General features: G+C 61.2%; 60 protein-coding genes and 1 tRNA gene (2 of these 61 running past the window's edge). 16 read left to right on the top strand and 45 right to left on the bottom strand.

Annotation, left to right across the window (positions count from 1 at the left end; genetic code table 11):
• The 16 genes from B9A19_RS01760 to tpiA all read right to left on the bottom strand — a co-directional run.
• Window positions 1-586: the 5' end (the start) of an NADH-quinone oxidoreductase subunit M gene (locus B9A19_RS01760; protein ID WP_084088804.1), read on the bottom strand. The gene continues 923 nt to the left of window position 1, outside the view; the window shows 586 of its 1,509 coding nt (coding positions 1-586); the start codon lies at window positions 584-586; the stop codon falls past the left edge of the window.
• Window positions 587-631: 45 nt separating this feature from the next.
• Entirely contained in the window at window positions 632-2,677 is a 2,046-nt protein-coding gene (nuoL, locus tag B9A19_RS01755; protein WP_084088803.1) for an NADH-quinone oxidoreductase subunit L, read from the bottom strand.
• A 37-nt stretch (window positions 2,678-2,714) separates the two neighbouring features.
• Entirely contained in the window at window positions 2,715-3,020 is a 306-nt protein-coding gene (gene nuoK / locus B9A19_RS01750) for an NADH-quinone oxidoreductase subunit NuoK (protein ID WP_084088802.1), read from the bottom strand.
• A gap of 15 nt (window positions 3,021-3,035) precedes the next feature.
• Entirely contained in the window at window positions 3,036-3,677 is a 642-nt protein-coding gene (locus B9A19_RS01745) for an NADH-quinone oxidoreductase subunit J (RefSeq protein WP_084088801.1), read from the bottom strand.
• 10 nt (window positions 3,678-3,687) lie between these two features.
• Window positions 3,688-4,176 (bottom strand): NADH-quinone oxidoreductase subunit NuoI, encoded by a 489-nt coding sequence (gene nuoI / locus B9A19_RS01740; protein ID WP_084088800.1) that lies wholly within the window; start codon window positions 4,174-4,176, stop codon window positions 3,688-3,690.
• A 15-nt stretch (window positions 4,177-4,191) separates the two neighbouring features.
• A complete protein-coding gene (gene nuoH / locus B9A19_RS01735; protein ID WP_245804238.1) occupies window positions 4,192-5,265 on the bottom strand; it encodes an NADH-quinone oxidoreductase subunit NuoH in 1,074 nt (357 codons plus the stop codon).
• A gap of 12 nt (window positions 5,266-5,277) precedes the next feature.
• Entirely contained in the window at window positions 5,278-7,575 is a 2,298-nt protein-coding gene (gene nuoG, locus B9A19_RS01730) for an NADH-quinone oxidoreductase subunit NuoG (RefSeq protein WP_084088799.1), read from the bottom strand.
• A gap of 41 nt (window positions 7,576-7,616) precedes the next feature.
• Entirely contained in the window at window positions 7,617-8,906 is a 1,290-nt protein-coding gene (gene nuoF / locus B9A19_RS01725; RefSeq protein ID WP_084088798.1) for an NADH-quinone oxidoreductase subunit NuoF, read from the bottom strand.
• A gap of 1 nt (window position 8,907) precedes the next feature.
• On the bottom strand, window positions 8,908-9,381 hold the full coding sequence (gene nuoE / locus B9A19_RS01720) for an NADH-quinone oxidoreductase subunit NuoE (protein WP_084088797.1): 474 nt from the start codon (window positions 9,379-9,381) through the stop codon (window positions 8,908-8,910).
• A complete protein-coding gene (locus B9A19_RS01715; RefSeq protein ID WP_084088796.1) occupies window positions 9,381-10,637 on the bottom strand; it encodes an NADH-quinone oxidoreductase subunit D in 1,257 nt (418 codons plus the stop codon). Before B9A19_RS01715 ends, nuoE begins: the two co-directional genes overlap by 1 nt.
• Window positions 10,627-11,220: an NADH-quinone oxidoreductase subunit C gene (locus B9A19_RS01710; RefSeq protein WP_084088795.1), complete on the bottom strand. Its 594-nt coding sequence runs from the start codon at window positions 11,218-11,220 to the stop codon at window positions 10,627-10,629. Before B9A19_RS01710 ends, B9A19_RS01715 begins: the two co-directional genes overlap by 11 nt.
• Window positions 11,221-11,227: 7 nt before the next feature.
• Window positions 11,228-11,728: a NuoB/complex I 20 kDa subunit family protein gene (locus B9A19_RS01705; protein ID WP_084088794.1), complete on the bottom strand. Its 501-nt coding sequence runs from the start codon at window positions 11,726-11,728 to the stop codon at window positions 11,228-11,230.
• Between the two features lie 5 nt (window positions 11,729-11,733).
• Window positions 11,734-12,102, bottom strand: a complete 369-nt coding sequence (locus tag B9A19_RS01700) for an NADH-quinone oxidoreductase subunit A (RefSeq protein WP_084088793.1) — start codon at window positions 12,100-12,102, stop codon at window positions 11,734-11,736.
• A gap of 83 nt (window positions 12,103-12,185) precedes the next feature.
• A tRNA-Leu gene (locus B9A19_RS01695) sits at window positions 12,186-12,270 on the bottom strand.
• Window positions 12,271-12,300: 30 nt separating this feature from the next.
• Window positions 12,301-12,654, bottom strand: a complete 354-nt coding sequence (gene secG, locus B9A19_RS01690; RefSeq protein WP_084088792.1) for a preprotein translocase subunit SecG — start codon at window positions 12,652-12,654, stop codon at window positions 12,301-12,303.
• A 56-nt stretch (window positions 12,655-12,710) separates the two neighbouring features.
• Window positions 12,711-13,421, bottom strand: coding sequence for a triose-phosphate isomerase (tpiA, locus tag B9A19_RS01685; protein ID WP_084088791.1), 711 nt, complete (start codon window positions 13,419-13,421; stop codon window positions 12,711-12,713).
• A 199-nt stretch (window positions 13,422-13,620) separates the two neighbouring features.
• On the opposite strand from tpiA, the gene pstS reads away from it, so the two are divergent.
• The 4 genes from pstS to pstB all read left to right on the top strand — a co-directional run bounded on the left by pstS (window position 13,621) and on the right by pstB (window position 17,392).
• Window positions 13,621-14,661 carry a phosphate ABC transporter substrate-binding protein PstS gene (pstS, locus tag B9A19_RS01680; RefSeq protein WP_084088790.1) on the top strand — a complete coding sequence of 347 codons (1,041 nt, stop codon included), beginning with the start codon at window positions 13,621-13,623 and terminating at the stop codon, window positions 14,659-14,661.
• Window positions 14,662-14,805: 144 nt separating this feature from the next.
• Complete coding sequence (gene pstC, locus B9A19_RS01675; protein WP_084088789.1) at window positions 14,806-15,762, top strand: phosphate ABC transporter permease subunit PstC; 957 nt, start codon at window positions 14,806-14,808, stop codon at window positions 15,760-15,762.
• Window positions 15,763-15,773: 11 nt separating this feature from the next.
• Entirely contained in the window at window positions 15,774-16,610 is an 837-nt protein-coding gene (gene pstA, locus B9A19_RS01670) for a phosphate ABC transporter permease PstA (protein WP_084088788.1), read from the top strand.
• 20 nt (window positions 16,611-16,630) lie between these two features.
• On the top strand, window positions 16,631-17,392 hold the full coding sequence (pstB, locus tag B9A19_RS01665) for a phosphate ABC transporter ATP-binding protein PstB (RefSeq protein WP_084088787.1): 762 nt from the start codon (window positions 16,631-16,633) through the stop codon (window positions 17,390-17,392).
• Window positions 17,393-17,462: 70 nt separating this feature from the next.
• Here pstB and B9A19_RS01660 read toward each other — a convergent pair whose 3' ends face one another.
• The gene (locus B9A19_RS01660) at window positions 17,463-17,813 is read right to left on the bottom strand and encodes a lectin (protein ID WP_139798589.1); all 351 of its coding nucleotides are present in this window, start codon (window positions 17,811-17,813) and stop codon (window positions 17,463-17,465) included.
• Between the two features lie 668 nt (window positions 17,814-18,481).
• On the opposite strand from B9A19_RS01660, the gene B9A19_RS01655 reads away from it, so the two are divergent.
• Window positions 18,482-18,967 carry an arsenate reductase ArsC gene (locus tag B9A19_RS01655; RefSeq protein WP_084088785.1) on the top strand — a complete coding sequence of 162 codons (486 nt, stop codon included), beginning with the start codon at window positions 18,482-18,484 and terminating at the stop codon, window positions 18,965-18,967.
• A 141-nt stretch (window positions 18,968-19,108) separates the two neighbouring features.
• Here the strand turns inward: B9A19_RS01655 and B9A19_RS01650 are convergent, their stop codons facing one another.
• The 7 genes from B9A19_RS01650 to B9A19_RS01620 form a co-directional block, all read right to left on the bottom strand.
• The gene (locus B9A19_RS01650) at window positions 19,109-19,318 is read right to left on the bottom strand and encodes a hypothetical protein (RefSeq protein WP_084088784.1); all 210 of its coding nucleotides are present in this window, start codon (window positions 19,316-19,318) and stop codon (window positions 19,109-19,111) included.
• Window positions 19,315-19,749 carry a VOC family protein gene (locus B9A19_RS01645; RefSeq protein WP_084088783.1) on the bottom strand — a complete coding sequence of 145 codons (435 nt, stop codon included), beginning with the start codon at window positions 19,747-19,749 and terminating at the stop codon, window positions 19,315-19,317. Before B9A19_RS01645 ends, B9A19_RS01650 begins: the two co-directional genes overlap by 4 nt.
• On the bottom strand, window positions 19,746-20,186 hold the full coding sequence (locus B9A19_RS01640) for a helix-turn-helix transcriptional regulator (protein ID WP_217806946.1): 441 nt from the start codon (window positions 20,184-20,186) through the stop codon (window positions 19,746-19,748). The genes B9A19_RS01645 and B9A19_RS01640 overlap by 4 nt, the downstream gene beginning before the upstream one ends.
• 80 nt (window positions 20,187-20,266) lie before the next feature.
• Window positions 20,267-21,628, bottom strand: coding sequence for a phosphoglucosamine mutase (gene glmM, locus B9A19_RS01635; RefSeq protein WP_084088781.1), 1,362 nt, complete (start codon window positions 21,626-21,628; stop codon window positions 20,267-20,269).
• A gap of 43 nt (window positions 21,629-21,671) precedes the next feature.
• Complete coding sequence (gene folP / locus B9A19_RS01630; RefSeq protein WP_084088780.1) at window positions 21,672-22,505, bottom strand: dihydropteroate synthase; 834 nt, start codon at window positions 22,503-22,505, stop codon at window positions 21,672-21,674.
• A gap of 58 nt (window positions 22,506-22,563) precedes the next feature.
• Window positions 22,564-24,480 carry an ATP-dependent zinc metalloprotease FtsH gene (ftsH, locus tag B9A19_RS01625; protein WP_084088779.1) on the bottom strand — a complete coding sequence of 639 codons (1,917 nt, stop codon included), beginning with the start codon at window positions 24,478-24,480 and terminating at the stop codon, window positions 22,564-22,566.
• Between the two features lie 60 nt (window positions 24,481-24,540).
• Window positions 24,541-25,161 (bottom strand): RlmE family RNA methyltransferase, encoded by a 621-nt coding sequence (locus B9A19_RS01620; RefSeq protein WP_084088778.1) that lies wholly within the window; start codon window positions 25,159-25,161, stop codon window positions 24,541-24,543.
• Window positions 25,162-25,195: 34 nt separating this feature from the next.
• Here B9A19_RS01620 and yhbY point away from each other — a divergent pair, with 34 nt between their 5' ends.
• Window positions 25,196-25,516, top strand: a complete 321-nt coding sequence (yhbY, locus tag B9A19_RS01615; protein ID WP_084088777.1) for a ribosome assembly RNA-binding protein YhbY — start codon at window positions 25,196-25,198, stop codon at window positions 25,514-25,516.
• 81 nt (window positions 25,517-25,597) lie between these two features.
• Here the strand turns inward: yhbY and B9A19_RS01610 are convergent, their stop codons facing one another.
• The 5 genes from B9A19_RS01610 to B9A19_RS01590 form a co-directional block, all read right to left on the bottom strand.
• A complete protein-coding gene (locus B9A19_RS01610; protein ID WP_084088776.1) occupies window positions 25,598-26,035 on the bottom strand; it encodes a DUF4149 domain-containing protein in 438 nt (145 codons plus the stop codon).
• 32 nt (window positions 26,036-26,067) lie between these two features.
• Window positions 26,068-26,550, bottom strand: a complete 483-nt coding sequence (gene greA, locus B9A19_RS01605) for a transcription elongation factor GreA (protein ID WP_084088843.1) — start codon at window positions 26,548-26,550, stop codon at window positions 26,068-26,070.
• A 179-nt stretch (window positions 26,551-26,729) separates the two neighbouring features.
• Window positions 26,730-29,951 carry a carbamoyl-phosphate synthase large subunit gene (gene carB, locus B9A19_RS01600; protein ID WP_084088775.1) on the bottom strand — a complete coding sequence of 1,074 codons (3,222 nt, stop codon included), beginning with the start codon at window positions 29,949-29,951 and terminating at the stop codon, window positions 26,730-26,732.
• 11 nt (window positions 29,952-29,962) lie between these two features.
• Entirely contained in the window at window positions 29,963-31,090 is a 1,128-nt protein-coding gene (carA, locus tag B9A19_RS01595) for a glutamine-hydrolyzing carbamoyl-phosphate synthase small subunit (RefSeq protein ID WP_245804237.1), read from the bottom strand.
• Window positions 31,091-31,377: 287 nt separating this feature from the next.
• A complete protein-coding gene (locus B9A19_RS01590; RefSeq protein WP_084088773.1) occupies window positions 31,378-31,821 on the bottom strand; it encodes a hypothetical protein in 444 nt (147 codons plus the stop codon).
• Window positions 31,822-31,936: 115 nt separating this feature from the next.
• On the opposite strand from B9A19_RS01590, the gene B9A19_RS01585 reads away from it, so the two are divergent.
• Window positions 31,937-32,482 (top strand): TetR/AcrR family transcriptional regulator, encoded by a 546-nt coding sequence (locus B9A19_RS01585; protein ID WP_084088772.1) that lies wholly within the window; start codon window positions 31,937-31,939, stop codon window positions 32,480-32,482.
• 18 nt (window positions 32,483-32,500) lie between these two features.
• Here B9A19_RS01585 and B9A19_RS01580 read toward each other — a convergent pair whose 3' ends face one another.
• Window positions 32,501-33,853: a C13 family peptidase gene (locus tag B9A19_RS01580; RefSeq protein ID WP_139798588.1), complete on the bottom strand. Its 1,353-nt coding sequence runs from the start codon at window positions 33,851-33,853 to the stop codon at window positions 32,501-32,503.
• A gap of 177 nt (window positions 33,854-34,030) precedes the next feature.
• A complete protein-coding gene (locus B9A19_RS01575) occupies window positions 34,031-34,510 on the bottom strand; it encodes a glutathione peroxidase (RefSeq protein ID WP_084088770.1) in 480 nt (159 codons plus the stop codon).
• A 91-nt stretch (window positions 34,511-34,601) separates the two neighbouring features.
• On the opposite strand from B9A19_RS01575, the gene B9A19_RS01570 reads away from it, so the two are divergent.
• Entirely contained in the window at window positions 34,602-35,039 is a 438-nt protein-coding gene (locus B9A19_RS01570; protein ID WP_217806945.1) for a DUF1841 family protein, read from the top strand.
• A gap of 42 nt (window positions 35,040-35,081) precedes the next feature.
• Here the strand turns inward: B9A19_RS01570 and B9A19_RS01565 are convergent, their stop codons facing one another.
• The 3 genes from B9A19_RS01565 to cyaY form a co-directional block, all read right to left on the bottom strand.
• On the bottom strand, window positions 35,082-36,626 hold the full coding sequence (locus B9A19_RS01565) for a beta-barrel assembly-enhancing protease (RefSeq protein ID WP_139798587.1): 1,545 nt from the start codon (window positions 36,624-36,626) through the stop codon (window positions 35,082-35,084).
• A 34-nt stretch (window positions 36,627-36,660) separates the two neighbouring features.
• On the bottom strand, window positions 36,661-36,975 hold the full coding sequence (locus B9A19_RS01560) for a YqaA family protein (protein ID WP_308418216.1): 315 nt from the start codon (window positions 36,973-36,975) through the stop codon (window positions 36,661-36,663).
• A 101-nt stretch (window positions 36,976-37,076) separates the two neighbouring features.
• Window positions 37,077-37,388 (bottom strand): iron donor protein CyaY, encoded by a 312-nt coding sequence (cyaY, locus tag B9A19_RS01555; RefSeq protein ID WP_084088767.1) that lies wholly within the window; start codon window positions 37,386-37,388, stop codon window positions 37,077-37,079.
• Window positions 37,389-37,445: 57 nt separating this feature from the next.
• Here cyaY and lptM point away from each other — a divergent pair, with 57 nt between their 5' ends.
• Together lptM and B9A19_RS01545 are read left to right on the top strand one after the other, a co-directional pair.
• Complete coding sequence (gene lptM, locus B9A19_RS01550) at window positions 37,446-37,598, top strand: LPS translocon maturation chaperone LptM (protein WP_084088766.1); 153 nt, start codon at window positions 37,446-37,448, stop codon at window positions 37,596-37,598.
• A gap of 30 nt (window positions 37,599-37,628) precedes the next feature.
• Window positions 37,629-37,856, top strand: a complete 228-nt coding sequence (locus B9A19_RS01545) for a hypothetical protein (protein ID WP_139798585.1) — start codon at window positions 37,629-37,631, stop codon at window positions 37,854-37,856.
• A 314-nt stretch (window positions 37,857-38,170) separates the two neighbouring features.
• On the opposite strand, the gene B9A19_RS01540 is transcribed toward B9A19_RS01545, so the two are convergent.
• On the bottom strand, window positions 38,171-38,791 hold the full coding sequence (locus B9A19_RS01540) for a thermonuclease family protein (RefSeq protein ID WP_217806944.1): 621 nt from the start codon (window positions 38,789-38,791) through the stop codon (window positions 38,171-38,173).
• Window position 38,792: 1 nt separating this feature from the next.
• Entirely contained in the window at window positions 38,793-39,626 is an 834-nt protein-coding gene (gene hpnC, locus B9A19_RS01535) for a squalene synthase HpnC (protein ID WP_084088764.1), read from the bottom strand.
• Between the two features lie 98 nt (window positions 39,627-39,724).
• Between hpnC and B9A19_RS01530 the strand changes: the two genes are divergently transcribed.
• Both B9A19_RS01530 and glnK read left to right on the top strand, forming a co-directional pair.
• Window positions 39,725-40,084, top strand: a complete 360-nt coding sequence (locus B9A19_RS01530; protein ID WP_084088763.1) for a ComEA family DNA-binding protein — start codon at window positions 39,725-39,727, stop codon at window positions 40,082-40,084.
• Between the two features lie 96 nt (window positions 40,085-40,180).
• Window positions 40,181-40,519 carry a P-II family nitrogen regulator gene (gene glnK / locus B9A19_RS01525; protein WP_084088762.1) on the top strand — a complete coding sequence of 113 codons (339 nt, stop codon included), beginning with the start codon at window positions 40,181-40,183 and terminating at the stop codon, window positions 40,517-40,519.
• A 134-nt stretch (window positions 40,520-40,653) separates the two neighbouring features.
• Here glnK and B9A19_RS01520 read toward each other — a convergent pair whose 3' ends face one another.
• The 3 genes from B9A19_RS01520 to B9A19_RS01510 are packed head-to-tail and all read right to left on the bottom strand — an operon-like array spanning window position 40,654 to window position 42,453.
• A complete protein-coding gene (locus B9A19_RS01520) occupies window positions 40,654-40,872 on the bottom strand; it encodes a hypothetical protein (protein ID WP_084088761.1) in 219 nt (72 codons plus the stop codon).
• Window positions 40,869-41,495, bottom strand: coding sequence for a class I SAM-dependent methyltransferase (locus B9A19_RS01515; protein WP_217806943.1), 627 nt, complete (start codon window positions 41,493-41,495; stop codon window positions 40,869-40,871). The genes B9A19_RS01520 and B9A19_RS01515 overlap by 4 nt, the downstream gene beginning before the upstream one ends.
• Window positions 41,496-41,499: 4 nt before the next feature.
• A complete protein-coding gene (locus B9A19_RS01510) occupies window positions 41,500-42,453 on the bottom strand; it encodes a polysaccharide deacetylase family protein (protein ID WP_139798584.1) in 954 nt (317 codons plus the stop codon).
• 138 nt (window positions 42,454-42,591) lie between these two features.
• On the opposite strand from B9A19_RS01510, the gene B9A19_RS01505 reads away from it, so the two are divergent.
• The 3 genes from B9A19_RS01505 to B9A19_RS01500 all read left to right on the top strand — a co-directional run bounded on the left by B9A19_RS01505 (window position 42,592) and on the right by B9A19_RS01500 (window position 46,264).
• Window positions 42,592-42,936 carry a hypothetical protein gene (locus tag B9A19_RS01505; RefSeq protein ID WP_084088758.1) on the top strand — a complete coding sequence of 115 codons (345 nt, stop codon included), beginning with the start codon at window positions 42,592-42,594 and terminating at the stop codon, window positions 42,934-42,936.
• A 65-nt stretch (window positions 42,937-43,001) separates the two neighbouring features.
• Window positions 43,002-43,409, top strand: a complete 408-nt coding sequence (locus tag B9A19_RS21920) for a hypothetical protein (RefSeq protein ID WP_139798583.1) — start codon at window positions 43,002-43,004, stop codon at window positions 43,407-43,409.
• 80 nt (window positions 43,410-43,489) lie between these two features.
• Window positions 43,490-46,264: a BACON domain-containing protein gene (locus B9A19_RS01500; protein ID WP_084088757.1), complete on the top strand. Its 2,775-nt coding sequence runs from the start codon at window positions 43,490-43,492 to the stop codon at window positions 46,262-46,264.
• Window positions 46,265-46,349: 85 nt separating this feature from the next.
• Here the strand turns inward: B9A19_RS01500 and argS are convergent, their stop codons facing one another.
• From argS to B9A19_RS01470, 6 genes are all read right to left on the bottom strand, one after another.
• The gene (gene argS, locus B9A19_RS01495; RefSeq protein WP_245804236.1) at window positions 46,350-48,074 is read right to left on the bottom strand and encodes an arginine--tRNA ligase; all 1,725 of its coding nucleotides are present in this window, start codon (window positions 48,072-48,074) and stop codon (window positions 46,350-46,352) included.
• Between the two features lie 47 nt (window positions 48,075-48,121).
• A complete protein-coding gene (locus B9A19_RS01490) occupies window positions 48,122-50,296 on the bottom strand; it encodes a primosomal protein N' (protein ID WP_084088755.1) in 2,175 nt (724 codons plus the stop codon).
• A 322-nt stretch (window positions 50,297-50,618) separates the two neighbouring features.
• Window positions 50,619-51,677: a uroporphyrinogen decarboxylase gene (gene hemE / locus B9A19_RS01485; RefSeq protein WP_084088754.1), complete on the bottom strand. Its 1,059-nt coding sequence runs from the start codon at window positions 51,675-51,677 to the stop codon at window positions 50,619-50,621.
• Between the two features lie 43 nt (window positions 51,678-51,720).
• Window positions 51,721-53,451, bottom strand: coding sequence for an ABC transporter ATP-binding protein/permease (locus B9A19_RS01480; protein WP_084088753.1), 1,731 nt, complete (start codon window positions 53,449-53,451; stop codon window positions 51,721-51,723).
• A 61-nt stretch (window positions 53,452-53,512) separates the two neighbouring features.
• Window positions 53,513-53,902: a hypothetical protein gene (locus tag B9A19_RS01475; RefSeq protein ID WP_084088752.1), complete on the bottom strand. Its 390-nt coding sequence runs from the start codon at window positions 53,900-53,902 to the stop codon at window positions 53,513-53,515.
• Window positions 53,899-55,587, bottom strand: a complete 1,689-nt coding sequence (locus tag B9A19_RS01470) for a glutamine--tRNA ligase/YqeY domain fusion protein (RefSeq protein WP_084088751.1) — start codon at window positions 55,585-55,587, stop codon at window positions 53,899-53,901. The genes B9A19_RS01475 and B9A19_RS01470 overlap by 4 nt, the downstream gene beginning before the upstream one ends.
• A 171-nt stretch (window positions 55,588-55,758) precedes the next feature.
• Between B9A19_RS01470 and B9A19_RS01465 the strand changes: the two genes are divergently transcribed.
• On the top strand, window positions 55,759-55,833 hold the 5' end (the start) of the coding sequence (locus B9A19_RS01465; RefSeq protein WP_084088750.1) for a YIP1 family protein. The gene runs 498 nt beyond the window's last position; the window shows 75 of its 573 coding nt (coding positions 1-75); the start codon lies at window positions 55,759-55,761; its stop codon lies beyond the right edge, outside the window.

The raw sequence follows: 55,833 nt of genomic DNA, 5'->3' as shown, positions 1-55,833 counted from the left end.
CCACGGCAAAGCTGCCGTTGGACTGGTAGTGCAGGTAGATGAAGGCAACCAGCGTCAGCAGCGAGCCCAGCAGCGTGTACAGGAAGAACTTGAACGACGCGTAAACGCGGTTCGGACCACCCCAGATACCGATGATCAGGTACATCGGAATCAGCATTGCTTCAAAGAAGCAATAGAACAGGATGGCGTCCTGCGCGGCAAACGCGCCGTTGATCAAGCCCGACATGATCAGGAACGCGGCGTTGTAAACGCTGACGCGTTGCTCGATCACTTGCCAGCCTGCCAGGATCACCATCAGCGTGGTGAAGCTGTTGAGCAGCACGAACCAGACCGAAATGCCGTCGACACCCAGGCTGTAGTTGATGTTGTACGTCTCGATCCACGGCTTGAGTTCTACGAACTGCATGCCGCCGTTGAGGACATCGAATCCGGTGTACAGCGGAATCGTGACCAGAAAGCTCGCCAGCGCGCCCAACAGCGAGCCCCAGCGCGCGATATTCGAGCGCTGGCCCCCACCGATGGCGAGCACCACGAGGCCCGCCAGTATCGGCAGCCAGATCGCGAGGCTCAGAAGATTACCCGTCATAGTCTTACCTGCTTGTTATTTCATGAAACCGTTACGATCGGCCGCTTAGTGCAACGTACCCAGCACGTGCCACACCCACCAGGTCACCAGACCGAGCGCGCCCAGAATCATGGCGAACGCGTAGTGATAGATGTAACCCGTCTGTACGCGGCGCACGACGCTCGAGAAGAAGCCCACAACCTTGGCGGAACCGTTGACCAGCAAACCGTCGATCAGCAGTGCGTCGCCCACCTTCCACAACACGGTACCGATGGCGCGACCCAGCGCGGCAAAGCCGTTGATGTAGAGGTGATCCATGTAGTACTTCTCTTCCAGCAGCTTCTTGACACCGATCCTGGTGAAGAAGCGGTCGCAGGCGGCCGGCAGTTCCGGCTTGACCATGTAAAAGAGGTAGGCAGCAGCCACACCGGCAGCAGCCAGATACAGCGGCAGCGTCTTGAACGCATGCAGCACCATCCCGAACCAGCCGTGGAATTCTTCCTTCATCATTTCCAGCGCCGGGTGGGCTTCATGATTGATGAAGATCACGCCGTCGAAGAAGTTGCCGTAAAGCATGGGCTTGATCGCAATCGCACCGATGATGACCGACGGAATCGCCAGCAGCACCAGCGGCAGGGTCACGACCCAAGGGCTTTCGTGCGGCTTGTCGTTCGGGCCAAGGCCGTGATGATGTTCATCTTCATCATGCGCGTGATCATCGTGCGCATGGTGATGGCCCTTCTGCATCCAGCGTTCCTTGCCGTGGAAGACCAGGAAGTACATACGGAACGAGTAGAACGCCGTCACGAATACACCAGCCACGACAGCGAAGTAGGCAAAACCAGCACCCGGCAGGTGCGATTCGGCCACGGCTTCGATGATCGAATCCTTGGAATAGAAGCCCGCGAAGAACGGTGTACCGATCAGCGCCAGCGAACCAATCAGCGAGGTCAGCCAGGTCCACTTCATGTATTTGCGCAAGCCACCCATGTTGCGGATGTCCTGGTCATGGTGCATGCCCATGATCACCGAACCCGCGCCAAGGAACAGCAGCGCCTTGAAGAAGGCGTGCGTCATCAGGTGGAACACGGCGACAGAGTAAGCCGACGCACCCAGCGCCACGGTCATGTAACCGAGCTGCGACAAGGTCGAATACGCAACCACACGTTTGATGTCGTTCTGGATGATGCCGAGGAAGCCCATGAACAGCGCGGTAATCGCCCCGATCACCAGCACGAAGTTCAGCGCGGTGTCGGACAGTTCATACAGCGGCGACATGCGCGACACCATGAAGATACCGGCCGTCACCATGGTGGCGGCGTGGATCAGCGCGGAAATCGGTGTCGGGCCTTCCATCGAATCCGGCAGCCACACGTGCAGCGGGAATTGCGCCGACTTGCCCATGGCACCCACGAACAGCAGGATGCAGGTCACGGTCAACAGCGACCAGCTATGGCCCGGCAGCAAGGTGATGGTGACGTCTTTCAGCTCGCCGGCCTTGGCGAACACCGCGGCGTAGTCCAGCGTGCCAAAGTGCGCCAGCACCAGGCCGATACCCAGCAGGAAACCGAAGTCACCCACGCGGTTGACCAGGAAGGCCTTCAGGTTGGCGAAGGTGGCGGTCGGACGCTTGAACCAGAAGCCGATCAGCAGATAGGACACCAGACCCACCGCTTCCCAGCCGAAGAACAGCTGCACGAAGTTGTTGGCCATCACCAGCATCAGCATGGAAAAGGTGAACAGCGAGATGTAGCTGAAGAAACGCTGGTAGCCCGGATCTTCTTCCATGTAACCGATGGTGTAGATGTGCACCATCAGCGACACGAAGGTCACCACGCACATCATCATGGCGGTCAGTTTATCGACCAGGAAGCCGACGTTGAGATCAACACCGTTGACGGTCAGCCAGGTGTAGACGGTGCCGTTGTAGCTGGCGCCGCCGTCGATCAGGTACTTGAGCACGTAGGCAGACAGCGCGAACGCGACGGCCACACCACCAATGGTGACGGTGTGTGCCGCACGCCGGCCGATGGCCCAGCCGAACAGACCTGCCACCAGCGCGCCCAACAACGGCGCCAGCGGGATCAGCAGGTAGATTGTTTTCATATCCATGGGTTAAGCCCTGTTGTTATCTTGGCCGGTAAACCGGTTAGCCCTTGAGATGATCGAGGTCTTCGACATTGATCGAACGCAGGCTGCGGAACAATGCAACCAGGATCGCCAGACCGATCGCCGACTCGGCCGCAGCCACAGTCAGGATGAAGAACACGAAGATCTGTCCGGAGGCGTCACCCAGGTACTGCGAAAACGCGATGAAGTTGATATTGACCGCCAGCAGCATCAGCTCGATTGCCATCAGCAATACGATCAGATTCTTGCGGTTCATGAAGATGCCGAATACCGAGATCGCGAACAGGATCGCGCCCAGCACCAGGTAGTGTTCAAGTGTCAGCATGTCTGTTCCCTGCCCTTATGCTTGTTGCTCGCCATCGGCCGGCTTGGGCGGCTCGATGACGGCGCGGGCTTCAGCGTTCACAGACACGATGGTCAGGCGCTCATCGCGCTTGACCTTGATCTGGTCGGCCGGGTTGATGTACTTGGTGTTCTTGCGCTTGCGCAGGGTCAGTGCAATGGCGGCAACCATGCCCACCAGCAGCAGCACGGCGGCCAGCTGGAACGGCAGGAAGTACTGGGTGTAGATCAACTGACCCAGCACCTTGGCGTTGTTGTAGCCGGCAGCCGGCTCGGCCACTGCAGCACCACGCAGCTGCGCCGACGGGTGTGTCAGCACCATGACCATTTCATACGCCATCAGCACCGCCACGGTGCCAGCCACTGGCAGATAGCGCCAGAAGCCCTTGCGCAGCTCTTCGAAGTTGATGTCGAGCATCATCACCACGAACAGGAACAGCACCATGACCGCGCCGACGTAAATCACGATCAGCGACACAGCCAGGAACTCGGCCTTGGTCAGCATCCACAGCACGGCACCGGTGAAGAACGACAGCACCAGATACAGCGCAGCGTGCACCGGGTTCTTGGCGGTAATCACGCGGAAGGCGGCGAATACCAGAATCAGGGCAAACGAATAGAAAATTACCAGTTCAGTCATCGTCGTCCCCTTAGCGGTACTTCGCGTCCGCGGCCTTGCGGGCAGCGATTTCGCTTTCGTACTTGTCGCCAACTGCCAGCAGCATCGGCTTGGTGTAATACAGGTCGCCGCGCTTCTCGCCGTGGTACTCGAGGATGTGCGTTTCGACGATGGCGTCAACCGGACAGGCTTCTTCGCAGAAACCGCAGAAGATGCACTTGGTCAGGTCGATGTCATAACGCGAGGTACGGCGGGTGCCGTCGTCACGCGTTTCCGATTCGATGGTGATCGCCATGGCCGGGCAGACGGCTTCACACAGCTTGCAGGCAATGCAGCGCTCTTCGCCGTTGGCGTAGCGACGCTGTGCGTGCAGGCCACGGAAACGCGGACTGTACGGGGTTTTTTCTTCCGGGAACTGCACGGTGATCTTGCGCTGGAAGAAGTGCCGACCTGTCAGCATCAAGCCCTTGACGAGCTCGACCAACAGGAAGGTCTTGAAGAAGTGATTGATTTTTTCCATGTCTCTATCCTCGCCTTACTTCCACAGCGTCAGCGGGGTTTGCATCCACGCGCCCACCAGCACGATCCACACCAGCGTGACCGGGATGAAAATCTTCCAGCCCAGACGCATCAACTGGTCATAACGGTAACGCGGGAATGTTGCGCGGAACCACAGGAAGCAGAACAGCAGGAACGCAACCTTGAGCACCCACCACAGGAAGCTCGGCGCACCCAGAATGCCCCAGTTGGCCGGGAACGGGCTCAGCCAGCCACCCAGGAACATGATCGAGGCCATGGCCGAGATCAGGATCATGTTGGCGTATTCGGCCAGGAAGAACAGCGCGAAGCTCATGCCCGAGTATTCGATCATGTGGCCGGCGACGATTTCCGATTCGCCTTCGGTCACGTCAAACGGCGCGCGGTTGGTTTCAGCCAGGCCCGAGATGAAGTAGACAACGAACAGCGGCAGCAGCGGCAGCCAGTTCCAGCTGAATACCGAACCACCGGCAATGCCGTGGCCCTGCGCATTCACGATTTCGGTCAGGTTCAGCGAGCCGGACACCATGATCACGCCGACCAGCGCAAAACCCATCGCCAGTTCATACGAGATCACCTGCGCCGCAGCACGCATGGCGCCGAGGAAAGCGTACTTGGAGTTGGATGCCCAGCCGGCCAGAATCACGCCGTAAACGCCCATCGAGGTAATGGCCATCACGTACAGCAGGCCCACGTTCACATCGGCCAGCACGAAGCCGGGATAGAACGGCACCACTGCCCAGGCGGCCAGTGCCGGCACCAGCACCATGACCGGGGCCAGGAAGAACAGGCCACCGCTGGCAGCGGACGGGGTGATGATTTCCTTCAGCAGCAGCTTCACGCCGTCGGCGATCGGTTGCAGCAGGCCGAAAGGACCGACACGGTTCGGGCCGATACGGATCTGCATGTAGCCAATGACCTTGCGCTCGGCAAAAGTCATGTAGGCCACGGCGCCGAAGATAGGCGCAACAATGCAGACGATCTTCAGCAGCGTCCACACGATGTAGGCTGCGGTCGGCGCCAGTGCGGCCGACAGGCCGACTTGCTGGAACAAATGAGTCAGGAATTCCATGCTCGTCTCCCCTTAAGCCTTGGCAACCGACAGTGCGCCGGTCGACAGGTTGCGGGTTGCCGGCGCGCCATTGGCGATACGCACCACCTGATCGAGCAGACCCTTGTCTTCCACTGCGACCAGCACGGCTTCGCCACCCTGGCTCACGCGCACCTGGTCACCGGCAGCAACGCCCAGCGATGCCAGGGTAGTGGCGTTGGCACGCAGCTGGCCGGCCACTTGTGCATCGGCAGTAGCCTGCAGGCTGACGGCGCGACGGACGATGCCGTCAACGAAGTAAGCCGGCACTTCGGCAAGGCGCACCAGACCCGAAGCGGCCTGCGGCTTGACGTGCACGGCAGCAGCCGGTGCGTTGTCGAGCTTGGCGTCGACGCCGGCGGCAAGGATTTCGTCGCGGACTTCTTCCGAGCTGTTGTAGTGGAAGTTTTCCAGACCCAGCACGTTGCCGAGCACGCGGAACACCTTCCACGCCGGACGGGTTTCACCCAGCGGGCGCACCACGCCGTTGAAGCTTTGCGGCTTGCCTTCCATGTTGACGAAGGTGCCCGAGGTTTCCGAGAACGGCGACACCGGCAGGATCACGTCAGCGTAGTCGAACGCGCACGACTGGAACGGCGACATCACGACAACCATGTCGGCCTTTTCCAGCGCGGCAACGGCTTGTGCACCGTTGGCGGTATCGAAATCGGCTTCGGCATGCAGCAGCACGTAGGCTTTCTTCGGCTGGGCAAATACGTTGCCCGCGCCCTGAAAGCCGACCAGCTGCGCACCAACCGTGTTGGCCGCGTCGGACAGCACACCCAGCTTGGCACCGGTCAGCTCGGCCAGTGCGGTGGCAGCGGCGTACAGCTCGCTGGCACGCGCGTTCTGCAGCGTGATGTTGCCCAGCACGATGGAGACGGTTTCCTTGTCCTGCAGCGAAGCAGCAACCTGCTTGGCAGCTTCGGTCACTTCGATGCCGTTCAGGTCGATATGGGCCGGATGCGCGGCACCCTTGGCTTCAACCACGGCCTTCAGCACTGCCAGCACGCCTTCGACCAGTTGGTCCGGGCGGGTAACGACCTGGCCAGCCAGCTTGGTGAGCAGATCGTCACCATGCGGGTTGATCACCGACAGCGCAGTACCCTTCTTCACCGACTGGCGCAGACGTTGTGCGATCAGCGGCTGTTCCTTGCGCAGTGTCGAGCCGATCACCAGCACGGCATTGCTGGCAGCCAGCTCGGCGATGGTCTGACCCAGCCACTGCACACCCTTGGTGGCAACCGGATCGGTGACGCGCAGGCGCGATTCGACGTTGCTCACGCCGACGCCGGCCAGCAGCTTCTTGAACAGGAACAGCTCTTCCAGTGTCGACGACGCCCCGGCGACGCCAGCCACGCTGTTGGCACCATGATCGGCGACGACCGACTTCAGGCCGTTGGCGATGTATTCGAGTGCGGTTTGCCAGTCGGCTTGCTGCCATTGGCCGCCCTGCTTGATCAGCGGGGTGGTCAGGCGCTCGTCCGAATTCAGCGCTTCGTAGCTGAAGCGGTCGCGGTCGGACAGCCAGCATTCGTTGATGGCATCATTTTCCAGCGGCAGTACGCGCTTGACCTTGTGGTCCTTCACTTGCACCACCAGGTTGGCACCCAGGCCATCGTGCGCAGCCACGCTCTTGCGGCGCGACAGTTCCCAGGTACGGGCGCTGTAGCGGAACGGCTTGGAAGTCAGCGCACCGACCGGGCACAGGTCGATGATGTTGCCGGAGATTTCCGAATTCACCGTCTTGCCGATATACGGCATGACTTCGGTGAATTCACCACGGCCACCCATGCCCAGCTCCTGGAAGCCGGCAATTTCTTCTGTGAAACGCACGCAGCGGCTGCAGTGAATGCAGCGCGTCATGTCGGTGGAGACCAGCGGGCCGAGGTCCTTGTTCACCACCACGCGCTTTTCTTCCTGATAGCGCGAGCCGGATTGGCCGTAACCGACGGCCAGATCCTGCAGGTTGCACTCACCGCCCTGATCGCAGATCGGGCAGTCCAGCGGGTGGTTGATGAGCAGGAATTCCATCACACCCTTCTGGGCCTTCACGGCCATGTCGGAGTGGGTATGGACTTTCATCCCGTCAGTCACGGGCGTGGCACAGGCGGGCAGCGGCTTGGGCGCTTTTTCGACCTGGACCAGGCACATGCGGCAGTTGGCAGCAATCGACAGTTTCTTGTGGTAGCAGAAATGCGGGATGTACACGCCGACGGAGTTCGCCGCGTCCATCACCGTGCTGCCGCCCGGGACTGTCAATGTCTTACCGTCGATTTCAATTTCCAGCATGATCGACTCGATTCAATGGCAAATTTTTAAACCAGCGCAAATCAGTAGCCTGGAACCAGGCAGGATTTGCTATGGATGTGGTGTTCGAATTCAGCGCGGAAGTGCTTGAGCATCCCCTGCACCGGCATCACGGCGGCGTCGCCCAGCGCACAAATGGTGCGGCCAGCGATGTTGCCACCCACGGACAGCAGCAGGTCCAGATCTTCCGGACGGCCCTGACCGTGTTCGATGCGGTGCACCACGCGGTACAGCCAGCCAGTGCCTTCACGGCACGGCGTACATTGGCCGCACGATTCTTCGTGGTAGAAGTAGGACAGACGCTCCAGCGCCTTCACCATGCAGACTGTTTCGTCCATGACAATGACCGCACCCGAGCCCAGCATGGAGCCGGCCTTGGAGATCGAATCGTAGTCCATCGTGCACTGCATCATGATGTCGGCCGGCAGCACCGGGGCGGACGAGCCACCCGGGATCACTGCCTTGAGCTTCTTGCCGTCGCGCATGCCGCCGCACATTTCCAGCAGCTCGCTGAACGGCGTGCCCAGCGGAATTTCATAGTTGCCCGGACGGTTCACGTGGCCGGACACCGAGAACAGCTTGGTGCCGCCGTTGTTCGGCTTGCCCAGCTCCAGGAACTTCTGGCCACCCTCGCGGATGATGTAGGGCACCGACGCGAACGTCTCGGTGTTGTTGATGGTGGTCGGCTTGCCATACAGGCCGAAGCTGGCCGGGAACGGCGGCTTGAAGCGCGGCTGGCCTTTCTTGCCTTCCAGCGATTCGAGCAGCGCGGTTTCCTCGCCACAGATGTAGGCACCGTAACCGTGGTGACCATGCAGCTGGAAGCAGAAATCCGAACCCAGGATGTTGTTGCCAAGGAAGCCGGCAGCGCGGGCTTCTTCCAGCGCTTCTTCAAAGCGCAGGTAGGCGCCGAACACTTCACCGTGGATATAGTTGTAACCGACGGTGATGCCCATCGCGTACGCGCCGATGATCATGCCTTCGATCAGCGCGTGCGGGTTGTACATCTGGATGTCGAGGTCCTTGAAGGTACCCGGCTCGCCTTCGTCGGTATTGCAGACCAGATACTTCTGGCCCGGGAAGCTGCGCGGCATGAACGACCACTTCAGGCCGGTGGGGAAGCCCGCACCGCCACGACCACGCAGGCCCGACGTTTTCATCTCGGCGATGACTTCGTCCTGGGTGATCTTGTTTTCAATGATCTTTTTCAGCGCGGCATAGCCGCCACGCTTTACATACGCGTCCAGTTTCCAGCTGTTCGGATCGTCGAGATCGACGTTCTCGAACACGACGCCTTTTACATATACGGTCATGTTATTCGAGCTCCGCCAGTTTCTTGTCGATCGCCTCGGGCGTCATGTGGTTGCACATGGTGTGGTTGTTCACCAGCAGCACCGGCGCATAACCACAGGCACCCATGCACTCGCCTTCCTTGAGGGTGAACTTGCCGTCGGCAGTGGTCTCGCCCATGCCGATACCCAGCTTCTGCTTGAGGTAATCGGCGGCCTGATAGCCACCCGACAGGGCACACGGCAGGTTGGTACAGACGGTGATCTTGTACTTGCCGACCGGCTTCATGTCGAACATGTTGTAGAAGCTGGCCACTTCATAGGCGGCAACCGGCGGAATGCCGACATAGTTGGCAACGAACTCGATCAGATCGTTGGTCAGCCAGCGCTTTTCGGTTTGTGCGATACGCAGCGCGCTCATGGTGGCAGAGCGGCGCTGGTCGGCCGGGTACTTCGCCAGTTCCCGGTCGATTTGCGCGAGAGATTCTTGAGTCAACATCAGCGGTCGATCTCCCCAAATACGATGTCTTGCGTGCCGATGATGGCGACCGCGTCGGAAATCATGTGGCCACGCGCCATTTCGTCCAGCGAGGCGAGGTGGGCAAAGCCCGGGGCGCGGATCTTCAGGCGGTACGGCTTGTTGGCGCCGTCGCTGACCAGATAGATGCCGAATTCACCCTTCGGGTGCTCGACGGCCGCATACGCTTCGCCTTCCGGCACGTGCATGCCTTCGGTGAACAGCTTGAAGTGGTGGATCAGCTCTTCCATGTTCGACTTCATGTCGACACGCGAAGGCGGCGCCACCTTGTAGTTGTCCACGATGACCGGGCCAGGATTGGCCTTCAGCCATTGCACGCATTGCTTGACGATGCGGTTGGACTGGCGCATTTCTTCGACGCGCACCAGATAGCGGTCGTAGCAGTCGCCGTTCTTGCCAACCGGAATGTCGAAATCCAGCTTGTCGTACACTTCGTACGGCTGCTTCTTGCGCAAGTCCCAGGCGATGCCCGAGCCGCGCAGCATGGCGCCGGTCAGACCGAGGTTCATAGCGCGTTCCGGCGTCAGTACACCGATGCCGACGGTACGCTGCTTCCAGATGCGGTTGTCGGTGAGCAGGGTTTCATACTCGTCGACATAGGTCGGGAAGCGGTTGGTGAAGTCTTCGATGAAGTCGAGCAGCGAACCTTCGCGGTTGCTGTTCATGCGCTTGATCGCGGCAGCGTTGCGCACCTTGGATGCCTGGTACTGCGGCATGCTGTCCGGCAGATCGCGGTAAACGCCACCCGGGCGGTAGTAGGCTGCGTGCATGCGCGCACCCGACACGGCCTCGTAGCAGTCCATCAGGTCTTCGCGCTCGCGGAAAGCGTACAGGAAGATGGTCATCGCGCCGCAGTCGAGGCCGTGCGCACCGATCCACATCAGGTGGTTCAGGATGCGGGTGATCTCGTCGAACATCACGCGGATGTATTGCGCGCGCAGCGGCACTTCGATGCCGCAGAGCTTTTCGATCGCCATGCAGTAGGCGTGCTCGTTGGCCATCATCGACACGTAGTCGAGACGATCCATATACGGCAGCGACTGGATGAAGGTCTTGGATTCAGCCAGCTTTTCGGTGCCGCGATGCAGCAGGCCGATGTGCGGGTCGGCACGCTCGATGACTTCGCCATCGAGTTCGAGCACCAGACGCAGTACGCCGTGTGCGGCCGGGTGTTGCGGGCCGAAGTTCAGCGTGTAGTTACGGATTTCAGACGCCACCGTAGTTCTCCTCGCGAATGATGCGCGGGGTGATTTCGCGCGGTTCGATGGTGACAGGCTGGTAGATCACGCGGGCCTGCTCCGGGTCATAACGCATTTCGACATAACCCGACAGCGGGAAGTCCTTGCGGAACGGATGGCCGACAAAGCCATAGTCGGTCAGGATGCGACGCAGGTCCGGGTGGCCTTCGAAAACGATGCCGTACAGGTCAAACGCTTCGCGCTCGAACCAGTTGGCGCCCGACCACAGGTCGGTAATCGAGGCAACGACCGGGAAATCATCATCCGGCGCATACACACGCACGCGCAGGCGGAAATTGTGCGCATACGACAGCAGGTGATAGACCGCAGCAAAGCGCTGGCCTTCCCACACGCCATCCTTGTAGGCGCTGTAGTCGACGCCGGCGACGTCCAGACAGGCTTCAAAGCGGAAATCGGCATGGTCACGCAGCGTTTGCGCCACGTCGTGCCAGTTGGCAGCGGCGATTTCGACGGTGACTTCGTTCAGTGCGGTCTTGAGCTCGGCAACCTTGTCGCCCAGCACGGCCTGCAGACTGTCAATCAGTTGATTCAGGGTAGCCATGCAAACCTCACGCCTGACGAGCCAGCTGGCTGGCCCGTGCTATGGTGTTGGTACGCTTGATCTTGTTCTGCAACTGGATCAGGCCGTACAGCAGCGCTTCCGCAGTCGGCGGGCAGCCCGGCACGTATACGTCCACCGGCACGATGCGGTCACAGCCGCGCACGACGGAATACGAGTAGTGATAGTAACCACCGCCATTGGCACAGGAGCCCATCGAGAGCACCCAGCGCGGTTCCGGCATCTGGTCGTAGACCTTGCGCAGCGCCGGCGCCATCTTGTTGCACAGCGTGCCGGCCACGATCATCAGGTCGGACTGGCGCGGCGACGGGCGGAACACGATGCCGAAACGGTCGAGGTCATAGCGCGCCGCACCGGCGTGCATCATCTCGACCGCACAACAGGCCAGACCAAAAGTCATCGGCCACAGCGAGCCGGTACGGGTCCAGTTCACCACCGTATCGACGGTCGTGGTAATGAAACCCTTGTTTTCCAGTGTTTGTGCATCCATCTCGCTTACTCCCACTCCAGCGCGCCCTTCTTCCACTCGTAGGCAAAGCCGACGACCAGAACGGCCAGGAAAATCATCATGGAGATGAAACCAAAGATACCAATCTCTTTCAGAACCAGTGCCCAGGGAACCAGGAAGGCCACTTCGAGATCGAACAGAATGAACAGAATGGCGACGAGGTAGTAGCGCACGTCGAACTGCATGCGCGCATCTTCGAAGGCTTCGAAGCCGCACTCATAGGGCGAGAGCTTGGCCGCGTCGGGCCGGTTGGTTCCAAGCACCATGCTGAGCCCCTTGCCAAGCAGCATCGGCAGGACACCGACGACAATGGCAATGATGAGGAACAGCAAGATGGGGAAGTAGTTCTGCAGCATGTGTATCCCCGACAATCAATAAAAAGAGAATTCCGGTTTTTCTAGTTTTTGTGTGGGCGCGCAGAGCGCGCACCCGAAATGATTGGTGCCGACAGTGAGACTCGAACTCACACAGCCGCAGCCACTACCCCCTCAAGATAGCGTGTCTACCAATTTCACCATGTCGGCTTGCAGTACTACCCGAACAGCCTGAGCTGCTTATTCGGGGATCTGTTTGGTGCCCGATGCAGCTTGCGCCGGCACAGCGCTGGCAGCAGATGCGGCAACAGCCGATGCAACCGGGGCAGCCTTGCTGCCGGCCATCAGGCTGGACGAGTGCGACATGATGTAGGTCAGGCCAAGACAGCTGGTAAAGAATACGAAGGCTGCAACGGCAGTGGAACGGCTCAAAAAGTTGGCCGAACCGGCGGAACCGAACAGACTGCCGGCCGAGCCGCTACCAAAGGCGGCGCCCATGTCGGCACCCTTGCCATGCTGCAGCAGCACCAGCACGATCACCGCACCAGCGGAGATCACGTTCAAAATCAGGACGATACTTTGTAGAAATTCCATTTTTTTCTCGGTAAATTCGGCGCGAATTCTAGCGCCGGAGCACTAATTTAGCAATGTCAGCGCGCCTGACTGCAGATCTTGAGAAACTCGGCCGCCGACAACGCAGCACCCCCAACCAGCACACCGTCGACTCCGTCTGTCGCCAAGACCTGCGCAGCATTGTCGGCCTTCACGCTTCCGCCATACAGCACCCGGGTTCTTGTATCCAGGGTCTGCTTGATGAAAGCATGCATTTCGGCAATCTGTTCCGGCGTGGCGATCACCCCGGTCCCTACCGCCCACGATGGCTCATAGGCCACCGCGTACAAACTCGTCGGCACGCCGGCGAGTACTTGCAATTCTTCTGCGATCACATCGCGCGCAATGCCTGCATCGCGCTGCGCCTGAGTTTCGCCCACGCAATACACCGGCAGCAGACCGCCATCCAGCGCAGCCTTGACCTTGCGGGCGGCCATTTCACTGGTTTCGTTGAAATAGCGGCGGCGCTCGGAGTGCCCGACGATGACCAGCTCGCAACCCACATCGGCCAGCATGGCCGGCGATACCTCACCGGTATAGGCGCCGATGTGGAATTCGCACACGTCCTGCGCGCCCAGCTGGATTGCCGACTCGCTCAGCAGGCTCTTGGCCAGCGCCAGATAAGGGTAGGCCACGCAGATGGCAATATTGCTGCCCAGCTCGGCACGGACCAGCTCGGGCAACACCGTGCGCACCTGGCCGACACTGCCGTGCATCTTCCAGTTACCGATCACGAGTTGTCTGGCCATGGTCTGTTCCAAAGGCGGCGCGGGAAACACGCAATTCTAAGCCCGCCCCACCCCAGCGTCAAACCAGCTTACAGGGATAGACGACCCACACGGCCCGTCTAGCGACTTGTAATATTTCAGCAACATGAAGCCGATAGCATCCGTGCCGTACCGTCAACACCTGTCCTTGCATTGCTGCAAACAAAAAAGGAGTTTCACCATGTCGTATGGGCGCAACCTGCTCGTCACCTTCGGCGTCGCCGCAGGTCTGTTCACCGTCAACGCCATGGCTGCCGACATCACCGGCGCCGGCGCAACCTTCCCGTATCCGCTGTACGCCAAGTGGGCCGAACAATACAAGGCCAAAACCAGCACCGGCCTGAACTACCAGTCGATCGGTTCGGGTGGCGGCATCAAGCAGATCCAGGCCAAGACCGTTGACTTCGGCGCTACCGACAAGCCGCTGACTGCTGCTGAACTGGACAAGGCCGGCCTGGCCCAATTCCCGACCGTGATGGGCGGCGTGGTACCGGTTGCCAACCTGGAAGTGGTCAAGGGCGGTGAACTGAAGCTGGCTCCGGCCGTGCTGTCGGACATCTTCCTGGGCAAGATCACCAAGTGGAACGACCCGGCGATCGCCAAGCTGAACCCGGGCATCAAGCTGCCGGACCAGAACATCACCGTGGTTCACCGCGCTGACGGTTCGGGCACCACCTGGATTTTCACCAACTACCTGTCCAAGGTTTCGACCGAATGGAAGGAAAAGGTTGGTAACGACGCATCGGTGTCGTGGCCGGTTGGCGTGGGCGGCAAGGGCAACGAAGGCGTAGCCCAGTACGTACAACGCATCAAGGGCGCCATCGGCTACGTTGAGTATGCCTACGCCAAGCAAAACAAGATGGACTACACCCAGCTGCAGAACAAGGCTGGCAACTTCGTGCTGCCTGACGATGCCACCTTCAAGGCTGCTGCTGCCAACGCTGACTGGAAAAACACCCCGGGCTTCGCCGTGGTCCTGACCGACCAGGCCGGCAAGGAAGCTTGGCCGATCACCGGCGCGACCTTCATCCTGGTTTACAAGAAGCAGGACAAGCCGGAAGTTGGCCACGAAGTGCTGAAGTACTTCGACTGGGCTTACAAGGAAGGCGACAAGACCGCTGCCGATCTGGACTACGTGGCCCTGCCGGACGTGGTGAAGAACGAAGTGCGCGCTTCCTGGAAGCAGATCGTCGGCGCTGACAACGCACCGGTGTTCAAGTAATCCGCGTAGTAGCCGGCGACTCGCTTACAATCGCCGGCCCGGACGCAGGAACAACAGGAGCGGGTTTCGCTCCTGTTGTTTTGTCACCCCGTCCAAGCCAAGCATAACAGCCCGAACGGGCAGCCAGACTCTGCGGAGCTTTCCATGACCACCCAAGCAGCACGCCTCAAGCAACAGCAGCTCCAAGACGTTGTGTTCAGAGGCGCGACCCGGTTCTTTGCCTTTCTCGTGCTTGCCATCCTGGCCGGCATCATCATCTCGCTGTGCATTGGCGCCTGGCCTTCGATCAAGCAGTTTGGCCTGGGCTTTCTGGTCAGTGATCAGTGGAACCCGGTCACGCATGTGTTTGGTGGGCGCAATTCCATCATCGGCACCTTGCTCTCGTCGCTGATTGCCTTGTTGATCGCCGTACCGGTCAGCTTCGGCATCGCCATTTTCCTCACCGAACTGGCGCCCGTGTGGCTGCGTCGCCCGTTCGGCATCGCCATCGAACTGCTGGCCGGCGTGCCGTCGATCATTTACGGCATCTGGGGCCTGTTCATCTTCGCACCGTGGTTTGGCGACAACGTGCAGCCGTGGCTGCAGCGCACCACGCATGACATCCCGCTGCTCGGCACGCTGTTCGACGGCCCGCCCATGGGCATCGGCATGCTGACCTCGGGCCTGATCCTGTCGATCATGATCATCCCCTACATCTCATCGGTGATGCGCGACGTATTCGAAGTCGTGCCGGCCATGCTGAAGGAATCGGCTTACGGCCTGGGCTGCACCACCTGGGAAGTCATGTGGAACGTGGTACTGCCGTTCACCCGCAGCGGCGTCATCGGCGGCGTGATGCTCGGCCTTGGCCGTGCACTGGGCGAAACCATGGCTATCACCTTCGTGATCGGCAACTCGCACAGCTCCATCCATTCGCTGTTCGACCCCGGCACTTCGATTGCCGCCACCCTGGCCAACGAATTCACCGAAGCCAGCGATGACCTGCACGTTGCCTCGCTGATTTACCTCGGCCTCTTGCTGTTCGTGATCACCTTCGTGGTGCTCGTCCTGTCCAAAATCCTGCTCCTTCGCCTGCAAAAGGGCGACGGTGCTCATTCCTGATCGAGGCCACCATGAATCTCTATATGCGTCGCCGCATCGTCAATTACGCCAGCATCGGCCTGTCCGTTCTCGCCATGGCCTTCGGCGTCATCTGGCTGCTCTGGCTGCTGTACACCCTGTTCCTGAAGGGTTTCGGCGGGCTCTCCATCAGCCTGTTCACCCAGACGACACCCGCCCCGGGCAGCAACGGCGGCCTGTCCAACGCGATTTTCGGCAGTATCCAGATGGCCGCCATCGGTACCGCCATCGGCACGCCGATCGGCATTCTGGCCGGCACCTATCTGGCCGAGTTTGGCCAGCGTGGCTGGCTGGCGCCGGCCACCCGCTTCATCAACGACATCTTGCTGGCAGCCCCGTCCATTGTGGCCGGCCTGTTCATCTATGAGATTTACGTCTCGAAAGTCCAGCACTACTCCGGCTGGGCAGGCGCCCTGGCGCTGGCCATTCTGGTCATCCCGGTTGTGGTGCGCACTACCGAGAACATGCTGCGCCTGGTCCCCAACACCATGCGTGAGGCAGCTTATGCGCTCGGTGCACCGCAGTGGAAGATGACTTACTACGTGACCCTGCGCGCAGCCAAGGCAGGCGTGGTTACCGGCATCCTGCTGGCCGTGGCGCGTATCGTCGGCGAAACCGCGCCGCTGCTGTTCACTGCGCTGGGCAACCAGTTCTACAGCTCGCTGAATCAGCCGATGGCCAGCCTGCCCAAGGTCATCTACGACTTCTCCATGACGCCTTACGATGATCTGCACGCACTGGCCTGGGCCGGCTCGTTGCTGATCGGCCTGTTCGTACTCGGCCTCAACATCGTTGCCCGTATTCTTGTTCGCCCGGCGAACCAGCACTAATTCAACAGGACGCAGATCCAATGAGCCAAAACGCCAAACTTGCCGTCAAGAACCTGAACTTCTACTACGGCAACTTCCATGCGCTGAAGAACATCAACCTCGACATCCTCGAGGGCAAGGTCACCGCCTTCATCGGCCCGTCCGGTTGCGGCAAATCGACGCTGCTGCGCACCTTCAACCGCATGTATGACCTCTACCCCAAGCTGCGTGCCGAAGGCGAGATCCTCCTGAACAAAGAGAACATCCTGCGCTCGGGCATCGACCTGAACATGCTGCGCGCCAAGGTGGGCATGGTGTTCCAGAAGCCGACGCCGTTCCCGATGTCGATCTACGACAACATCGCCTTCGGCGTGAAGTTGTACGAGAGCCTGTCCAAGGCCGACATGGATGACCGCGTTGAATGGGCGCTGCAAAAGGCCGCACTGTGGAACGAGGTCAAGGACAAGCTCAAGCAGTCGGGCCTGGGCCTGTCGGGCGGTCAGCAACAACGTCTGTGCATCGCCCGTGCCGTGGCGGTCAAGCCGGAAGTGCTGCTGCTGGACGAGCCCACCTCGGCGCTGGACCCGATCTCGACCGCGCACGTTGAAGAGCTGCTGCACGAACTGAAGCGCGATTACACCATCGCCATCGTGACGCACAACATGCAACAGGCCGCGCGCGTGTCCGATTACACCGCTTATATGTACCTGGGCGAGCTGATCGAAGTCGGCGGCACCGACACCATCTTCACCACCCCGAAGATGAAGGCGACCGAAGACTACATCACCGGCAAGTTCGGCTGATCCACCATCGGCAACGCGTGCAAAAACGGCGACCGGATGGTCGCCGTTTTTGTTGCCCACCCTGCCCCGCTCACTGACCGGCGGTATTGGTGGCCCATACCGGCACTGACGGCTCGTACACCACCACATTGCCGTCGTTCTGCACGATGAGGGTGGAGTTGGGCTTGCCGTTGGTGCGCGACGACCACAGGGCATCCGGGTAGCCGTAAATCACGAAATTGCCATCCTGCTGCATGATGGCCTTGGAGACCGCCTTGCCATTGGTGCCCGATGCCCAGATCGGGCGATGGTCGGTCAGACGGTACAGCACCAGGTTGCCGTCGTCTTGCAGGATCAGCTGGTGGCGCTGGTCTTGCGACAGCAGATAGTCTTCCTTGGCCAGGAACTGGTTGGTCAGCAGGGTTGTGCCTTTGTAAGCCATGTCGATCTCCATTCACGAATGAAACAGAAACAACCACGCAGCCGGCATGTGCGGGGCAGCACCAAACCGCGCAGCAACCCGGGCATCCGGCAGAGCGCCGAAGCAACACGGATGCAGCAACAATGCTGCACCACCCCAGCCGCGCAACGCACCCTTCCGGTCGCCACACCGGGCTGAGACCAAGGTATTTTTACCAATCAAACAATGTAAGAGTAAATTTACAGAAATTTAAAAGACAGACGGTTTTAAATATACATTTAATAAATCCCAGAAAAATACAAACTGTGTAAGAGAAAAACACTAGCGAGAGACGCTGCCCCTCCCCTGCCGGCACTGCGCAAGCGCGCAAGCAAAGACCGGCTGGCAGACCACCGGCACCACCTGGCCAGCCCGGGGCGCAAGCCAGCCCGGCAACACCGCGATCCGACCAACCAGCACGCCACAGCACCTTGCTGCCGCACGGAAGCGGCGGCGGCTGCAGTGCAGCATGCAACGGATGAACGGCTGGCATGGCGAGCTTGCCGGCGCGGTTTCCCGCTGGAACGGCTGTCTTATCCTGACGGCTGCAGGCCGGGCGACCTTTATCGCGCAGCAACAATCGACAGGTTCAATACCCTGCAGAACGGCCGCCGTGCGGCCACTCCATCACCCGCAACAAGGAAATCGAAGTGAGCAAGACCTACAACGTGCTGTTTCTCTGTACCGCCAACTCCGCCCGCAGCATCATGTCCGAGGGCTTGCTCAACATCCTGGGCGAGGGGCGCTTCCGCGCCTACAGCGCCGGCAGCACGCCCTCCGGCACGGTCAGCCCCTATGCCATCGAATTGCTGCAAAAGATCGGCTACAACACCGACACGCTGCACTCCAAATCCTGGCGCGAATTCGAAGGCAGCGATGCGCCCCACATGGACATCGTCATCACCGTCTGCGATCGTGCCCACGGCGAAACCTGCCCCGTCTGGCCGGGTCACCCCATCAGCGCACACTGGGGCTACGAAGACCCGCACGGTGAAACCGATGATGAAAAACGCGCATCGTTCACGCATATTTTCCTGCAGATCAAGCAGCGCATCGAACTGCTGGTCAGCCTGCCGGACGACAAGATCGAGCATTTGGCCCACATCCAGGCCATCGGGGAGCAAAGCGCGGGCTGATTGCTCGCACACTCGGCCTGCGCGACAGCAGCTATTGGCGTCTCCCGCGAGATACGCTTTACGCCTTGCCCGCTAATGCACGGGAAGCACTCTCCAGCCCCAAACCAACCGCGCCTGCGGGCGCGGTTGGTCTGTCAGGGCTCAGGATCGCGCCCTGGCAATATACGGCAGCGCGAACAGATAAAGGCCGCTGAACAGCAGCAGGAAAAGCGGTGGCAATGGCAAATAGGTCACCCACGGCGAGGGTTCGCCCGGCACCAGCGCGCGGACGATGAAGTTGAGCGCTACAGTGACGGTGAACAGCATGGATATCCAGCGGTGACTTTGCCGAATCGGGCCGTTCCAGCTCATTGCGCCACCTTCGCCCCGGATTTGCCGGCGACCGCCTCGATGACCTTCCAGCCATTGCCGGATGGATCGCGAAAGCCGGCATCCACGGTGCCATAGCGCGCCATGGGGGCCTGGGTAAATTCCACGCCCAGCGTGTTCAGCCGCTCGTAGGTGGCGCGACAATCGTCGACCATGAGCACCAGCGGTGGCATTGCCCCCTTGGCCAGCACCTCGCGCAGGGTTTGTGCCGTGGCCGCATCATGGACCGGCGGGCCGGGCTGGAACAGGCCAAGCTGAAACGACGGCTGCTCCGGGTGCTGCACGGTCAGCCAGCGATAGCTGCCGTTGCGGATATCCGTATGTACGCGGAAACCCAGTTTGTCGACATAGAAAGCCAGCGCTTCGTCCTGATCCCGCACATACACGCCGACGACATTGATACCCTGAGTCATGTGATCTCTCCGTTGGGAAGTTCAGTAGATACAGGCGTAGTTATATCAACCGGCTTTCTCAGCCGCTTCTCCGAAACTGCTATGGTGAGATCCGGTCGCTGGGCCGCCCGGAGTATGCATTCCGGCACCTGCTGCAAACGCAGCGCATCGGCCTGCGTGCGCTCGCGCAATGCGGTGGGTGTGGTGCCGGTGATGTCCTGAAACACGCGGCCGAAGGTGCCCAGGCTGGTCCAGCCAGTCTGGAAGGCGATGTCGGTGATGGGCAAATCGGTTTCGCGCAGCAGCGCGGTCGCCCGCTCGATGCGGCGGGTGAGCAGATAACGATGCGGCGGCACGCCAAAAGCCTGCTTGAACGCACGGGCGAAGTGCGCGGGCGATACCGCGCTCACTTCGGCCAGACGGGGCACGGTCCAGTCCTCGTGCGGCGCGCCGTCCATGCGATCCTTTGCACGCAACAACCGCCTCAGCAACTCAGGGCTTTGGCCCATGCTCCCTCACCCTGGCTGGCGCAGCTGCGTTAGTCTGACGACGCTTCCGCCGTGACCACCTGCGCAATCGCTTCGCCCCATTCGGTGGCAATCGCCGTATCGCTGTGCTCGACCATCACGCGCACCACCGGCTCGGTGCCGGACGGGCGCAGCAGCACGCGGCCGTTGTTGCCCATGGCGGCCTCGGCCTCGGCCACCTTGGCCTTGATGGCGGGCGATGCATGGCAATCAAAACCCTTGGCGATGCGCACGTTCTTGAGCACCTGGGTGGACAGGGTCAGCTCGCTGCACAAGGTGGACAGGCTCTTGCCCTGCTCGATGACGGCCTCCAGCACCTGCAGTGCCGAGATGATGCCGTCGCCAGTGGAGTGGCGGTCCAGACTCAGCAAATGGCCCGAGCCTTCGCCACCGATCAGCCAGCCATTCTCTTCGAGCTTTTCCATCACGTAGCGGTCACCCACCTTGGCGCGCATAAAGGCAATACCGCGCGCCTTCAGTGCGTTTTCCACGCCCAGATTGGTCATCAGCGTGCCGATCACGCCGCCGCCCAGGGTGCCACGCTCGTTGCGGTAGCGGGCCACCACATAGAGCAGCATGTCGCCGTCGATCACCGTACCGTCGCGATCCACCATGATCAGGCGGTCACCGTCCCCATCCAGCGCGATGCCGTAGTCGGCGCCTTCGGCCAGCACCTTCTTGCGGATGGTATCGACGTGGGTTGCGCCGACTTCCTCGTTGATGTTGAAGCCGTTGGGTTTGTCGCCAATGGTAATGACCTCGGCACCCAGCTCATGGAACACGTGCGGCGCCACCTGATAGGTAGCGCCGTGTGCGCAGTCGATCACCAGCTTGAGGCCGCGCAGGTCAAAGTCGTTCGGGAAGGTGGATTTGCAGAATTCGATATAGCGGCCGGCGGCGTCGTTGACGCGGCGTGCCTTGCCAAGCTGCTTGGAGCCGACACAGGGTTGCAGCTCGTCGATGGCGGCCTCGATGGCCAGCTCGACGTCATCGGGCAGCTTCTTGCCACCGGCACCGAAGAACTTGATGCCGTTGTCGTAGTACGGGTTGTGCGAGGCCGAAATCACCACGCCGGCCGACAGGCGAAACGCGCGTGTGAGGTAGGCCACACCCGGTGTGGGCAGCGGACCGGTCAGCAGCACATCGACGCCGGCCGCGTTGAAGCCAGCCTGCAGCGCAGCCTCCAGCAGATAGCCGGAAACACGGGTGTCCTTGCCCACCAGCACGGCGGCGTGTTCGCCATGTTCGCGCTTTTCTGCTGCTGCCAGCACCCGCCCGGCGGCGTAGCCCAGCTTCATTGCGAAATCCGGGGTGATCGGGTATTCGCCGACCAGACCGCGAACGCCATCGGTGCCGAAATATTTGCGTGCCATTGAGAGACCTTGAGACCTGAAGTAGATAAAACCGGAATTGCGCCTATTGTAAGGCCCGCAGTACCTTCAATGCATCCACGGTTTCCTTTACGTCATGTACGCGCACGACGGCAGCGCCGGCCTGCGCAGCGAGCAACGCAGCAGCGACGCTGGCCGGCATGCGCTCGCCCACCGCGCGGCCGGTGAGGTCGCCCAGCATGCGTTTGCGCGATACGCCGATCAATTGCGGGCAGCCCAGCGCAGCAATGCTCTGCGGCAGCGCCCTGAACAAGGCGATGTTGTGCTCCAGGTTCTTGCCGAAACCGAAGCCAGGGTCGAGCACGATGCGCTCATGCGCAATGCCGGCAGCCAGCGCGGCATCACGCCGTGCCGCGAGATAAGCTGTGACCTCGGCCACAACATCATCGTAGTGCGGCTGTGCCTGCATGGTCTGCGGCTCGCCTTGCATGTGCATCAGGCACACGGCGGCCTGCGACTGCGCCAGCAGCGCCAGCGCGCCCTCTCCTTCCAGCGCGCAGATGTCGTTGACCATATCAACCACGCCAGCCGCCAGTGCGGCCTGCATGACCGCCGGCTTGCGCGTATCGAGCGACAGCGGCACGCCCAGCGGCGCCAGCGCCTGCAGCACCGGCAGCACGCGGGCAATCTCCTCATCCTGCGGCACATAGGCCGCGCCGGGGCGGGTGGATTCACCGCCGATGTCGAGCAAGTCAGCCCCATCGGCAAGCAGCTGCCGCGCATGCGCCACAGCGGCAGCGGTGCTGTCGTGGTGGCCGCCATCGGAAAATGAATCGGGCGTGACGTTGACGATGCCCATCACCAGCGGCCTGTCCAGCACGAGCTGGAAACGACCACATTGCAACGTGGTTTGCTTCATGTGGAATTCCGTAATGGAAAAAGGCGGCCGTAGCCGCCTTTTCAGGGTGTGATAGCGATCAGCCTTCGGTTGCCGGCGTGGTGGTAACCACCGCGCCGTCACCCGGCTGGTCACCGTCAGTCGGCTTGCCCGGCTTCACCGGTGGCAGCGACTTGGGCGGGCGCGGCTGGCGGCCGGCCATGATGTCCAGCACCTGATCGCGGTCGATGGTTTCCCATTCCATCAGCGCTGTGGTCATGACCTCGACCTTGTCGCGGTTCTCTTCGAGGATTTTCTGCGCGGTCGCATACTGCTCGTCGATGATGCGGCGGATTTCGCCATCGACCTGCTGCATGGTGGTTTCGGACAGGTTCTTGTGCGTCGTCACCGAGCGGCCCAGGAACACCTCGCCATCGTTCTCGCCATACACCATCGGGCCGAGCTTTTCGCTCATGCCGTAGCGGGTGACCATGTCACGCGCCATTGAGGTGGCACGCTCGAAGTCGTTCGATGCGCCGGTCGAGATACGCTTCACGAACAGGTCTTCTGCAATCCGGCCACCAAACAGGATGGCGATGGTGTGCAGCATCTGGTCCTTGTAGAGCGAGAAGCGGTCACGCTCCGGCAGCTGCCAGGTCAGGCCCAGCGCGCGGCCACGCGGCATGATGGTGACCTTGTGGACCGGATCGGTGCCTTCCAGCATCTCGGCCACCACGGCATGGCCCGATTCGTGATACGCCGTGGCACGGCGCTCGTCCTCGGTCATCACCATGGAGCGGCGTTCCGGGCCCATGAAAATCTTGTCCTTGGCATCCTCGAAGTCGAGCATGTCCACCAGACGCTTGTTGCGGCGGGCGGCAAACAGCGCAGCTTCGTTCACCAGGTTGGCCAGATCGGCACCCGACATGCCCGGTGTACCGCGTGCCAGCACCGACGGATCGACGTCGTTGGCAATCGGCACTTTCTTCATGTGCACGCCCAGAATCTGCTCGCGGCCACGGATGTCCGGCAGCGGCACCACCACCTGGCGGTCGAAACGGCCCGGGCGCAGCAGCGCCGGGTCCAGCACGTCCGGACGGTTGGTAGCAGCGATGACGATGATGCCCGAGTTGCCCTCAAAGCCATCCATCTCGACCAGCATCTGGTTCAGTGTCTGTTCGCGTTCGTCGTTGCCACCGCCCAGACCGGCGCCACGCTGGCGGCCGACTGCATCGATTTCATCGATGAAGATGATGCACGGGGCATTCTTCTTGGCATTCTCGAACATGTCGCGCACGCGGGCAGCGCCGACGCCGACGAACATTTCAACGAAGTCGGAACCCGAGATCGAGAAGAACGGCACCTTCGCCTCGCCGGCAATCGCCTTGGCGAGCAGGGTCTTGCCGGTACCCGGCGAGCCCACCATCAGGATGCCGCGCGGCATGCGGCCGCCCAGGCTCTGGTATTTGGACGGATCGCGCAGGTAGTCGACGATCTCGGACACTTCTTCCTTGGCTTCGTCGCAACCGGCCACGTCGGCGAAGGTCACCGCGTTGTTGCTGTCATCCAGCATCTTGGCACGGCTCTTGCCGAACGAGAACGCCCCGCCCTTGCCGCCGCCCTGCATCTGCCGCATGAAGAAAATCCACACGCCGACGATAAGCAGGATGGGGAACCAGTTGACCAGGATGTTGAGCAACATACTGGGCTCTTCTTCCGGCTTGGCGCTGAATTGCACCTTGCGGCCCAGCAGCGTGTCGACCAGCTTGCTGTCATAGGGGGCGAACGTCACGAAGCTGCTGCCATCGGTGCGCTTGCCACGGATGATCTGCATCGAGCCACGCAGAGAGGTTTCAATCTCGACCTGCTTGACGCGGCTGCTGGTCACCTCTTCCATGAACTGCGAATAGGGGACTTGCGCAGTGGCGTCCTGACGCTTGTTGATCTGCTGGAATACCGTCATCAGCACAACGGCGATGATCAGCCAGACCAGAATGTTCTTGCCGAGATTGTTCACGGCCTGCTCCTTGCGGCGCGCCTGCGGCGCGGGTGATACGACAAGGGGATTTTAATCCCCTCAGCCCTTCTTTTGCTTGCCCAATAAGTACATTTCAGTACTGCGGTCGCGTGATGCCTTGGGCTTGCGCGACAAAACCTGGGTAAATGTCGCACGCATTTCGGCGATATATTCGTTATAACCCGAACCCTGAAATACCTTGACCAGAAAATCGCCGCCGGGTTTCAAATGATCGCGGGCAAATTCGAGCGCCAGCTCACACAGATAAAAGCTGCGCGCCTGATCGGTGACGGCATTCCCGCTTATATTGGGGGCGATGTCGCAGATCACAAGGTCTACTTCGCGGCCATCAAGCAAGGCGGCGTACTGTGCCAGCACGGATTCTTCGCGAAAATCACCCTGGATGAAATCCACACCGGGAATGAAGGGCATTTCGAGGATATCCAGCGCGAACACGCGCCCCTGCCGCCCCACCAGTTGCGCAGCCACCTGCGACCAGCTGCCCGGTGCGGCGCCCAGATCGGCCACCCACATGCCGGGCTTGATCAGCCTGTCCTTGTCATTGATTTCAAGCAGTTTGTAGGCGGCGCGGGCACGATAACCGTCCTTTTGTGCCTGGTGCACATAATGATCGTTCACGTGTTCTTGCAGCCATGCGTTGCTGCTTTTGGTGCGGGCCATGTAAAATGCCTGATTATTCAAAGAGATTGCAAAAATGGAACTCACGCCAGACCAGCGCCGGCACCTCAAGAGCCTGGCGCATCACCTGAACCCGGTGGTGATGATCGGCAACAATGGCCTGACCGATGCGGTGTTGCGCGAAATCGCCGTCAACCTCGATGCCCATGAGCTGATCAAGATCCGCGTACTGGGCGACGACCGCGAACTGCGCGAGCAATACCTGCAGCAAATCTGTACCGATCTGGGTGCCTCGGTGGTGCAACACATCGGCAAGCTGCTGATCATTTACCGCGCGACCGACAGCGACAAACCGAAGATCGTACTTCCCAAGGCCAAAAAGACCAAGGCGGGCTGATCAACGCAAGCAATGCGCGATCACCGCGCACGCAAAGGGGGCACCACGGTGCCCCTTTTTTACGCCCGCCCTGACTGCGGCCTACTTGCCGTCACCGCGCGCCACATAAAACAAGCCCATCACCGCCTGCAGCAGATAGATCAGCGTGGAAATAGCGCGCCAGTTGCTCAGGCCACCGCCAAATACGCCGGTTGCTGCCTCGCTGATACCCGGCTTGATCTCGGCAATGATGGGGAATACCGCAAACTGGTTGATCAGCGTGCATGCCAGCATGCCGATCACCAGCCACAGGCGCGCCCCCTGAAAGGCGCGCAGCCCGTCCACATACAGCCAGTAGAAGAACAGATAGGCGCCAGCCACAATGCCCACCCAGCCTATGGCATGGAACAGGCGGCTAGTAATGGCCAGCGCACTGCCGTCATTCAGCGACTTGAACAGAATGGGCGCCACCAGCACGCCGATGATCCACATCCCGCCTATCCACAAGGCAGTCAGGATGTTCTTCAGTGCCACGCCCATGCCGCGTTATCCCCGTGCTTGCCGCTACTGCGTTACAGATACTTCACGTCGAGCACTTCGTACTCGCGGATGCCGCCCGGCGCCTGCACCTCGGCCACATCCTCGACATACTTGCCGATCAGTGCGCGCGCAATCGGGCTGGAAACCGAAATCTTGCCTTCCTTCAGGTTGGCTTCATCATCGCCGACGATCTGGTAGACCACTTCTTCTTCGCTTTCCAGATCGAGCAATTGCACGGTGGCGCCAAACACGATGCGGCCTTCGGCGGTGGTTTCCAGCTCTTTCGGATCGATGATCTGGGCATTGGACAGCTTGCCTTCCAGATCGGCGATGCGGCCTTCAACAAAGCCCTGCTTTTCCTTGGCGGCATCGTACTCGGCGTTTTCCGACAGGTCGCCGTGCGAACGGGCCTCGGCAATCGCGGCAATCACGGCCGGACGGTCGACGCTCTTCAGGCGCTGCAGTTCGGCCTTGAGTTGTTCCGCACCGACAACGGTCAGCGGGATCTTGATCATGTTCTTCTCCATACGGCGGGCCTTGTACCACCGCAATAAAATCAAAGGGCCAAGACGGGCTTGGCCGGTTCATCCAGTCAAAACGGCCGGAACATCCGGCCGCGGGGCGCTTTCATGCGCCGGCAAAAGCACAGCCGCCGTCCCATGGGACGGCGGCTGCAGACTGCGCCGATAAATTATCAGGCTTTGAGCAACTGGTGCAAGCCCTGCACGTCGTAAACGCGCATTTCGCCCAGATCGCGGATGCCGATGCACGCAGCGCGCGCGCCGGCGATGGTGGTATAGATAGGCAGGCGGGCCTTCATCGCCTCATGGCGAATCGAGTAGCTGTCCTGGATGGCCTGGCGACGCTCGTCCACCGTGTTGAAGATCATGGCGATTTCACCATTCTTGATCATGTCCACGATATGCGGGCGGCCTTCGGTCACCTTGTTCACCGGGGTAACGGCCACGCCGGCAGCGGCAATCGCTGCAGCGGTGCCCTTGGTGGCGATGACCTTGAAGCCCAGCTCGACCAGGATGCGTGCGCATTCGATTGCGCCCGGCTTGTCGCCTTCACGCACCGAGATGAACACGTTGCCGCTGTGCGGCAGCACGATGCTGGCCGCCAGTTGCGACTTCACGAACGCCTCGGCAAAGGTCTCGCCCACGCCCATCACTTCACCGGTCGACTTCATTTCCGGGCCGAGGATGGTATCGACACCCGGGAACTTGGCAAACGGGAACACCGCTTCCTTCACCGAGTAGTACGGCGGAATCACTTCCTTGGTGACGCCCTGGCTCTTGAGCGACTGGCCGGCCATGCAACGCGCAGCAACCTTGGCCAGCGAGATGCTGGTGGCCTTGGACACGTACGGCACGGTACGCGACGCACGCGGGTTCACTTCCAGCACGAACACGGTCGCATCAGCGCCCTTGCCCTGGATGGCGAACTGCACGTTCATCAAGCCGATCACGTTCAGCGCCTTGGCCATGGCCACGGTCTGGCGGCGCAGCTCGTCCTGCAGCTCGGCAGACAGGCTGTACGGCGGCAGCGAGCACGCCGAGTCACCCGAGTGCACGCCGGCTTGCTCGATGTGCTCCATGATGCCGCCGATCAGCACATCCTCGCCGTCGCTGATCGCGTCGACGTCGACTTCGATTGCGTCGTTCAGGAAGCGGTCCAGCAGCACCGGGCTGTCGTTCGATACCTTGACCGCTTCACGCATGTAGCGGGTCAGGTCGTCTTCGGAATGCACGATCTGCATCGCGCGGCCACCCAGCACATAGGACGGACGCACCACCAGCGGGTAACCGAGGTTGGCCGCCAGTGCGATGGCGTCCTTTTCGGTGCGGGCAGTGGCGTTCGGGGGCTGGCGCAGGCCGAGGTCTTGCAGCAATTTCTGGAAGCGCTCGCGGTCTTCGGCAGCGTCGATCATGTCCGGCGAGGTACCGATGATGGGCACGCCATTGGCTTCCAGCGCACGCGCCAGCTTCAGCGGCGTCTGGCCACCGTATTGCACGATCACGCCAGCCGGTTTTTCAACCGCAACGATTTCCAGCACGTCTTCCAGCGTCAGCGGCTCGAAGTACAGGCGATCGGAGGTGTCATAGTCGGTCGAGACGGTTTCCGGGTTGCAGTTGACCATGATGGTTTCGTAACCATCCTCGCGCAGCGCGAGTGCCGCGTGCACGCAGCAGTAGTCAAACTCGATACCCTGGCCGATACGGTTCGGGCCACCGCCCAGCACCATGATCTTCTTGGCGTTGGTTGGCTGGGCTTCGCACTCGTCCTCGTAGGTCGAGTACATGTAGGCGGTATCGGTGGCAAATTCTGCCGCGCAGGTGTCGACGCGCTTGTACACCGGGCGGATGTTCAGCGCATGGCGTGCCTTGCGCACCGCGTTCTGGTCGGTGCCGAGCAGCACGCCCAGACGGCGGTCGGAGAAACCCTTGCGCTTGAGGTTGCGCATTTCGGCATAGGCTACGCTTTCCACGCTGCGACCGCGCAGGCCGTTTTCCAGCTGCACGATTTCTTCGATCTGCGACAGGAACCACGGGTCGATGCTGGACAGCTTGAACACTTCGTCCAGCGACAGGCCGATGCGGAATGCGTCGGCAACGAACCACAGGCGATCCGGGCCCGGTGCAGCCAGTTCGGATTCGATGGCCTGGCGGTCGGTCGTCACTTCGTCGAAGCCGGACATGCCGGTTTCCAGACCACGCAGCGCCTTCTGCAGCGATTCCTGCAGTGTGCGGCCAATGGCCATCACCTCACCCACCGACTTCATCTGCGTGGTGAGCTTGTTGTTGGCCTGCGGGAATTTCTCGAACGCAAAACGCGGCACCTTGGTGACGACGTAGTCGATCGACGGTTCAAACGAAGCCGGCGTCTTGCCGCCGGTGATTTCGTTCTTCAGCTCATCCAGCGTGAAACCGACGGCCAGCTTGGCCGCAACCTTGGCGATAGGGAAGCCGGTGGCCTTGGAGGCCAGCGCCGACGAACGCGATACGCGCGGGTTCATTTCGATGACGATCATGCGGCCATCGACCGGATTGACCGAGAACTGCACGTTGGAGCCGCCAGTATCCACACCGATTTCACGCAGCACCGCCAGCGAGGCGTTGCGCATGATCTGGTATTCCTTGTCAGTCAGCGTCTGGGCCGGTGCGACGGTGATCGAGTCGCCGGTGTGCACGCCCATCGGGTCCAGGTTTTCGATCGAGCAGACGATGATGCAGTTGTCGGCACGGTCACGCACCACTTCCATCTCGTACTCTTTCCAGCCCAGCAGCGATTCTTCGATCAGCAGTTCCTTGGTCGGCGACAGGTCCAGACCACGGGTACAGATTTCGATGAATTCCTGAATGTTGTAGGCAATACCACCGCCCGAGCCACCCATGGTGAACGACGGACGAATGATGGCGGGGAAGCCCAGGTTCGCCTGAGCCGCCAGCGCCTCTTCCAGCGAGTGGGCAATGGCCGACTTGGCCGAGCCGAGGCCGATCTTGTCCATCGCGGCCTTGAACTTCTGGCGGTCTTCGGCCTTGTCGATGGCCTCCGGCGTGGCGCCGATCAGCTCGACCTTATACTTGTCCAGCACGCCGTTGCGCCACAGGTCCAGCGCGCAGTTCAGCGCGGTCTGGCCACCCATGGTCGGCAGCACCACGTCCGGGCGCTCCTTGGCGATGATTTTCTCGACCACTTGCCAGGTAATCGGCTCGATATAGGTCACGTCCGCCATGTTCGGGTCGGTCATGATCGTGGCCGGATTGCTGTTGACCAGGATGACCTTGTAACCCTCTTCGCGCAGTGCCTTGCAGGCTTGCGCGCCGGAGTAGTCGAATTCGCACGCCTGGCCGATGACGATGGGGCCGGCGCCGATAATGAGAATGCTCTTGATGTCTGTACGTTTTGGCATGTCGTTACCTGTTACTTGCGCTCTGCCATCAAGGCGATGAACTTGTCGAAGAGATAAGCCACGTCGTGCGGGCCCGGGCTGGCTTCCGGGTGGCCCTGGAAGCTGTAGGCCGGGGCATCGGTCAGCGCAATGCCTTGCACGGTGCCGTCGAACAGGCTGCGGTGCGTCACGCGCACATTGGCCGGCAGGCTGGTTTCATCGACCTGGAAGCCGTGGTTCTGCGACGTGATCATCACTTGCTTGCTGTCGAGGTCTTGCACCGGGTGGTTGGCACCGTGGTGGCCGAACTTCATCTTGCTGGTCTTGCCGCCGGTGGCGAGGCCAAGGATCTGGTGCCCCAGACAGATGCCGAAGGTCGGCAGCTTTTTGGCGATGAACTCCCTGGTGGCAGCAATCGCGTAATCGCAAGGTTCCGGATCGCCGGGGCCGTTGGACAGGAACACGCCGTCCGGATTCAGCGCCAGCACCTCGGCAGCGGTCGTCTGTGCCGGCACCACGGTCAGCTTGCAGCCGCGCTCGGCCAGCATGCGCAGGATGTTGGACTTCACGCCGAAGTCATAGGCAACCACGTGGAACTTCGGGTTCGACTGCACGGTGTAGCCCACGCCCAGCTTCCACTCGGCGGTGGTCCACTCGTGCGCTTCGGCAGCGGTCACAACCTTGGCCAGATCCTGGCCGGCCATCGAGCCGAAGGACTTGGCTTTTTCGACCGCAGCGGCCGCATCGATATTGTGGCCAGACACGATACAGCCCGGCTGTGCGCCCTTCTCACGCAGAATGCGCGTGAGCTTGCGGGTATCGATGTCCGAAATTGCCACGATGTTGTGGGCCTTCAGGTATTCACCCAGACTCATGGTGGCGCGGAAGTTGGAGTGCAGACGCGGCAGATCACGGATGATCAGGCCGGAAGCGAACACGGCACGCGATTCGGCATCTTCCGGGTTCACACCGTAGTTGCCGATGTGCGGATAAGTCAGCGTGACGATCTGCTTGTTGTACGACGGGTCAGTCAGGATTTCCTGATAACCGGTGAGCGAGGTATTGAAAACGACTTCGCCGATGGTTTCACCATCTGCGCCAATGGAAAGACCATGGAAAAGGGTGCCGTCGGCGAGCGCGAGCAAGGCAGGGGTAGACACTGGGCGGCTCCTGAATTGAGGATTTTTGGGGCCGCACACGTAGAAAAACGGGACAGGTGGCCCCATCCCGTTTCGTGTGCAAAATTTTACGAATGTTACCGGAAAACCCCTTTTCCTTCAAGGCTGCACCCGCTGGCAAGGCGGGTTTTCCCTTCTTGGGCGGCCCAAACCGTGCCGGCTATCACCGACAAAACAGCAAGCTGGCGCCAGCGGTCAGGCCGGCGAAACAGCGCAGTGGTAATGTGCCGCTGGTATGGCAGGTCAGCGGCACTCCGCCTCGGCCGTGATCATTCAAAGCGCCCGACCAGCGTTTTCAGCCGGCCCTCCTGATCAAACTCGAGCTTGTCCACGCCGGTAAACAGCTGGTCGCCGTTGGCGCGCTCCATGCGCCACGGGCGCTCGAACACATCACCCTTCCACACGGCCGGCCCCAGCCAGCGGGCCTGCAGATCATTGTAGTGATGGCGCACCTCGACGATGTAATTGATCAGGCTCTCGCGCCCCTGTTTGTACGCGCCCGGATCGCGGTAGCTGAAATCCGTGCTCACCGCTTGCTCGAGCAATTGTTTGCGCTGCGCCGCATCATCGGTCACCCAGGCCTGCAGATATTTATCCATGGCCTGCGCGCTGCCTGCCGGCAATTCAGCTGCCTGCGCCATTTGCACACTCCCCGCCAGAATCACACCACCCAAGATCGTTGCCACCAGCTTCCCCAAACGCAAGTATTTCATGATCGCCTCCTGTACCGAACGTTAGGTACAATTTTTGGTGCATGCGGCATCATGTGTCAAGCGAGGGACGGTCGTTCCCCTCTACAATTGTGGTTTTGCACATTTGCCCCCAGCCATGACCCGCGAAGAACTGCTGACGCGCCTGAGTGCCGTGTTCCACCAATACGGCTATGACGGTGCGACGCTGGCCCGCCTGTCCGCCGCCAGCGGACTGGGCAAAGGCAGCCTGTATCACCATTTTCCGGGCGGTAAGGAAGAAATCGGCGTGGCTGTGCTGCAAGCCGAAGGGCTGCGTTTTCACCATTTGCTGGCAGCACTGCAAGGCAGCGGGGATATCAAGGCGCGGCTGGCGCTGTTTGCCCACCGCCTGCGCCTGTCGCAAGCAGAGCAATTGCAGGCCAGCACGCTGGATGTGTACAGCATGGGCGATGCACGGGCGCGTTACGGCCATGACATGCGCGACTCAGTGCTGCTGCTGACCGACCGCTTGAGCGTCACACTGCAGGAGGCGGGCCTGGACGCCACAACAGCGCACGAGCGCGCCTATACCGCACTCGCCCTGATCGAAGGCATGCGCCTGACCTGCCGCTGCCTTGGCGACTGGTCACGTTACGATCAGTTGCTGGACCAGCTACCCGGCAGACTGCTGACCAGCGCTTAGCACCGCCCCGGCGGGCTGTCAGCGCGCCCGCCACTGCGCCAGCTTGCCGGCAATGGTCTGGCCGATATAAAGCTGCGGGTTGGAGGGGGTGATGTGCTCGCGCCGCTCGCGCGCACTGACTGCAATGCGCGCAGCTTCGAATGCGGCTTGCCAATCCGCCTGGCGGCCCAGCGCGTCGTATAGCGCATGGCCGTAATAGGTAAAGTCGTTTTCGTCCGCGCAACCGAACGAGGTATGCGTGGCATCGGCCGCCGTGGCAACCACGGTATCGTCCGCCATCAGCGGTTGCACGTAGCCACCCGAATAGCAGGCCGACACCACGACGATCTTCCAGCGTATGCCCGCATCCTTCAGCGCGCCCGCCAGCCAGTCCGGCGTGATCTGCGCCAGATCCAGCGGCGCGTTATCGACAAGGAAATCATGGTTCTGCCCGCCGTGCGAGGTCATGTACAGCACCAGCACGTCTTCGTCCTTGTTCATTTGCTCGCCGATGCGCTGCAGCGCGGCGGCCAGGCTGGTGCGGCTGGCCACCGGAATGCGCCCGGTCACGCTGTCGTGGTTAGCCAGCAGGATGCTGTGACCCTCACCGGCAAAGCGCTGGCGCAACAGCTTGTCGAACGAGGTCGCCTCGCGGACGAACACGCCCTGCTCGGCATCGCCGCCCAGTGCAATGGTGTAGACCTCGGGCACGCCGGGCTTGCCAGGCTGGATGGCCTCCAGCGCGTCATCCAGCAGTGCGGCCTCGCCATAGAATGCATCTTCCTGCGCCAGCCGGGGCGGTTGGTACTGTGCCGCCGGGTCTTCGACCGGGTCCGCCGGCCGCACCAGCGCCTCTTGCGTGGTGGTCCACCAGGCCAGCGCCACTACAGCCGGTGCAAACAACAACACGAACAACAGCCCGCGCCAGCGCACCCAACCGATGCCACGCACCGCCGCCAGCCCGATGGCCACACCCAGCCAGGCATTGAGGATCCAGAATGCGTAAAAGCCCACCCAGGCCTGCATCTGCTCGGACAGCCAGTGCTGCCCCAGCAGCGCGATGCCATACATCAGCCAGCTCAGCGCCATGTCGGTGGACAGCAACAGACCGCACAGCAGCCAGCCCATGTCGGCGCGCTCGCGCCCGTCCAGCCACTGGCCAAGCGCGAACAGCAACAGTGGCGGCAATGCCCAGGTCGCAATACCTGCGGGATTGAATACCTCGCCCTGCCCGAACAGCGCGGCCAGCACGGTGCTCGAGACAAGATGCAGTACCAGCAGCAACAGCAGCCACCAGCGCGGCAAACGCCCCTGGCGCGATACCGGCAGGAACAGCAGCGCGCGCAGCGTAGAGCGGCAGGGGGTGGCTAGCGCGTGACGGGGTGCGGACATGGCAATGACAAAGGCTGCAAACAGCCGCCATCCTGCCCGCACGGTCAAAGGCAGGCAAGCCGGCCGATGTGTTTACAACGCCACCGTCAAGGGCACAGCTGCCTGAACCAGAGCCTGCCCCTGTTCTGTCAAATAAAGGCCCGGGCCGGAGTCGAACCGCCCCGCACCCATACGCCCTCAAAGCAGGCGTTCGATCTCGTCGGCCAGTTCTTCAGGCGCCGTGGTCGGCGCATAGCGCTTGATCACCTTGCCATCGCGGCCAACCAGGAACTTGGTGAAGTTCCACTTGATGGCCTCGGTGCCGAGGATGCCCGGCTCCTCTTTCTTGAGAAACTGGTACAGCGGTGCGGCATCGGCACCGTTGACGTCGATCTTGGCAAACAATGGAAAGGTCACGCTGTACTGCGTTTCGCAGAAATTGGCGATTTCGGCCTCGCTGCCCGGCTCCTGTCCGCCAAACTGGTTGCACGGGAAGCCCAGCACGGCAAAGCCGCGCTCGCGGTAGCGGTTGTACAACGCCTGCAGCCCCTGGTATTGCGGCGTGAAGCCACACTGGCTGGCGACGTTGACGACCAGCAGTACCTGCCCCTCGAAATCCTTGAGGGGCTTGGCTGCGCCGTGGATGTCGTTGACCGAGAAATCATGAATGGTGGCCATGCTGCAGCTCCGCAATGTGAATGGAAACGTGGATGGAAAGGCGTGATAAGCGGAAAATACCCCATTGCCCGCAGTTTGAAGAGTAGACCCGATGTTGTTCAACCCCTCGCGCGATCAGGCGCGGCGCTTCTTTGTCGGCACCTGGCGCAAATTCCAGGCTGGCCAACCGCTGGAAGACCTGGAAAAGCTGATTGCCGGCGTATTGGCGCGCCACCCCGAATACCACGGCTATCTGAGCGAAGAATATCTGGACCGTGACTGGCCGCCCGAGCACGGCGAAACCAATCCCTTCCTGCATATCAGCATGCACCTTGCCATCGAGGAGCAACTGTCCATCGATCAGCCTGCCGGCGTAAAGGCCGCCTATGCCGCGCTGTGCCTGGCGGCGGGTGACGAGCACACGGCCATGCATGAAATGATGGAAGGACTGGGTGAAATGATCTGGCAGGCGCAGCGCAACGGCCACGCGCCCGATCCCGCGGTATATCTGGACGTGTTGCAGCGCCGGCTAAACGCAATACGTGGTTGAGCTCCGCTTATGTTCTTGGCCATGATCGGGAACAAAGCCAGCTCAATACCCAGGCCCTGCCTGGCTCGGCCCGTTTTTTGCGGCCGAGTCAGCAAAAGCCCCCTGCCCCAGCCTGCTTCCGCCACGCTCGTGCCCTTCCGGGTCGGCCTGCTGCTGCAGCTCACGCAGTCGTGCCTCGATGCTTGACTGGGTGTAAAAGTCGCCATTGGGCAGACGCTGTGCCATTTGCAGCTGTTCTATCGCCGGCATGAATTCGTTCAGCCGCACATAGTATTCAGCCTGTGCACGATATTGCTGCTGTTGCCGCCCGGCCTTGGCGTGAATGCGTGCCTCGCGCTGGTAAAACACCGCATCGGCCGGATAAACTTGCTGGTTCTCCTGCGCGACCTTGAGGGCCTGATCCAGCTGGCCCGCCGCCATCAAAGCATCGACCTGCCCATAGCGCAGCACACGGTATTCCGGATATGCGGAGATGGCGCGCGCATAGTGGGCAATGGCATCGCCATTGCGCCCCGCAGCCAGCAATATCTGCCCCTCTAGCGCCTCCAGCACCGGGTTGGAGCGGGTCAGGCCGAAGGCAGCATGCGCGTCCTTGAGCGCCTTTTCTGCCCCGGCCGCGTCGCCTGCCTGCAATAGCGCCAGAGCCAAACCGTAACGGAAGGCGGTTAGATTGGTGTAACGCTTTTCGGCCAGTGATTTGCGATAAAACACCGCCATGTCTTGCGCCTTGTCCTGCAACACCCGTGCGCGTTCGCGCATGAACAAGAAATCGGCCGAATCGGCCACCTGGCGGTAGGGAGCATCTTTTAGGCGCGCTTGCGCATCGGCAATGCGTTTATACGTGACCGGATGGGTGCGCAGAAACTCCGGCGCGTTGACTTCATAGATGCGGTTGGCTTTTTGCAGTCGCTCGAAGAAAGCCGGCATTGCCGACGGATCGAACCCCGCCGCCGTCAGCGTTTCCATGCCAATGCGATCCGCTTCCTGCTCGAATGCGTAGGTAAAATCGAGCTGTTTCTGCATCGCCAAAGCTTGCGAGCCAGTGATCGCCGCCGACACCGCATTACCGGTATTCCCCGAGCGTGATGCAAGCAGCGCCACGCCAATCGCGGCCAACACCATCCACGGGGTAAAACGCGTACCATCGATCAGCCGGGCGATATGGTGCTGGGTGACGTGGGCAATTTCATGGCCGAGTACGCTGGCCAGCTCAGACTCATGTTGCGCCGTCACCAGCAGCCCGGTGTTGATGCCGATATAGCCGCCGGGAATGGAAAACGCGTTGACCTCGCGGTTATTCACCGGAAAGAAAGTAAAGCTGATCCCTGAACCCGAGGCATCAACCAGCCGGTTGCCGATTCGGTTCAGATAAGCCTGCAGCTCCGGGTCATCCAGCATTTCGCCGCTGCGGCGCAGCTGTTTCATCGCCGATTCGCCGATCTCGCGCTCTTGCGCCGGGCTCAGCCCTTCTTGCGATACATCGCCCAGATCGGGCAGGCGCGTGGAGCTGACATCCGCGTGGACCGGCACAGCCAGCAGACCGCACAGCATGGCCACCCCGAGGCGGCGCTTCAGACTTGTCTTCAAGCGAACTCCCTGTTCGAGCTTGATGGAAAGGACACTATCGCTGCAGCCACCACAGGCCGGCACCGGCGATCACCACATAGCGCGCCAGCTTGCCCAGCACCAGCCAGGGCCAGATGCGCCGCCACGGCCAGCGCAGCCAGCCTGCAGCCAGACAGAACGCATCACCGATCACCGGCAACCAGGTGCCCAGCAACACGACCGGCCCCCAGCGTTGCAGCAATTCAACCTTGCGTGGTGATTCGGCGGGCGGAATACGTCGCCCCATCCACACGGTGACCGCGCCGCCGAGGCTGTTGCCCACGGTAGCCACGATGACGGCCGGCCACAGTTGTTGCGGCCACTTGAGCACATAGGCCGCCAGCGCGGCCTCCGAGTTCCCCGGCAGCAGGGTGGCAGACAGGAATGCCGAGGCAAACAGCCCGCCCAGCCAGCCCAGATCGGCCCATGCAATCAGAACTGAAACGCCTCACCGCCTTGCTGGCTGACTGCAGCGGCCAGATCGGCAAAAAACTCGCCTTCGCCGCGGGTATTGCGCCACACGCCATCCACCTGCCGATAGTGATAGCCACCACTCTTGGCGGCGATCCACATTTCCTTGTTCGGCACATGGCGGTTGACGATGATCTTGCTGCCGTCGTCGAACTCGATTTCCAGCACATTGCCGGCCAGCAGCGTTTCCACATCCAGCCCGGCTTCTTCGAAGGCGGTATCGATGCGGGCGAAGATGGCGTCGGACAGGTCGAGGAATTCGGATTCGGTCATGATCGGTGGGTCACAGTGGGGTGATATGATGCCGATTTTGCCACCAATCCCCCTGCCATGCGTGTTTGCGCCCTGTTATTACTTGTCATTGCCTCGCTGACCGCCTGCGGCTTCAAGGGGCCGCTGTATCTGCCCAAACCGGGCGAGACCGCACCGGCCAAGGCCAGGCCAGCGGCATCGCAGGCCAGTGCGGTCGGCGTGTTTGGCTAACCGCCCCGTTCATCCGCTTCGAGAGCAACCATGGCAGTTGGCAACTTGCTTCCCAAGATGGGCTGCCTGTTCATCATCGGCTACGGCATCTATGTGATCGTGACGCAGCGCATCTCGTTCCGCACCTACCATGAGCGCGACAATCCGTTCGAAGAGGGCGAGGAAGAGATCAACTACGGCTGGCGCGCCGTGCTGGCCGGGATCGTGATTATCAGCACGGGCGGCTGGGGCATGTGGCGGTTGCTACACGGCCACTAGGGCCTGTTAACACTTATTTCACGCTTGCGTTCGGGGTAGTTCGGGATGGAGCGCAAGGCGCGGAGCGCGCCGCGGTACGGGTACCGCAAGCGGTTTGCAACGCAGCGAACCGCCCGAAATACCCCGAACCCGCAGGGCTGGGCTGCAAAAAGGCCATCTACGGCGTTACGCGCCTTGGCAATAACCGGTTATTGCCTGCGTTGCGTGTCTTGTATCTGACCTTTTTGCAGCCCAGCGCAAGCGCGAAATAAGTGTTAACAGGCCCTAGCACACGCTGTGCTGCAGCAAGCAACCCGCCTTCTACGCACAAGCTGCTAGCGCTGACTCTTGCGGTATTCCCACGGCGGCGTCGGGTTGCGCTCCGCCCATAACCCCTTGCCGGCCGACTGCGCCGCCTGTTGCGCAGCCTCATAGCGATCAAACTCCGCGCCGGATTGCTTGCCCTTGGCGTATTGCTGGTAGTGCCAGGCCAGCCCGGCTGCCACCTGCGCATAGTTCACCGCCTGCCCGTTCACACTGATCACCGCCACGCCGCGCTGATAGCGGTCAACGTCGATCACCTCGGCTGTGACCTGCTTGCGAAATACCAGATCGGACAGCGCGCGCTTTGCGTCCTGACCGTGTGGCTGGCTCTTTTCGGGTGCGTCGATATACGCCAGGCGCAGCTTGTATTGCTGCTGCTTGGCATCGAGCAAGGTCACCGTATCGCCGTCGGACACACCAACCACTTCGCCCTGCAATTGCTGGCCACGGCTCATGCTGCCCGGTTGGCCGCCACGATGACCGCCCAAGCCACCGTTCTCGCGCTGATACCAGCCCCAGACAAAGGCCAGCAGCACCACCAGCGCCGCGATGCGGGCCGGCCAGCCACGGCCGGAGAATAGCGTTTGCAACGCCTGCGCTTCGCGGCGGCCGAATTGGGGAGAACGGGCCATGTCAGCGCTTCCGCAGTGCGCGCCACAGCAGGCGCGGCCAGTCGCTGGCGGTGAGTTTGGGACGGTGCTTGAACATATCGTATTGGCGGGCTTCGAGTTGATCGAGGATGGTCGCCCCGCCCAGCACCGTCAGCCGCAACTCCAGCCCGATGCGGCCGGGCAGCAGATTGGCCAGCGGCGCGCCGGCCTTGAGCATGCGGCGCGTGCGGTCTACCTGGAAGGCCATCAGCCGTTGCCAGTGGATATCCGCCCTGCCCTCGGCAATCTGTGCCTCGCTCACGCCGTATTTGGCCAGCTCATCCTGCGGCAGGTAAACGCGGTCTTTCTGCCAGTCCACTGCCACGTCCTGCCAGAAGTTGATCAGCTGCAACGCGGTGCAAATGCCGTCCGACATGGCCATATTGCGTGCATCGGTTGCGCCGAACAGGTGCAGCATGAAGCGCCCTACCGGGTTGGCCGAGTGGCGGCAATACTGCACCACCTCGCCAAAATCGGCGTAGCGCGCCTTCACCACATCCTGCTCGAAGGCGGTGAGCAGATCGCCGCACAGGCTCAGCGGCACCTTGTAGGCCGCCACCGTATTGGCCAGCGCCTGATAACGCGGCGTGAGCGGTGGCTCGCCCGCAGCGATGCGCGCCAGCTCGGCGCGGCATTCGGCCAGTGCGGCCAAGCGCTCTGCGGGCGTGGCATCCCCCTCGTCGGCCAGATCGTCGGCGTGGCGGGCAAAGTGATACAGGCTGGCCACCGGCTTGCGCAGGCGGCGTGGCAACAATAACGACCCGACCGGGAAGTTCTCGTAATGCGCGACAGATTGTTGGGCAGAAAGTGCGGGCATGAAACTGAATTTAATCTGACAAATGAACGGAGCTTGCTATAGTGATGCCGTCGGCGCTGCTGCCGGCGCCACCACGCACATATTCCGGGAGATACATCATGAAAAAATGGCTCGTCGCACTGTTCAGCGTCTTCGCACTGATGGGCAGCGCCCTCGCCGCGGTGGATATTAACACCGCCAACCAGCAACAGCTTGAAGCCATCAAGGGCATCGGCCCGGCCAAGGCCAAGGCCATCATCGACTACCGCACTGCACACGGCGCATTCAAGACTGCTGAAGACATCCAGCAAGTGCCGGGCATCAAGGGTGGCACCTTCAAGAAGATTGCCCCGGAAATCACCGTCGGCGGCAAGGGCGCAGCCCCGGCACCGGCTGGCAAGGCCAGCGCCCCGGCCAAGGCGGCACCGACCGCAGCACCGAAGGCCAGCGCACCTGCTGCCAAGCCGGCCAAGAAGTAATCAGCCGCACAGGCAATCTAAACGGCGCCCAAGGGCGCCGTTTTTCATGGCCGATTCGCTATACTTGGCCCATCAATACCGCTCAAGGAGAACGACATGAAAAAAATCGAAGCCGTGATCAAGCCCTTCAAGCTCGACGAAGTGCGCGAAGCCATTTCCGAGCTGGGCATCTCCGGCCTGACCGTCACCGAAGTCAAGGGCTTTGGCCGCCAGAAAGGCCACACCGAGCTCTACCGTGGCGCCGAATACGTGGTGGACTTCCTGCCCAAGACCAAGGTGGAAGTGGTGATCGCCGACGAACAGGTCGACGCCGTGATCGAAGCCATCGTCAAGGCCGCCCACACCGGCAAGATCGGCGACGGCAAGATTTTCGTCACCCCGGTTGAACACGTGGTACGGATTCGTACCGGCGAGACGAATGAAGCGGCGATTTGATTGGCTGCTTGAATGAAAGAAAGCCACGCTGATGCGTGGCTTTTTAGCTATCAAGGTGCAGGATCAACCAGCTCCATTTCATCTGCCATCAACGCCAATGAATGATTGATCGTCATCACGCCATTGCGCTCCCATCATTTCTCGATCCACGCATGTCCATGCAGGTCTATTTCATAGACCACAAACACCTCTCCGATCATTGAACGCAGTTCACCAATTTCCTTGTCGGAAAGCGGTGCAAACACATCAGCACCAAGCTTCAGCAACCGGATCGATGAACCGGCAAGCACTGGCTTGCCATTGATATCGCAGGCTTGTGCCACATCCTTGCCTATAGGGTCGCCCACCTTCAAATCGCCCGATGCAGTACCAAACCACCTTGCAACAGCACCTGCTCGACGTGGCAAAAACCCGCATTCGTCAACGCATCACGCTGCTCGGCGACCGTCATGTACAACTGGTCGTTCTTCATCCCGTTGTCGCCTGCAAAGTGATCGCACACCAGATATATGCCACCGGGGACAAGCAAGCTCCTCGCTTGAGTATGCAACTCCCGCGCATGGCGCTTGTGTCGTAACTCGTGTACGGCCTGATTGGTGACAATCGCATCAAACAAGCCCAGGCCCTGTGTCCATTCCGGCTCCTTGAAGCTGCGTTCGACAAATTGCACCCGTGTAGCAAGCGCCCCCAAGCGCTCACGCGCAAGCTTGTGCATGGCGGGAGAAAAATCGAGCGCTACACAGGCCAGCGACGGCATTTCATTGAGCAGATGTTCAGCCAGGAAACCCGGCCCGGAACCCAGCTCAAGCACACGGCCAACCGGTGATGTCGACACCTTGAGTACAGAAGCAAAAGCAGCAAAGAACTCGCAGCGCCACGGGCGCTTGACCATGGCAGTCGCAGCCCACTCGCTGGCATCATCCATCAGCCGCAGATCAACCGGGCTTGGAACATCGTCTTGTAGCAAATCCATCATGCAATCACTCTTGTCCACACCGCTTGCCTTTGCCGCCCACGGGGCTTTGCGCCGCATGCAGCAAAGGGCGGAAATCGCTTAGTTTGAGCGCTTTTTCCTGTATCAGTTTCTGCACCTGCACTCCATTCCACACCGCAAAATCCGCCAACCTCAAATTCAAATCCGCAATCGCCGCCCGTGCACTGGCGCTGTCCTCGGCCGGATGAATGATCAGGTGGTTGATGCCGGGCGGCAGTTGCGCCAGCACGCGGTCATAGCCGTCGTAGCGCTGGCCGGGCAGGCGCTTGGCCGGATCATAGAGCATGGTGAAAGTATCGGGGGTGAGGATGCCGCCCCGCTGCAAATCACGGGTAAGCTGTAGTTGCCGGGCATAGGGCAGGCCGCCGAACTGGGCCAGCACCGGCAGGCCCGTTTCTGCTGCCAGGCCAAAATAGAGATCAGCCAGTACCGGGCTGCCGCTGGGGAAAATCATGTGTGCATCCAGATGGCTGATGGTCAGCCCGGCTGCCTTCACCTTGGCGATCTGCGCCAGCAGTTCCTTGTGCACTTCATCGGGCTTGGCGTGCTGCGCCAGCTCTTCCACCGTGGCCCACAAGTACCCCTTGGGATTGTAGAGCGATGGCACTGCGCTTTTGGGCAGCACGGCGCCCCACGGTTGTTTGTCCTGCCATTCATTGGTGAGGGTGAGGTGCACGCCCACCGCCATGCCACGCGCCTTGGCCATAGCGGCGGCGTTGGCAAAGTTGGGGGTGGGCGGCATCATCGAGATGTCCTGGATCAACCCCTTGTCGATCAGCTTGAAGGCGGCGGCGTCCAGCGCCGGGTGCATGCCGACATCGTCGGCGTTGACGATGAGCACCTTGTCCTCGGGCTGATAGCCGAGACATTCACTGAGTGGGGTGGCAACAGCAGGCAGGGCAAACAGCGCACAGCAGAGGGCAACAGCAAGTTTCATCATCAAGCGAGTTATAGTCAGTTTATTGCTTAACTATATGCCAGCAAATTGAAAGCAACCAGTTGGCATGCAACGGTGCTGTGCAGCTTGACGGGAAGGCGGTTTGCTTTTTTACTGACGGGCCATCCTGCAGGAGCAAGCATGCGTATCGCCCACACATTCACCCCCCTGTTGCTGGCCGCCGCAGCCCTGCCCGCGCTGGCCGAGGTCACCGAGCTGGATGCCATCCAGGCGCAGATCGGCAGTACTTTGGCATCGGTCGATTTTGCGCAGAAGAAATGCCCCGACCTCCACATCGACCAGGCGCGGCTGCAGGCGCAGATCAAGCGCACGCACAAGACGGCAGACGAGCTGCGCAAGGGCGAGGACTATGCCGAGCAACGCGATGTGCTGATCAGCATGGACAGCAAAGGCAGCAAAACGGCGCTGGTATGCAGCGTGCTGCCGATGGCACATGGCGGTTATGGGCGGGACATCATTGAGTGATGGCGTGCGCCAACAAAAGAATGGCTGCCCCGGGGTAGTCATTTTTTTTGGCTGCGATATCGCACATGCCCAAGCATCGCGGCTATCTACAAGCAGGCACACCGCATCAGCCGCTGAAACAAGCCGCAGGCCTGAATTGCTCCTGCGAAGGTGACGGCGTACCCGTTGCCGTAAGCGAAAGCCGTATCGGTTACGCCAAAGCGTTACCTTGGCAGCTTTATCTTGGTCTCAACCGCCACATCAGCGTAAACGCCCCATTCAACGCGCCTCCCCTGTCCCCTCCCGAGCAAGCCGCTGACAATGCTTGCGCCCTCCCGGCCGAGCCTTTAAGAGCCTTGATCGCGGCACACCGGCAGATATGCCAAACGCATTTATCTGATGCGCACCCAAGAAAAATCACTCATAATTTCAATAAATTTACTACAAAATTTCAAAATTTAAACAAATTTATAATATTTTATGACATTGCGTGAAAATATTCCGTTTTCGCGCTCCTTCAGGGAGGTAACCTTTGAAAACAACGTTTAAATCAGCCAGCCCTAGCAGCTGGCTCATGCGCCTGCTGGGTGCACTGGTGTTGTCCTGTTGGCTGCCGCTGGCCCTGGCAAGTGCGATGGTCGGCAATATGCAGACACCTCGTTCATCACAGACAGCAACCCTGCTCGCCGACGGCAGTGTGCTGGTTGCCGGGGGCGATACCGCCAGTGGCAGCTTGAGCAGCATGACCGCAACGGCAGAGCGCTACGCGCCGGCAACGTACACCTTCTCCCCTACCGGTAGCTTGCAAACCGCCCGCAGCGGCCACGCGGCCATTCGCCTGAATGATGGTCGCGTACTTGTACTCGGCGGCCTGGGCTATATCAACGGTCAGTCGGTTACACTCAAGAGTGCAGAGCTGTACGATCCTGCTACCGGTAGCTGGACGCCAACAGGCTCTATGTTGACTGCGCGACGGAGCCCAGTCGTGCTGTTGCTCAGTAGCGGCAAAGTACTGGTGGTGGGTGGTGGCAGCTCGATCCAGAGCACCGAAATCTATGACCCGGCCACCGGCAGCTTTGCAGCCAGCGGCTCACTGCAGACGGCACGCGACCAATTCGCTGCCACGGTACTGGCCGACGATCGGGTTCTGGTCGCAGGGGGCGCCCTCGGCATCGGCGGCACAACCGCAAGCGCAGAGCTCTGGACACCGGGCAGCGGCACCTGGGCATATACCGGTTCCATGCTGTCAGCTCGTGCGTACGCAAGCGCCACGCTGCTCAAGAGCGGCAAGGTCCTGATCGCAGGCGGTAACGCAAGTAGCACCTTCCCGTCCGGCACCGAGCTATTTGATCCGGTCAGCAACACGTTCAGTGCGGGCCCGGTCATGCAGACACCCCGCAGCACTCACCAGGCGTCGTTGCTGGCAGACGGCAGCGTCCTGGTCACTGGCGGCTGGAATTCAAGCTATGTCACACAAACCAGCGCCGAGCTTTATAACCCGCAAAGCAACAGCTGGCAGCAGACCGGCACCACCAGCTCGCGCAACTGGGGCATTGCAACCGTGCTGGGTACTGGCGATGCCATACTCATCACCGGCAGTAGCTCCAGCAGTCTCGCGGCCACCGCGGAATGGTTCAGCCCCGCATGTGGCCTGATCAGCAATGCAACCAATCCTGCATCGCTGCTGTTCCCGCAAAGTGGGGGCCCGGGGTCGTTTACCGTTACTTTGCCTGCCAACTGCCTGTGGTCTGTGAACCGCCCCTCAGGCTGGCTCAGCATTACCGGCAGCGGCATGGGCAGCGGCAATGGCATCGTTACATTCAACGTTGCAAGCTTTACCCCGCCACCCAATCAGATTGGCCGGGGCGCTACGCTATTCGTCAATGAAAGCGCCGTATCAATCAACCAGAACCTGGGCACCAACACCGCAGCCATGACGCCCGCCTCGCAGGCATTCACTGCAGCCGGGGGCAGCGGCAATATCAGCGTCAGCGTGCCGGCCGGCACCAATTGGTCTGTCACCAATATTCCTGCCTGGATCAGCACATCCCAAACGGCAGGCAATGGCAGCGCAACGCTCAGCTTTACCGTAGCGCCAAACAGCGGGGATGCGCGGATCGCCTGGCTTCAGATTGCCGGCCTGAGCTTTACCGTAACCCAGGCAGCCGCAGCACCAAGCTGCACCCCTACCCTGTCGAGCAACAGCGCCAGTTTTGGTCCAGCCACCGTCAGCGGCAATGTTGCCTTGACCGTTGCCAGTGGTTGCACGTGGAGCGTTACCGGCGTTCCGGCTTGGGTCACCGTCAGCCCGCTTGCGGGTAGCGGTGGCGCCCAGATCAGTTTTACCCTGGCCAGCAATTCCGGCGCGGCGCGCAGCGCAACACTTGCCATTGCCGGGCAGAATTACACCGTTTCCCAAGCTGCTGCTTCGGCGTGTTCTCAGCCATTGCTGTCGACTTCGACCCAGAACTTTGCGGCTGCCGGTGGGCCGGGTAGCGTCAATGTCTCGGCTACAGCAGGTTGCAGCTGGACGGCTACCGGCCTGCCCGACTGGCTTACCCCGACGGGCAGCGCCAGTGGCAATGGCAACGGTGTGTTCAACTATACCGTCGCACCGAATACCAACAGCGCCAGCCCGCGCGTCGCCACGCTGCAAATTGGCGGCAGCAACTACACCGTATCGCAACCGGCCGGACTCTCCGTGGGCTGCGTCGGGTCCACCAGCGGTGCGGCGCCGGCAACCGCAAACAGCCAGGGCGACACCCAGTCGATTTTCATTTATGCAAGCAATAGCTGCAGCTGGACGGTCGGTGCTTTGCCTGGCTGGATTACGCTCACCTCCCCAGCCAGCAATGTGGGGCAAATCTCCCTGAAATACAGCGTAGCGCCCAACGATGGCCCCGCCCGCAGCGCCATACTGGCAGCGGCAGGTCTGAATATCACGATCAATCAGGCGGCAAGCAGCCAGCCGGCCGCATGCCTGCCTGTCGAAATACGCCCAGGCATCGCACAGAGCGGTTCCTTGTCGTACTCATCGTGCACGGCGGGCGCACGCGGCAGTAGCTACTTCACCAATCGCCACAGTTTTTACGCCACGGCGGGCCAGGCTATCAGCATCCAGCTCAATGGCGGTTTCGACACTTATCTGTACCTGAAGGACCCGAATGGCATCGTGATCGCCAGCAATGACGATGACATCGGCAGCGGGCTGAATGGCAATTCGCGCATTCCACCAGGTGCGGGCAGCTTCACTCTCCCTGCCAGCATCAGTGGCACCTATGTGATTGAAGTAACGTCATATCTGCAGCGGATCATCGGCAACTACAGTTTGAAGCTGAATACCTACTAAATCCTGCAATGCAAAACGGCCATGGTGCATGCCCATGGCCGTTTTTTTCAGATCGCCACAGGCAGAACCTGCCAGGGTTCTGCGCTTACATCGCTTCCAGCGCCTGAATACCCAGCAGGCCCAGACCGGTTTCCAACGTCTTGCCGGTGAGCTTGGCCAGTTGCAGGCGGCTGGCTTGCACGTCGCCTTCGCTCTTCAGAATCGGGCAGGCTTCGTAGAAGCGCATGAACTGCGTGGCCAGCTGGTAGAGGTAACCGCACAGGAAGTGCGGGCAGGCATCAAGCGCGGTGGCGTGCAGTACGTCGCCAAAGCGGGCCAGCTCCAGCGCCAGTGCGTGTTCGGCCGGCTCCACGACGTTGATCGGTGCTGCGGCGACATCGCCAGCCTTGCGGAAGATGCCGGCAATGCGGGTGCAGGCATATTGCAGATACGGCGCGGTGTTGCCCTCGAAGGACAGCATGGTGTCCCAGCTGAACTGATAGTCGCTGGTGCGGTGCTTGGACAGGTCGGCATACTTTACCGCGCCAATGCCGACGGCCTGCGCAACGTCCTGACGTACCGAGGCTGGCAGGTCGGGGTTCTTTTCCGAGACCAGTGCGTAGGCACGGCTGACGGCTTCGTCCAGCAGCTCCACCAGCTTGATGGTATCGCCGCTCCGGGTTTTGAACGGCTTGCCATCTTCACCCATCATGGTACCGAAGGCGACGTGTTCCAGCTGCATGCTGGCCGGCACGAAGCCCGCCTTGCGGCCGAGGGTAAACAGTTGCTGGAAATGCAGCGCCTGCCGCGCATCGACCACGTAGAGCGAGCGATCCGCATGCAGCACGCCATGGCGATAGCGCAGCGTGGCCAGATCGCTGGTGCTGTAGAGGAAGCCACCGCCCTGCTTCTGGATGATGTAGGCCGCGGCTTCGCCGTCCTTGTTCTTGAATTCGTCCAGGAACACCACCTGCGCGCCCTGACTTTCGGTCAGTAGCCCTTGCGCACGCAGGTCTTCCACCACCTTGGGCAGGTCGTCGTTATAGGCCGACTCGCCACGCACGTCGGCACGGGTGAGCTGCACGCCCAGCTTGCTGTAGACCGCCTCGCAGTGGGACATGGAGACATTGAGGAACTGCAGCCACAGTGCCTGCACTTGCGGATCACCGCTTTGCAGTTTCACCACATATTCGCGCGCGGTATCGGCAAAGGCCGGGTCTTCGTCGAAGCGTACCTTGGCGGCACGGTAGAAGTTTTCCAGATCGTCCAGCGCGATGGCGGCACCGCCGGCCTTGTCCTGGTCGACCAGATAGGCGGTGAGCATGCCGAACTGCGTACCCCAGTCACCCACGTGATTCTGACGCACCACCTTGTGGCCGAGGAAATCCAGCAGCCGCGCCAGCGCATCGCCAATGATGGTGGAGCGCAGATGGCCGACGTGCATTTCCTTGGCGAGGTTGGGCGACGAGTAATCGACCACCACGGTCTGTGCAGCCGGCAGCGGCACGCCCAGTTTCGCATCGGCCAGCGCGGCATTGGCACGCGCAGCGAGGAAGCCATCGGCCAGCTTGATGTTGATGAAGCCGGGGCCAGCGATTTCCAGCGTGTCGGCAATCCCGGCCAGGTCGACGTGATCGATCACCGCCTGCGCCAGTTCGCGGGGGTTCTTTTTCAGTTGCTTGGCCGCGCCCATGGCGCCGTTGGCCTGATAGTCGCCGAACTCGGGGCGGGCTGCCGGCTGGATGACGGGGTTGGCATCAGGCGCGCCGGCGGCGGCAAACGCAGCGGCAAAGCGCGCATTCAACAACTGCAACAAAGTGGTATCGGTCAACACTGCTACTCCGGTTCTTTTGACTTCATTCAGCGGCCCTGCGGCCATCAGAATTCCTGTGGATCGATGTCGGTCGTCACGCGGACGCCCGACGGTATTTGTGCGCTGTGCAGCCAGTGATCCAGCGCCTGCTGCAATACGCCGCGTTGCGGCGCGCTCAGCACCAGCTGCGCACGCTCTACGCCGGCCTTGCGCACCAGCGTGGCGGGTACCGGGTCATTCACGGTGATGCCGGCGGCGCGCAGATCGGCCTGTGCGGCCTTGAGCACGCCCATGGCGCGCGGCATCTGCCTGGCCTCGGCGCGCAGCATGGCCCAGTGGCTGGCGGGTGGCAGCAGCAATTGCTTGCGCTGCGCCAGTTGCTCGTCGGCAAAGGCGGCATAGTCGCCCCGCACCAGCGCGCCGAAAAACGGGTGCTCGGGATAATGCGTCTGGATCAGCACGCGGCCCGGCTGCCCGGCACGCCCGGCCCGGCCGGCCACCTGCAGCAGCTGCGCATACAGGCGCTCTTCGGCGCGGAAATCGACGCTGAACAAGCCGCTGTCTGCGCCCAGCACCAGCACCAGCTGCAGCTTGGCAAAATCATGCCCCTTGGCCAGCATTTGCGTGCCGACCAGCAAGCGCGCTTCACCTGCGTGCACCTGCGCCAGCATTGCTTCCAGGCTACCCTTGCGTCGCGTGTTGTCGCGGTCGATGCGCAGCGGCGGCGTTTCGGGGAAACGGCTCGCCAGTATATCCTCAATCCGCTGTGTGCCCTGCCCCAGCGGCTGCAAATCCTGATTGCCGCAGTCCGGGCAGGCGACGGGCGGCATGATCTCGTAGCCACAATGGTGGCAGCGCAGGCGGCGCTCGCTCAGGTGCAGCACCAGCTTGGCCGAGCACCGTTTGCAGCCGGAAATCCAGCCGCAGTCTCGGCACGAGAGCACCGGCGCATAACCACGCCGGTTGATGAATACCAGCGCCTGCCCACCACTATTGAGTGTGCGCGCCAGCGCATCCAGCGCCAGCGGGTGGATGCCATCCGGCATGTAGACGCGGCCGGTAGGCAGCAGCTCGATCTTGGGCGCCACTGCGCCCGTAACCGCCCGCTGCTTGAGCTGCAGCAAGCGATAGCGGCCCTCGCGCGCGTTCTTCCAGCTTTCCAGGCTGGGCGTGGCCGAGCCCAGCAGCACCGGCACCTTGCGCTGATTGGCGCGGTACACCGCCAGATCGCGCGCCGAATAGCGCACGCCTTCGGATTGCCGGTAGGAAGGGTCGTGCTCTTCATCCACCACGATCAGCCCCAGCGCCGGCAGCGGTGCGAATACCGCCAGCCGCGTGCCGAGTACGATGCGCGCCTCGCCGCGCGCGGCCATCAGCCAGTTGCGCGTGCGTTCGCCCTCCGCCAGCCCGCTGTGCAGGCTGACCACGCACTCCTCGGGAAAGCGCTGGCGAAAGCGCCCTTCCAGCTGCGGGGTGAGGTTGATTTCCGGCACCAGCACCAGCGCCTGCTGGCCACGCTGCAATACCGCCTCAATACTGCGCAGATAGACTTCGGTCTTGCCGCTGCCGGTAATGCCATACAGCAGCCAGGGAACAAAACCTTGCGCTGCGCCGAGTGCATCCACCGCAGCAGCCTGTTCGGCCTGCAACTCGGGGCGCGGGCCGGTATGCACCTGGCCCGGTGCGGGCGGCTGCCATGGCCGGGTGATGACTTGCCCGGCCGCCTGCCAGTCCTTCAGCCAGCGGCTGGCATCGCTCGCCACTGCACGCAGCTCGTCGATGCGGCGCGGCTGGCGCAATGCCTCGGCCAGTGCGCGTTGCTTGCGCGCGCGGGCAGACAACGTGGCGAGCAGTGCCTCGACATCGGGCGCCGCATAGGCCAGTTCGGCCTCGAAGCCACTCCACACCTTGGGCTGGCGGAACACGGTGGGCAGCGCCCCTGCCAGCACCTGGCCGATGGGTGCCAGGTAATAGTCGGCCACGAAGCGGCACAGCGCCAGCACGTCGGCCGGTAGTGCCGGCATGTCGCCGGGGGCGGATTCGATATCGCGGATGCCGGCAAAGTCCGGCGCGATCTGGCTGAGTGCGGTCACCACGCCCGACAGCCGCTGGCGACCGAAGGGCACCACCACGCGCTCGCCCACGGCCGGCAGCACACCGGCCACGCGGTAATCAAAGCTGCGGGCCAGTGGCACATCCAGTGCGACGGCGGCATAAAAATCAGCGGCGTGATCGGTCATGTCGTAAGCATAAGTTCACGATTTCTTCACAGACGAACGATCCACAGAAGCTGTGGATAATTTTGTGGGCAAATCACGATTATCTGCCCTGAAGCGAAGCGTGGCCTTGATTGCAGTTAAGTTGCTTATTTTTTAAACCGAAAAATTTAGTCTTTACAAATCAAAGACTTGATCATTTTGCTGCTATATCAGCAAACACTGCGCGGCGGCATTGACAAGCTATTTTTCTTACGCTCCAAGTCTGTGCATAACTTAGCGCAGACTTTAAAGTGCTTGCTTGAGGAACAAGGTGCAAGTCCTTGTTCCCATGCAGTTTTTACTTTTAGCCCTGTTTACCCGAGAACCGATGAACGGCATTGACCAAGGCGGTTACATGCTCGGGATTGGTGAACTGGCTGATGCCGTGGCCGAGGTTGAACACATGACCCGTGCCACCACCGTAAGCTTTCAACAAGCGGGCGACTTCAGCCTCGATGGCCGCCGGTTTGGCGAACAATGCGTTGGGGTCGAAATTGCCCTGCAGCGCCACCTTGTCACCCACGCGGCGGCGGGCATCGCCCAGATCCACCGTCCAGTCCAGCCCTAGGGCATCACAACCAGTGGCCGCCAGTTCTTCCAGCCACAGGCCACCGCCCTTGGTGAACAGAATGACCGGCACACGGCGACCATCGGCCTCGCGCTTGAGGCCGGCCACGATGCGCTGCATATAGGACAGCGAGAATTCCTGATACTTGCCAAAGGCCAGCGCGCCGCCCCAGGTATCGAAAATCTGCACCGCCTGCGCACCGGCATCAATCTGCGCATTCAGGTACAGGGTCACTGCCTGCGCATTGATGTCGAGGATGTGGTGCAGCAGCTCGGGGCGGTCATACATCAGGGTCTTGACCTTGCTGAAGGTGTCCGAGCCACCGCCTTCGATCATGTAGCACGCCAGCGTGAATGGCGAACCGGAGAAACCGATCAGCGGCACACGGCCATCCAGCGCGCGGCGGATGCTGCCCACGGCATCGAACACGTACTGCAAGCTGGCCATGTCCGGCACCCGCAGCGCCTTGATCGCGGCCTCATCCACAAGCGGGCGCTCGAACTTCGGCCCCTCGCCCTCGGCAAAGTACAGACCCAGGCCCATCGCATCCGGCACGGTGAGGATGTCGCTGAACAGGATGGCCGCATCGAGCGGGAAACGATCCAGCGGCTGCAAAGTGACTTCGGTGGCAAACTCCTTGGACTTGCACAAATCCATGAACGAGCCAGCCGTTTTGCGCGACGCACGGTACTCGGGCAGATAGCGCCCAGCCTGGCGCATCAGCCAGACGGGGGTGTAGTCAACGGGCTGGCGCAGCAGTGCGCGCAGGAAGGTATCGTTTTTCAGTGCGGTCATTTTCTTTCCTACGCCGGCCCGTTCTGCGAACCGGCAAAAATCATCAGGCCAAAGCCCAGTGGCCATCGCCGTGGCAGTTGAGCACGCGATCATGGAAGGCTTTCAGCGTGCTGCGATGCGCCACGCTGATGATCACGCCCTCCGGCAAGGCGTCGATCACGGCTTGATAGACGGCCGCCTCGGTCGCTTCGTCGATGGCCGAAGTCGCTTCATCCAGCACCAGCACCGCCGGACGATGCAACAGGGCACGCGCCAGTGCGATGCGCTGCTGCTCACCCCAGCTCAATACGTGCGCCCATTGATCGGTATCGTCGAGACGGCTGACCAGATAGCTGAGCTGCATGGTGGCCAATACCTGCTGCAAACGTTCGTTGTCCTCAATGGCTGCGTGCGGATAAGACAAGGCCTCGCGCAACGTGCCCAGCGGCAGATACGGCCGCTGCGACAGGAACAGCGTATCGGGGTGATGTGGATAGGCTACGTCGCCCGCCGCAAATGGCCAGATGCCGGCCAAGGTGCGCAGGAACATGCTCTTGCCGCAACCGGAGCGGCCTTGGATCAACAGACGGTCGCCTGCAATCAGGTCGAGACTGAAATCAGCAATCACGGTTTCGCCATCCGGCTTGCGTACCGATACGTTCGCCAGTGCCAACCCTTGCTCGCGATCAGCCACCGGCAACACCGGCAATGTGGCGGCCTTGGCAATACCGAGATCAAAGGTATATAGGCGATCGATCACCGCCTTCCAGGTCGCCAGCGTCCCGAACGAATCAATGATGAACTGCAGCGCGTCATACACCCGCCCGAAGGTGGACGAAATCTGCATCAACTGACCCAGCGCAAATTCCTTGGCCAGATAGCGCGGCCCAGCCACGAAGAAGGGGAAAATGATCGCCAATTGGCCCCAGAAAGACGTGAATGAACCCAGCCGCTTCTGCATGCGCATCAACTGCCAGTAGTTCTGCACGATGCGGCCCAGCCGCAAATCCAGGCGTTTGCTTTCCTCGCCCTCGCCGCGATACAGCGCAATGGATTCGGCATTTTCGCGCAACCGCACCAGGCTGTAGCGGAAATCAGCCTCGAAGCGCTGTTGCAGGAAGTTCAGGCCGATCAATGGGCGGCCGATGAAAAAGGTCAGCACGGTGCCGATCAATGCGTACACCACCGCCACCCAGACCATATAGCCCGGAATGGACACGGCGTGGCCGGCCAGCGTGAAGGACAGTGCACCGGACAGAGTCCACAGCACGCCGACAAAGGACACCAGCGAGACCACCGAGCGCAGCAGATCAACCGACAGGCTGAGCGAAGCGCCAACAAAATCCCTGACGTCCTCGGCAATACGTTGATCGGGGTTGTCGGTCGCAGCATCGGTCAGCTGCAAACGGTAATAGCGTTGATCCTGCAACCATTTCTGCTGGAAATGCTCGGTCAGCCACTTGCGCCATTTCACTTCCAGCATCTGGCGGAAGTAGGTGCCATGCACGGCAAAGATGATGTAGAAGAAGGCGAGAATGGCGAAGCGCTTTTGCGCGGCCCAGAAAGCAGGCACGTCGTAATTCTGCAGCGCGGTATAAAAGTCGTTGTACCAGGCATTCACCTGCACCGTCATGTAGACAACCGCCAACGACAACGCGACCACCAGCGCAAGCAGGCCCAGCCCTTGCCATTTCTGGTCCGAGGTCCAGTACGGACGTGCCAGCGACCAGAACTGGTGCGCCAGATCACGCAGCTTGATCTTGGGGGCTTGAAACTCGGCAACGCGATCTGTCATTTCACCCTCATCAAAGAAAACGGGCTGAAGCCCAGCCCGTTGTGCATCACGGAAAACAAAGTCACTTGCAAGGCTTGTTGGTCCAGCCCTTGCCGCCACGGCGGCATTTCCAGTCCTGCTTGGCTGAGTCGATCACCCAGCCGCTTTCCTCTACATGCAGGGCCAACAGGTAGCGCTGGCTGGCGATGGCATCATCGGTCAGGCCGGCCATTACTACCTCGACCTGTACATGCTCGCGGTCTTCGCCCTTGCGCAGCTGCTTGATGCTGAGCGTCTGGTAGTCGCTCAGCCCCACCTCGTCGGCAATGCGGTCCTTGAGGTAGTCATAGACCACCGGCACCGGTGCCAGGCCGCGCTCGCCACGGAACAGCACCGGGGCAGGCGCGGCGTCTTCGGCCAGCGCAGCACCGGCAGTCAAAAGGGCAACGACGAGGGCGGCGATACGCATCATTTGGCTTCCTTGCCCGCCCACGCATCCTTGAGCGTGACGGTGCGGTTGAACACCGGTTTACCGCCGGCCACATGGTCGTGGCGGTCGGTGACGAAGTAACCCAGGCGCTCGAACTGATAGCGCGTTTCCGGCGCAGCACTGGCAACGACCGGCTCGACGTAGGCCGTAATGGTCCTGAACGATTCCGGGTTGATGAATTGCTTGAAGTCGACGTACTGGCCATCGTCGCCGCGCACTGCATCAGGGCGGGCTTCGGTGAACAGGCGGTCGTACAGGCGCACTTCGGCTTCGATAGCGTGCTCGGCCGAGATCCAGTGAATCACGCCCTTGACCTTGCGGCCCACCGGGTTCTGGCCAAGGGTGGCCGGGTCGATGCTGCACTTGAGCTCGACCACATTGCCGGCGGCGTCCTTGATCACTTCATCGCACTTGATCACGTAGGAGTAGCGCAGGCGCACTTCGCTACCCAATGTCAGCCGCTGCCAACCGGCCGGTGGGACTTCGGCAAAGTCTTCGCGCTCGACATAGATCGTCGGCGCAATCGGCACTTCGCGCTCGCCCCATTCGGCATGGTGCGGATGGTAAGGCGCGCTACGGCTGGCGGTGACGCCGGCCTCGAAATTGGTCAGCGTGACCTTGATCGGGTCCAGCACGGCGATGACGCGCGGGCAGGCTTCTTCCAGCGTTTCGCGCACCGACCCTTCCAGGATGCTGTAGTCGATGATGTTTTCGCCCTTGGACACACCAATGCGCTGCGAAAACAGCTTGATGCCTTCCGGCGAGTAACCACGGCGGCGCATGCCGGTGATGGTGGGCATGCGCGGGTCGTCCCAACCGCTTACCAGCTTTTCGGTCACCAGCTGATTGAGCTTGCGCTTGGAGGTGATGGTGTACAGCAGTTCCAGTCGCGAGAATTCGATCTGTTGCGGATGATGGCCCAGGCTGATGTTGTCCAGCACCCAGTCGTACAACGGGCGGTGGTCTTCAAACTCCAGCGTGCACAGCGAGTGGGTGATGCCTTCCAGCGCGTCCGAAATGCAGTGGGTGTAGTCGTACATCGGGTAGATGCACCAGCTATCACCGGTCTTGATGTGCGTTTCGCGCTTGATGCGGTAGATCACCGGATCGCGCAGGTTCAGGTTGGGCGACGCCATGTCGATTTTCAGACGCAGCGTCTTGCTGCCGTCGGCAAACTCGCCAGCGCGCATGCGGCGGAACAGGTCGAGGTTTTCTTCAACCGAACGGGTGCGATACGGGCTGTCCTTGCCGGGCTTGGAGAAATCGCCACGGTATTCGCGCATTTGCTCGGCGTTCAGCTCGCAAACGAAGGCCTTGCCGGCGCTGATCAGCTCTTCGGCATAGCCATACAGCTGCTCGAAGTAGTCGGAGGCATGGCGCACGGCGCCATTCCACTCGAAGCCGAGCCAGCGCACATCGGCCTCGATGGCGGCGGCGTATTCGTCTTCTTCCTTCTCCGGGTTGGTATCGTCCATGCGCAGATTGCACTGGCCCTGGTAATCCTGCGCGATGCCGAAATTCAGGCAGATCGACTTGGCGTGGCCGACGTGCAGGTAACCATTGGGTTCAGGCGGAAAGCGCGTCACCACGGACGTACGCTTGCCCGAGGCAAGATCGCCATCAATGATGGCGCGGATGAAGTTGCTGACTGGGGCTTCGGTGCTCATAAGCGCGGAAAAGGCGGACAGATTCAAAGGACAGATTGTAGCGGAAAGCGCCCTTTGTCGGGCCAGACCACGTGCAACTGGATTTATTCCACCCCCACGGGTCTAACACCAAGTCATAGCCCCACCTCGACCGCCCTCCCCTGCAGCCCTGCAGCGTCAAGGAGACTTGCCATGAAAGCCACCACCTATACCCATATGCTCACCTCGTTCCATGAAGGCTGGGACGAACTGCACGAAGCCCACCCA

The organism is Andreprevotia lacus DSM 23236 (genome assembly GCF_900176275.1).
In the GTDB taxonomy this organism is placed as follows: Bacteria; Pseudomonadota; Gammaproteobacteria; order Burkholderiales; family Chitinibacteraceae; genus Andreprevotia; species Andreprevotia lacus.
The sequence above is the reverse complement of the archived record's forward strand: the minus strand, read 5'-3'. Positions and strand labels throughout refer to the sequence as shown.

Coding starts and splice junctions, on each gene's coding strand:
- B9A19_RS01645 (WP_084088783.1), bottom strand. CDS start 19,749: ATGACTCAGGGTATCAATGTCGTCGGCGTGTATGTGCGGGATCAGGAC.
- B9A19_RS01710 (WP_084088795.1), bottom strand. CDS start 11,220: ATGGCTACCCTGAATCAACTGATTGACAGTCTGCAGGCCGTGCTGGGC.
- nuoF (WP_084088798.1), bottom strand. CDS start 8,906: ATGACCGTATATGTAAAAGGCGTCGTGTTCGAGAACGTCGATCTCGAC.
- lptM (WP_084088766.1), top strand. CDS start 37,446: ATGCGTGTTTGCGCCCTGTTATTACTTGTCATTGCCTCGCTGACCGCC.
- cyaY (WP_084088767.1), bottom strand. CDS start 37,388: ATGACCGAATCCGAATTCCTCGACCTGTCCGACGCCATCTTCGCCCGC.
- nuoI (WP_084088800.1), bottom strand. CDS start 4,176: ATGGAAAAAATCAATCACTTCTTCAAGACCTTCCTGTTGGTCGAGCTC.
- glnK (WP_084088762.1), top strand. CDS start 40,181: ATGAAAAAAATCGAAGCCGTGATCAAGCCCTTCAAGCTCGACGAAGTG.
- B9A19_RS01540 (WP_217806944.1), bottom strand. CDS start 38,791: ATGGCCCGTTCTCCCCAATTCGGCCGCCGCGAAGCGCAGGCGTTGCAA.
- B9A19_RS01590 (WP_084088773.1), bottom strand. CDS start 31,821: ATGAAATACTTGCGTTTGGGGAAGCTGGTGGCAACGATCTTGGGTGGT.
- B9A19_RS01545 (WP_139798585.1), top strand. CDS start 37,629: ATGGCAGTTGGCAACTTGCTTCCCAAGATGGGCTGCCTGTTCATCATC.
- hemE (WP_084088754.1), bottom strand. CDS start 51,677: ATGACCGCACTGAAAAACGATACCTTCCTGCGCGCACTGCTGCGCCAG.
- glmM (WP_084088781.1), bottom strand. CDS start 21,628: ATGGCACGCAAATATTTCGGCACCGATGGCGTTCGCGGTCTGGTCGGC.
- pstC (WP_084088789.1), top strand. CDS start 14,806: ATGACCACCCAAGCAGCACGCCTCAAGCAACAGCAGCTCCAAGACGTT.
- B9A19_RS01475 (WP_084088752.1), bottom strand. CDS start 53,902: ATGATGCGTATCGCCGCCCTCGTCGTTGCCCTTTTGACTGCCGGTGCT.
- B9A19_RS01610 (WP_084088776.1), bottom strand. CDS start 26,035: ATGGGCGTGGCACTGAAGAACATCCTGACTGCCTTGTGGATAGGCGGG.
- B9A19_RS01660 (WP_139798589.1), bottom strand. CDS start 17,813: ATGGCTTACAAAGGCACAACCCTGCTGACCAACCAGTTCCTGGCCAAG.
- nuoL (WP_084088803.1), bottom strand. CDS start 2,677: ATGGATATGAAAACAATCTACCTGCTGATCCCGCTGGCGCCGTTGTTG.
- B9A19_RS01470 (WP_084088751.1), bottom strand. CDS start 55,587: ATGAGCACCGAAGCCCCAGTCAGCAACTTCATCCGCGCCATCATTGAT.
- B9A19_RS01745 (WP_084088801.1), bottom strand. CDS start 3,677: ATGACTGAACTGGTAATTTTCTATTCGTTTGCCCTGATTCTGGTATTC.
- pstB (WP_084088787.1), top strand. CDS start 16,631: ATGAGCCAAAACGCCAAACTTGCCGTCAAGAACCTGAACTTCTACTAC.
- B9A19_RS01510 (WP_139798584.1), bottom strand. CDS start 42,453: ATGATGAAACTTGCTGTTGCCCTCTGCTGTGCGCTGTTTGCCCTGCCT.
- B9A19_RS01585 (WP_084088772.1), top strand. CDS start 31,937: ATGACCCGCGAAGAACTGCTGACGCGCCTGAGTGCCGTGTTCCACCAA.
- nuoK (WP_084088802.1), bottom strand. CDS start 3,020: ATGCTGACACTTGAACACTACCTGGTGCTGGGCGCGATCCTGTTCGCG.
- B9A19_RS01515 (WP_217806943.1), bottom strand. CDS start 41,495: ATGATGGATTTGCTACAAGACGATGTTCCAAGCCCGGTTGATCTGCGG.
- nuoH (WP_245804238.1), bottom strand. CDS start 5,265: ATGGAATTCCTGACTCATTTGTTCCAGCAAGTCGGCCTGTCGGCCGCA.
- tpiA (WP_084088791.1), bottom strand. CDS start 13,421: ATGGCCAGACAACTCGTGATCGGTAACTGGAAGATGCACGGCAGTGTC.
- B9A19_RS01480 (WP_084088753.1), bottom strand. CDS start 53,451: ATGACAGATCGCGTTGCCGAGTTTCAAGCCCCCAAGATCAAGCTGCGT.
- yhbY (WP_084088777.1), top strand. CDS start 25,196: ATGGAACTCACGCCAGACCAGCGCCGGCACCTCAAGAGCCTGGCGCAT.
- nuoE (WP_084088797.1), bottom strand. CDS start 9,381: ATGTTGACTCAAGAATCTCTCGCGCAAATCGACCGGGAACTGGCGAAG.
- greA (WP_084088843.1), bottom strand. CDS start 26,550: ATGATCAAGATCCCGCTGACCGTTGTCGGTGCGGAACAACTCAAGGCC.
- B9A19_RS01530 (WP_084088763.1), top strand. CDS start 39,725: ATGAAAAAATGGCTCGTCGCACTGTTCAGCGTCTTCGCACTGATGGGC.
- folP (WP_084088780.1), bottom strand. CDS start 22,505: ATGAAGCAAACCACGTTGCAATGTGGTCGTTTCCAGCTCGTGCTGGAC.
- pstA (WP_084088788.1), top strand. CDS start 15,774: ATGAATCTCTATATGCGTCGCCGCATCGTCAATTACGCCAGCATCGGC.
- B9A19_RS01575 (WP_084088770.1), bottom strand. CDS start 34,510: ATGGCCACCATTCATGATTTCTCGGTCAACGACATCCACGGCGCAGCC.
- B9A19_RS01640 (WP_217806946.1), bottom strand. CDS start 20,186: ATGGACGGCGCGCCGCACGAGGACTGGACCGTGCCCCGTCTGGCCGAA.
- carB (WP_084088775.1), bottom strand. CDS start 29,951: ATGCCAAAACGTACAGACATCAAGAGCATTCTCATTATCGGCGCCGGC.
- B9A19_RS01490 (WP_084088755.1), bottom strand. CDS start 50,296: ATGACCGATCACGCCGCTGATTTTTATGCCGCCGTCGCACTGGATGTG.
- nuoG (WP_084088799.1), bottom strand. CDS start 7,575: ATGCTGGAAATTGAAATCGACGGTAAGACATTGACAGTCCCGGGCGGC.
- B9A19_RS01700 (WP_084088793.1), bottom strand. CDS start 12,102: ATGCTGCAGAACTACTTCCCCATCTTGCTGTTCCTCATCATTGCCATT.
- B9A19_RS01705 (WP_084088794.1), bottom strand. CDS start 11,728: ATGGATGCACAAACACTGGAAAACAAGGGTTTCATTACCACGACCGTC.
- B9A19_RS01505 (WP_084088758.1), top strand. CDS start 42,592: ATGCGTATCGCCCACACATTCACCCCCCTGTTGCTGGCCGCCGCAGCC.
- B9A19_RS01650 (WP_084088784.1), bottom strand. CDS start 19,318: ATGAGCTGGAACGGCCCGATTCGGCAAAGTCACCGCTGGATATCCATG.
- pstS (WP_084088790.1), top strand. CDS start 13,621: ATGTCGTATGGGCGCAACCTGCTCGTCACCTTCGGCGTCGCCGCAGGT.
- hpnC (WP_084088764.1), bottom strand. CDS start 39,626: ATGCCCGCACTTTCTGCCCAACAATCTGTCGCGCATTACGAGAACTTC.
- B9A19_RS01500 (WP_084088757.1), top strand. CDS start 43,490: ATGCGCCTGCTGGGTGCACTGGTGTTGTCCTGTTGGCTGCCGCTGGCC.
- B9A19_RS01620 (WP_084088778.1), bottom strand. CDS start 25,161: ATGGCCCGCACCAAAAGCAGCAACGCATGGCTGCAAGAACACGTGAAC.
- B9A19_RS01580 (WP_139798588.1), bottom strand. CDS start 33,853: ATGTCCGCACCCCGTCACGCGCTAGCCACCCCCTGCCGCTCTACGCTG.
- secG (WP_084088792.1), bottom strand. CDS start 12,654: ATGGAATTTCTACAAAGTATCGTCCTGATTTTGAACGTGATCTCCGCT.
- B9A19_RS21920 (WP_139798583.1), top strand. CDS start 43,002: ATGCCCAAGCATCGCGGCTATCTACAAGCAGGCACACCGCATCAGCCG.
- B9A19_RS01570 (WP_217806945.1), top strand. CDS start 34,602: ATGTTGTTCAACCCCTCGCGCGATCAGGCGCGGCGCTTCTTTGTCGGC.